Source organism: Nocardia sp. NPDC050435, assembly GCF_040655395.1.
Lineage (GTDB): Bacteria > Actinomycetota > Actinomycetes > Mycobacteriales > Mycobacteriaceae > Nocardia.
On the sequence record NZ_JBFAJW010000019.1, the window covers coordinates 1 to 56185 of the forward strand.

At 69.5% G+C, this 56185-nt stretch carries 56 protein-coding genes and 1 pseudogene; 27 read left to right on the forward strand and 30 right to left on the reverse strand.

Annotated elements, in window-relative coordinates:
* Positions 1-90 precede the first annotated feature (90 nt).
* A complete protein-coding gene (locus AB0I43_RS38925; protein ID WP_356980387.1) occupies positions 91-1062 on the reverse strand; it encodes a proline dehydrogenase family protein in 972 nt (323 codons plus the stop codon).
* Positions 1063-1081: 19 nt separating this feature from the next.
* Positions 1082-2722, reverse strand: coding sequence for an L-glutamate gamma-semialdehyde dehydrogenase (gene pruA / locus AB0I43_RS38930; RefSeq protein ID WP_357433887.1), 1641 nt, complete (start codon positions 2720-2722; stop codon positions 1082-1084).
* A gap of 131 nt (positions 2723-2853) precedes the next feature.
* Here pruA and AB0I43_RS38935 point away from each other — a divergent pair, with 131 nt between their 5' ends.
* Together AB0I43_RS38935 and AB0I43_RS38940 are read left to right on the forward strand one after the other, a co-directional pair.
* Positions 2854-3261, forward strand: a complete 408-nt coding sequence (locus tag AB0I43_RS38935; RefSeq protein WP_356980390.1) for a hypothetical protein — start codon at positions 2854-2856, stop codon at positions 3259-3261.
* 20 nt (positions 3262-3281) lie between these two features.
* Positions 3282-3440 (forward strand): hypothetical protein, encoded by a 159-nt coding sequence (locus tag AB0I43_RS38940; protein WP_356980391.1) that lies wholly within the window; start codon positions 3282-3284, stop codon positions 3438-3440.
* A 3-nt stretch (positions 3441-3443) separates the two neighbouring features.
* Here the strand turns inward: AB0I43_RS38940 and dapC are convergent, their stop codons facing one another.
* The 3 genes from dapC to AB0I43_RS38955 form a co-directional block, all read right to left on the reverse strand.
* Positions 3444-4553, reverse strand: a complete 1110-nt coding sequence (dapC, locus tag AB0I43_RS38945; protein ID WP_356980393.1) for a succinyldiaminopimelate transaminase — start codon at positions 4551-4553, stop codon at positions 3444-3446.
* Between the two features lie 6 nt (positions 4554-4559).
* Positions 4560-4880, reverse strand: coding sequence for a ferredoxin (gene fdxA / locus AB0I43_RS38950; RefSeq protein WP_194815326.1), 321 nt, complete (start codon positions 4878-4880; stop codon positions 4560-4562).
* Positions 4881-5130: 250 nt separating this feature from the next.
* Complete coding sequence (locus tag AB0I43_RS38955; RefSeq protein ID WP_356980394.1) at positions 5131-7719, reverse strand: bifunctional FO biosynthesis protein CofGH; 2589 nt, start codon at positions 7717-7719, stop codon at positions 5131-5133.
* A gap of 274 nt (positions 7720-7993) precedes the next feature.
* Between AB0I43_RS38955 and AB0I43_RS38960 the strand changes: the two genes are divergently transcribed.
* The 3 genes from AB0I43_RS38960 (at position 7994) to AB0I43_RS38970 (ending at position 12280) form a co-directional block, all read left to right on the forward strand.
* Positions 7994-8491: a PH domain-containing protein gene (locus AB0I43_RS38960; RefSeq protein WP_356980395.1), complete on the forward strand. Its 498-nt coding sequence runs from the start codon at positions 7994-7996 to the stop codon at positions 8489-8491.
* Between the two features lie 56 nt (positions 8492-8547).
* Positions 8548-10269, forward strand: coding sequence for a PH domain-containing protein (locus AB0I43_RS38965; protein ID WP_356980547.1), 1722 nt, complete (start codon positions 8548-8550; stop codon positions 10267-10269).
* A gap of 181 nt (positions 10270-10450) precedes the next feature.
* Positions 10451-12280 (forward strand): APC family permease, encoded by a 1830-nt coding sequence (locus AB0I43_RS38970; protein WP_356980396.1) that lies wholly within the window; start codon positions 10451-10453, stop codon positions 12278-12280.
* On the opposite strand, the gene AB0I43_RS38975 is transcribed toward AB0I43_RS38970, so the two are convergent.
* The 6 genes from AB0I43_RS38975 to typA all read right to left on the reverse strand — a co-directional run bounded on the left by AB0I43_RS38975 (position 12277) and on the right by typA (position 19482).
* On the reverse strand, positions 12277-12753 hold the full coding sequence (locus tag AB0I43_RS38975) for a hypothetical protein (RefSeq protein ID WP_356980398.1): 477 nt from the start codon (positions 12751-12753) through the stop codon (positions 12277-12279). The genes AB0I43_RS38970 and AB0I43_RS38975 overlap by 4 nt on opposite strands.
* Positions 12750-12908: a hypothetical protein gene (locus tag AB0I43_RS38980; protein WP_356980400.1), complete on the reverse strand. Its 159-nt coding sequence runs from the start codon at positions 12906-12908 to the stop codon at positions 12750-12752. Before AB0I43_RS38980 ends, AB0I43_RS38975 begins: the two co-directional genes overlap by 4 nt.
* A gap of 313 nt (positions 12909-13221) precedes the next feature.
* Positions 13222-14712, reverse strand: coding sequence for an amino acid permease (locus tag AB0I43_RS38985; RefSeq protein ID WP_356980402.1), 1491 nt, complete (start codon positions 14710-14712; stop codon positions 13222-13224).
* Between the two features lie 121 nt (positions 14713-14833).
* Positions 14834-15715 carry an N-acetyl-1-D-myo-inositol-2-amino-2-deoxy-alpha-D-glucopyranoside deacetylase gene (gene mshB, locus AB0I43_RS38990; RefSeq protein ID WP_356980404.1) on the reverse strand — a complete coding sequence of 294 codons (882 nt, stop codon included), beginning with the start codon at positions 15713-15715 and terminating at the stop codon, positions 14834-14836.
* On the reverse strand, positions 15697-17430 hold the full coding sequence (locus AB0I43_RS38995) for an ABC transporter family substrate-binding protein (RefSeq protein ID WP_356980548.1): 1734 nt from the start codon (positions 17428-17430) through the stop codon (positions 15697-15699). The genes mshB and AB0I43_RS38995 overlap by 19 nt, the downstream gene beginning before the upstream one ends.
* 150 nt (positions 17431-17580) lie before the next feature.
* Positions 17581-19482 (reverse strand): translational GTPase TypA, encoded by a 1902-nt coding sequence (gene typA, locus AB0I43_RS39000; protein WP_356980406.1) that lies wholly within the window; start codon positions 19480-19482, stop codon positions 17581-17583.
* Positions 19483-19632: 150 nt separating this feature from the next.
* On the opposite strand from typA, the gene AB0I43_RS39005 reads away from it, so the two are divergent.
* Together AB0I43_RS39005 and AB0I43_RS39010 are read left to right on the forward strand one after the other, a co-directional pair.
* The gene (locus tag AB0I43_RS39005; RefSeq protein ID WP_356980408.1) at positions 19633-19809 is read left to right on the forward strand and encodes a hypothetical protein; all 177 of its coding nucleotides are present in this window, start codon (positions 19633-19635) and stop codon (positions 19807-19809) included.
* A gap of 68 nt (positions 19810-19877) precedes the next feature.
* Positions 19878-20174 carry a 4a-hydroxytetrahydrobiopterin dehydratase gene (locus AB0I43_RS39010; protein WP_356980410.1) on the forward strand — a complete coding sequence of 99 codons (297 nt, stop codon included), beginning with the start codon at positions 19878-19880 and terminating at the stop codon, positions 20172-20174.
* On the opposite strand, the gene AB0I43_RS39015 is transcribed toward AB0I43_RS39010, so the two are convergent.
* A complete protein-coding gene (locus AB0I43_RS39015; RefSeq protein WP_356980412.1) occupies positions 20113-21351 on the reverse strand; it encodes a mannosyltransferase in 1239 nt (412 codons plus the stop codon). The genes AB0I43_RS39010 and AB0I43_RS39015 overlap by 62 nt on opposite strands.
* Positions 21352-21735: 384 nt before the next feature.
* Between AB0I43_RS39015 and AB0I43_RS39020 the strand changes: the two genes are divergently transcribed.
* The 3 genes from AB0I43_RS39020 to AB0I43_RS39030 all read left to right on the forward strand — a co-directional run bounded on the left by AB0I43_RS39020 (position 21736) and on the right by AB0I43_RS39030 (position 24573).
* Positions 21736-22524 (forward strand): hypothetical protein, encoded by a 789-nt coding sequence (locus tag AB0I43_RS39020; protein WP_356980414.1) that lies wholly within the window; start codon positions 21736-21738, stop codon positions 22522-22524.
* A gap of 112 nt (positions 22525-22636) precedes the next feature.
* A complete protein-coding gene (locus AB0I43_RS39025; protein ID WP_356980416.1) occupies positions 22637-22993 on the forward strand; it encodes a hypothetical protein in 357 nt (118 codons plus the stop codon).
* Positions 22994-23214: 221 nt separating this feature from the next.
* Positions 23215-24573 (forward strand): hypothetical protein, encoded by a 1359-nt coding sequence (locus tag AB0I43_RS39030; protein ID WP_357433888.1) that lies wholly within the window; start codon positions 23215-23217, stop codon positions 24571-24573.
* A 40-nt stretch (positions 24574-24613) separates the two neighbouring features.
* On the opposite strand, the gene AB0I43_RS39035 is transcribed toward AB0I43_RS39030, so the two are convergent.
* The 7 genes from AB0I43_RS39035 to AB0I43_RS39065 all read right to left on the reverse strand — a co-directional run bounded on the left by AB0I43_RS39035 (position 24614) and on the right by AB0I43_RS39065 (position 30991).
* A complete protein-coding gene (locus AB0I43_RS39035; protein WP_356980420.1) occupies positions 24614-24775 on the reverse strand; it encodes a hypothetical protein in 162 nt (53 codons plus the stop codon).
* A 5-nt stretch (positions 24776-24780) separates the two neighbouring features.
* The gene (locus AB0I43_RS39040; protein WP_356980422.1) at positions 24781-25746 is read right to left on the reverse strand and encodes a diiron oxygenase; all 966 of its coding nucleotides are present in this window, start codon (positions 25744-25746) and stop codon (positions 24781-24783) included.
* A 127-nt stretch (positions 25747-25873) separates the two neighbouring features.
* Positions 25874-26575 (reverse strand): TetR/AcrR family transcriptional regulator, encoded by a 702-nt coding sequence (locus AB0I43_RS39045; protein ID WP_356980423.1) that lies wholly within the window; start codon positions 26573-26575, stop codon positions 25874-25876.
* Between the two features lie 33 nt (positions 26576-26608).
* Positions 26609-27304, reverse strand: coding sequence for a DUF1906 domain-containing protein (locus AB0I43_RS39050; RefSeq protein WP_356980424.1), 696 nt, complete (start codon positions 27302-27304; stop codon positions 26609-26611).
* Positions 27305-27440: 136 nt separating this feature from the next.
* Positions 27441-28646 carry a hypothetical protein gene (locus AB0I43_RS39055; protein ID WP_356980426.1) on the reverse strand — a complete coding sequence of 402 codons (1206 nt, stop codon included), beginning with the start codon at positions 28644-28646 and terminating at the stop codon, positions 27441-27443.
* Between the two features lie 248 nt (positions 28647-28894).
* Entirely contained in the window at positions 28895-29491 is a 597-nt protein-coding gene (locus AB0I43_RS39060) for a CHAP domain-containing protein (RefSeq protein WP_356980428.1), read from the reverse strand.
* Positions 29492-29554: 63 nt separating this feature from the next.
* A complete protein-coding gene (locus tag AB0I43_RS39065; RefSeq protein ID WP_356980429.1) occupies positions 29555-30991 on the reverse strand; it encodes an MFS transporter in 1437 nt (478 codons plus the stop codon).
* Between the two features lie 72 nt (positions 30992-31063).
* Between AB0I43_RS39065 and AB0I43_RS39070 the strand changes: the two genes are divergently transcribed.
* The 5 genes from AB0I43_RS39070 to AB0I43_RS39090 all read left to right on the forward strand — a co-directional run bounded on the left by AB0I43_RS39070 (position 31064) and on the right by AB0I43_RS39090 (position 33694).
* Positions 31064-31525 carry a MarR family winged helix-turn-helix transcriptional regulator gene (locus AB0I43_RS39070; RefSeq protein ID WP_356980430.1) on the forward strand — a complete coding sequence of 154 codons (462 nt, stop codon included), beginning with the start codon at positions 31064-31066 and terminating at the stop codon, positions 31523-31525.
* A 72-nt stretch (positions 31526-31597) separates the two neighbouring features.
* Positions 31598-31924, forward strand: a complete 327-nt coding sequence (locus AB0I43_RS39075; RefSeq protein WP_356980432.1) for a hypothetical protein — start codon at positions 31598-31600, stop codon at positions 31922-31924.
* 106 nt (positions 31925-32030) lie between these two features.
* The gene (locus AB0I43_RS39080; RefSeq protein WP_356980434.1) at positions 32031-32270 is read left to right on the forward strand and encodes a hypothetical protein; all 240 of its coding nucleotides are present in this window, start codon (positions 32031-32033) and stop codon (positions 32268-32270) included.
* Positions 32271-32401: 131 nt separating this feature from the next.
* Positions 32402-32953 carry a hypothetical protein gene (locus AB0I43_RS39085; protein ID WP_356980436.1) on the forward strand — a complete coding sequence of 184 codons (552 nt, stop codon included), beginning with the start codon at positions 32402-32404 and terminating at the stop codon, positions 32951-32953.
* 3 nt (positions 32954-32956) lie between these two features.
* The gene (locus tag AB0I43_RS39090) at positions 32957-33694 is read left to right on the forward strand and encodes a hypothetical protein (RefSeq protein ID WP_356980438.1); all 738 of its coding nucleotides are present in this window, start codon (positions 32957-32959) and stop codon (positions 33692-33694) included.
* 63 nt (positions 33695-33757) lie between these two features.
* Here the strand turns inward: AB0I43_RS39090 and kstD are convergent.
* Both kstD and AB0I43_RS39100 read right to left on the reverse strand, forming a co-directional pair.
* Positions 33758-35439: pseudogene (gene kstD / locus AB0I43_RS39095) on the reverse strand (3-oxosteroid 1-dehydrogenase).
* 14 nt (positions 35440-35453) lie between these two features.
* Positions 35454-36053 carry a helix-turn-helix domain-containing protein gene (locus AB0I43_RS39100; RefSeq protein ID WP_356980440.1) on the reverse strand — a complete coding sequence of 200 codons (600 nt, stop codon included), beginning with the start codon at positions 36051-36053 and terminating at the stop codon, positions 35454-35456.
* Positions 36054-36171: 118 nt separating this feature from the next.
* Between AB0I43_RS39100 and AB0I43_RS39105 the strand changes: the two genes are divergently transcribed.
* On the forward strand, positions 36172-37923 hold the full coding sequence (locus AB0I43_RS39105; RefSeq protein WP_356980442.1) for a protein kinase: 1752 nt from the start codon (positions 36172-36174) through the stop codon (positions 37921-37923).
* Positions 37924-37984: 61 nt separating this feature from the next.
* Here AB0I43_RS39105 and AB0I43_RS39110 read toward each other — a convergent pair whose 3' ends face one another.
* The gene (locus tag AB0I43_RS39110; RefSeq protein WP_357433890.1) at positions 37985-38227 is read right to left on the reverse strand and encodes a CsbD family protein; all 243 of its coding nucleotides are present in this window, start codon (positions 38225-38227) and stop codon (positions 37985-37987) included.
* Positions 38228-38352: 125 nt separating this feature from the next.
* Positions 38353-39357: an alpha/beta hydrolase family protein gene (locus AB0I43_RS39115; RefSeq protein ID WP_356980446.1), complete on the reverse strand. Its 1005-nt coding sequence runs from the start codon at positions 39355-39357 to the stop codon at positions 38353-38355.
* A 160-nt stretch (positions 39358-39517) separates the two neighbouring features.
* Here AB0I43_RS39115 and AB0I43_RS39120 point away from each other — a divergent pair, with 160 nt between their 5' ends.
* Complete coding sequence (locus tag AB0I43_RS39120) at positions 39518-39964, forward strand: nitroreductase family deazaflavin-dependent oxidoreductase (RefSeq protein ID WP_356980447.1); 447 nt, start codon at positions 39518-39520, stop codon at positions 39962-39964.
* Here the strand turns inward: AB0I43_RS39120 and AB0I43_RS39125 are convergent.
* Positions 39961-41481 (reverse strand): NAD(P)/FAD-dependent oxidoreductase, encoded by a 1521-nt coding sequence (locus AB0I43_RS39125; protein WP_356980449.1) that lies wholly within the window; start codon positions 41479-41481, stop codon positions 39961-39963. The two genes, AB0I43_RS39120 and AB0I43_RS39125, sit on opposite strands and share 4 nt — an antisense overlap.
* 143 nt (positions 41482-41624) lie before the next feature.
* On the opposite strand from AB0I43_RS39125, the gene AB0I43_RS39130 reads away from it, so the two are divergent.
* The 3 genes from AB0I43_RS39130 to AB0I43_RS39140 all read left to right on the forward strand — a co-directional run bounded on the left by AB0I43_RS39130 (position 41625) and on the right by AB0I43_RS39140 (position 45349).
* The gene (locus AB0I43_RS39130; RefSeq protein WP_356980450.1) at positions 41625-42602 is read left to right on the forward strand and encodes an LLM class F420-dependent oxidoreductase; all 978 of its coding nucleotides are present in this window, start codon (positions 41625-41627) and stop codon (positions 42600-42602) included.
* Positions 42603-42700: 98 nt separating this feature from the next.
* Positions 42701-43882 carry a helix-turn-helix domain-containing protein gene (locus AB0I43_RS39135; RefSeq protein ID WP_356980452.1) on the forward strand — a complete coding sequence of 394 codons (1182 nt, stop codon included), beginning with the start codon at positions 42701-42703 and terminating at the stop codon, positions 43880-43882.
* A 135-nt stretch (positions 43883-44017) separates the two neighbouring features.
* Positions 44018-45349: a lipase family protein gene (locus AB0I43_RS39140; RefSeq protein ID WP_356980453.1), complete on the forward strand. Its 1332-nt coding sequence runs from the start codon at positions 44018-44020 to the stop codon at positions 45347-45349.
* A 5-nt stretch (positions 45350-45354) separates the two neighbouring features.
* Here the strand turns inward: AB0I43_RS39140 and AB0I43_RS39145 are convergent, their stop codons facing one another.
* The gene (locus AB0I43_RS39145; protein WP_356980454.1) at positions 45355-45774 is read right to left on the reverse strand and encodes a hypothetical protein; all 420 of its coding nucleotides are present in this window, start codon (positions 45772-45774) and stop codon (positions 45355-45357) included.
* Positions 45775-45899: 125 nt separating this feature from the next.
* On the reverse strand, positions 45900-46409 hold the full coding sequence (locus AB0I43_RS39150) for a flavin reductase family protein (protein ID WP_356980455.1): 510 nt from the start codon (positions 46407-46409) through the stop codon (positions 45900-45902).
* 278 nt (positions 46410-46687) lie between these two features.
* On the opposite strand from AB0I43_RS39150, the gene AB0I43_RS39155 reads away from it, so the two are divergent.
* Positions 46688-47128: a hypothetical protein gene (locus AB0I43_RS39155; protein WP_356980457.1), complete on the forward strand. Its 441-nt coding sequence runs from the start codon at positions 46688-46690 to the stop codon at positions 47126-47128.
* A gap of 35 nt (positions 47129-47163) precedes the next feature.
* On the opposite strand, the gene AB0I43_RS39160 is transcribed toward AB0I43_RS39155, so the two are convergent.
* Positions 47164-47553 (reverse strand): hypothetical protein, encoded by a 390-nt coding sequence (locus AB0I43_RS39160; protein ID WP_356980459.1) that lies wholly within the window; start codon positions 47551-47553, stop codon positions 47164-47166.
* Positions 47554-47817: 264 nt separating this feature from the next.
* Here AB0I43_RS39160 and AB0I43_RS39165 point away from each other — a divergent pair, with 264 nt between their 5' ends.
* The 4 genes from AB0I43_RS39165 to AB0I43_RS39180 all read left to right on the forward strand — a co-directional run bounded on the left by AB0I43_RS39165 (position 47818) and on the right by AB0I43_RS39180 (position 51977).
* Positions 47818-48627, forward strand: coding sequence for a SigB/SigF/SigG family RNA polymerase sigma factor (locus AB0I43_RS39165; protein ID WP_356980460.1), 810 nt, complete (start codon positions 47818-47820; stop codon positions 48625-48627).
* Between the two features lie 48 nt (positions 48628-48675).
* Positions 48676-49662 carry a type IV toxin-antitoxin system AbiEi family antitoxin gene (locus AB0I43_RS39170; protein ID WP_356980461.1) on the forward strand — a complete coding sequence of 329 codons (987 nt, stop codon included), beginning with the start codon at positions 48676-48678 and terminating at the stop codon, positions 49660-49662.
* 775 nt (positions 49663-50437) lie between these two features.
* Positions 50438-51205, forward strand: a complete 768-nt coding sequence (locus AB0I43_RS39175) for an oxidoreductase (protein WP_356980462.1) — start codon at positions 50438-50440, stop codon at positions 51203-51205.
* A 28-nt stretch (positions 51206-51233) separates the two neighbouring features.
* Complete coding sequence (locus tag AB0I43_RS39180; RefSeq protein WP_356980464.1) at positions 51234-51977, forward strand: SDR family oxidoreductase; 744 nt, start codon at positions 51234-51236, stop codon at positions 51975-51977.
* Here AB0I43_RS39180 and AB0I43_RS39185 read toward each other — a convergent pair.
* Together AB0I43_RS39185 and AB0I43_RS39190 are read right to left on the reverse strand one after the other, a co-directional pair.
* The gene (locus tag AB0I43_RS39185) at positions 51926-52852 is read right to left on the reverse strand and encodes a LysR family transcriptional regulator (RefSeq protein ID WP_356980465.1); all 927 of its coding nucleotides are present in this window, start codon (positions 52850-52852) and stop codon (positions 51926-51928) included. The two genes, AB0I43_RS39180 and AB0I43_RS39185, sit on opposite strands and share 52 nt — an antisense overlap.
* 67 nt (positions 52853-52919) lie before the next feature.
* Positions 52920-53402, reverse strand: coding sequence for a hypothetical protein (locus tag AB0I43_RS39190; RefSeq protein WP_356980467.1), 483 nt, complete (start codon positions 53400-53402; stop codon positions 52920-52922).
* A gap of 117 nt (positions 53403-53519) precedes the next feature.
* On the opposite strand from AB0I43_RS39190, the gene AB0I43_RS39195 reads away from it, so the two are divergent.
* Both AB0I43_RS39195 and AB0I43_RS39200 read left to right on the forward strand, forming a co-directional pair.
* Positions 53520-54485, forward strand: coding sequence for a helix-turn-helix domain-containing protein (locus AB0I43_RS39195; RefSeq protein WP_356980469.1), 966 nt, complete (start codon positions 53520-53522; stop codon positions 54483-54485).
* Positions 54486-54643: 158 nt separating this feature from the next.
* Complete coding sequence (locus AB0I43_RS39200) at positions 54644-55468, forward strand: DUF1206 domain-containing protein (RefSeq protein ID WP_356980471.1); 825 nt, start codon at positions 54644-54646, stop codon at positions 55466-55468.
* Between the two features lie 130 nt (positions 55469-55598).
* Here the strand turns inward: AB0I43_RS39200 and AB0I43_RS39205 are convergent, their stop codons facing one another.
* Positions 55599-56018 (reverse strand): DUF4189 domain-containing protein, encoded by a 420-nt coding sequence (locus AB0I43_RS39205; protein WP_356980472.1) that lies wholly within the window; start codon positions 56016-56018, stop codon positions 55599-55601.
* Positions 56019-56185: the final 167 nt, after the last annotated feature.

The window sequence follows — 56185 nt, forward strand, 5'->3', positions numbered from 1 at the left end:
GGATGCGTTCCTAGACAGCTCGCACTTCACTCGGAGGTCTTCGTCATGTCCAGCTCGCCACGCCGTCACCAACGTCCATGGTCAGTACACCTAGGACTTGCTGACCAGCGCCCGCAGGAAGAAGCCGAGATTGGCCGGGCGCTCGGCCAGCCGCCGGGTCAGGTAGCCGTACCACTGACTGCCGTAGGGCACGTAGACCCGCGTCGCGATCCCGGCGCCGGCCAGCCGGCGCTGCTCGGCCTCCCGGATGCCGTACAGCATCTGATGTTCGTAATTGCCGATGTCCCGGCCGGTTTCGGCGACCAGTTGCTCGGCGGCCAGGATCAGCACCGGGTCGTGGGTCGCCACCATCGGATAGCCCTCGCCGCGCATCAGCAGTTCCAGGCAGCGCAGGTACGAATCGGTGACCTCGCCGCCGCGCTGAAAGGCGACCTCACGCGGCTCGCGATACGCGCCCTTGCACAACCGGATCCGGGAGCCGTGCCCGGACAGCTCCGCGCAGTCGGCCTCGGTCCGGTGCAGGTAAGCCTGCAATACCGCGCCCAGCCAAGGGAATTCGGGCCGCAGCTCGCGCACGGTGGCCAGCGTGGCGTCGGTGGTGGTGTGATCCTCCGCGTCCACGGTGACCCACACGCCCGCCTCGTCCGCTTTCGCGCACAGGGTGCGCAGGTTCGCCGTCGCGATGGCGGGGCCGTCGGCGGGCAGCGCCTGCCCGAGCGCGGACAGTTTGACCGACACCTCGACCGCCGCGGCGCCGAGCCCCGGCAGCTCCGGGCGCGGTGCGCCCGCCAGATCCTGGATCAGCGCCAGATATTCGGTGACCGTGGCCTCCGCCTGCGCGCGATCGGTGGTGTTCTCCCCGAGGAAGTCGACGCTGATCAGCCGCCGGTCGGCCAGCAACTCGCCGACCACCGGCAGCAGGTCGGCGCGGCGCTCGCCCGCCACGAAGCGCCGCACGATATCGGCGGTGATCTTCGTCCCGGTGATCGCCTGCTTGAGCCGCGGCGAATCCGCGGCCGCGAGAATCACCGGCCGCAGCGGATTCACCGCCACGGCGCACACTCCCGGGCCGGGTCCGGCGTCATTGCTCCGCCCGCATGTGCGGATAGCGGTAATCGACCGGCGGATCGAAGGTTTCCTTGAGGGCGCGCGGAGCGACCCAGCGCAGCAGGTTCAGCGGGGAGCCGGCCTTGTCGTCGGTGCCGGAGGCCCGGGCGCCGCCGAAGGGCTGCTGGCCGACGACCGCCCCGGTCGGCTTGTCGTTGACGTAGAAGTTGCCCGCCGCGAAACGCAGTGCGGCGCTCGCCTGTTCGACCGCCTGCCGATCCCGGGCGAAGATCGCGCCGGTGAGCGCGTAGGGGGCGGTGCTGTCCACCTCGTCCAGAATCGCCTGATACGAACCGGGTTCGGCGTCGTCGTAGACGTACACCGACAGGATCGGCCCGAAGTACTCGGTCGCGAACGATTCGTCGCGCGGGTCGTCGGCGAGCAGGACCGTCGGCCGGATGAACCAGCCTTCGGCGTCGTCGTAGCGGCCGCCCACCGGAATGGACAGCCCGGCGCCCCGGGCGCGTTCGATGGCCGCCGCGTTCTTGTCGTAGGCGCGCCGATCGATCACCGCCCCACCGAAATTCGACAGATCCGCGACATCGCCGTAGGTCAGCTGCTCCACCTCGGCCAGGAAATCCTCACCCATCCGCCGCCACAGCGAGCGCGGCAGATAGGCGCGCGAAGCCGCCGAGCACTTCTGGCCCTGATATTCGAACGCGCCGCGAATCAACGCGGTACGCAACGAATCCGGATCGGCGGAGGGGTGCGCGACGATGAAATCCTTCCCGCCCGTCTCCCCCACCAGCCGCGGATAGCCGTGGTAGCGGCCGATATTCGCGCCGACCTGCTGCCACAGGTACTGGAACGTCTTGGTGGACCCGGTGAAATGGATGCCGGCCAACCGCGGATCGGCCAGCGCGACCTCCGACAACTCCACCCCGTCACCGGTGACCAGATTGATCACCCCGGGCGGCAGGCCGGCCGCCTCCAGCAAGCGCAGCGTATGGAACGCCGACAAGGTCTGCGTGGGCGAGGGCTTCCAGACGACGGTATTGCCCATCAGCGCGGGCGCGGTGGGCAGATTGCCCGCGATCGCGGTGAAGTTGAACGGGGTGATCGCGTAGACGAAGCCCTCCAGCGGGCGATAGTCCATCCGGTTCCACACCCCCGGGCTGGACTGCGGCTGCTGGGCCAGGATCTCCCGCGCGAAGGACACGTTGAAGCGCCAGAAATCCACCAGCTCGCAGGGCGCGTCGATTTCGGCCTGCTGCGCTGTCTTCGACTGCCCGAGCATCGTCGCGGCCGCGATGGTCTCGCGCCACGGCCCGGCCAGCAGGTCGGCGGCGCGCAACAGCACCGCCGCCCGTTCGTCGAAGGGCAACGCCCGCCAGGCGGGCGCGGCGGCGACCGCCGCGTCCACCGCCGCGCGGGCTTCGGAATGGGTGGTATCGGTGTAGATCCCCAGCACCTGGCTATGCCGGTGCGGCGCGACGATATCGTGCCGCTGCCCCGTGCCGGGCCGTGGCTTGCCACCGATCACCAGTGGCACGTCGACGGATTCGGCGGAGAGTTCGGCGAGCTTCGCGACCAGCAGCGCGCGTTCCCGGCTGCCCGGTGCGTAGGAATGCACGGGCTCGTTCGCGGGAGTGGGGACAACCGTGACAGCGTCCATAACTCAGGTTATCGCCGCGAGTCCCGCCGCGGCGGTGGTTGGCGTCCGGACAGCTGCGTGTCGGGCAATCCGAAGCGGGCCCGAACGTTACGGGCTGGCGGAGTCGATCAGGAGCGACCTAGGCTCATCCCATGACTTCCGTGCGCATTCTCGCCACCGTGCTGTCCGCCGGCTCGCTGCTGCTCGCCACTCCGGCGCTCGCCCAGGCCGACGATTGGGGTTCGGTGCAGGTCGTCGCCGGGCGGGAGCGGGTCAAGGTGACGGTCACCGGTACCCAGTACCCGGCCGACCGATGCCGGATCGATCCGAGCTTCGGCACGCCCGACACCCAGAGTCTGGACGTGCATCCCTCCGGCGTCACGGTCGTGGGCAATCTGAAGCCGGGGACCCATCGCGTCGCGGTGTGGTGCCCGCAGGGCGGGGTGATCGGCGAATCGGTAGTGGAGGTGCAGCCGGGCAACCTGCTGCTGGACCTGCAGGACCGGGCCTACGCCGCCGCCGGCAGCAGCGACAAGGTCAGCGACCCGACGCTGCGCTGAGGCGCGGCTAGGCTGGGGTCATGGGCGTCATCGGAGAATTGTTCCCCGGCCAGAAGCTCGCCGACGAGAGCGGCGAGGACAGCAACGGCCAGCGTCATCGTCCCGTCGAACTGGATCTGGAGGCCGGGGTGATCCGGATCTCACCCCCGGCCCAGGACGGGCACCCGAAAGAAGACTGACGCTCAGCCCTGCGTCAGGCGCCGCGCGGCCGCGGCGATGCGCTCGTCGCTCGCCGTCAGCGCGATGCGCACATGCTCGCCGCTGTGCGGCCCGTAGAAATCGCCCGGCGCCGCCAGAATGCCCCGCTCGGCCAGCCAATCCAGGGTGACCCGGCAGTTCTCGCCCCGGGTGGACCACAGGTACAGGCCCGCCTCGGAGTGATCGATGCGGAACCCCGCCGCCTGCAACGCGTTACGGAGAATCTCGCGGCGGGCACGGTACCGTTCCCGCTGCTCCGCCTCGTGCGCGTCGTCGCCGAGCGCCGCTGTCATGGCGGCCTGGATCGGCAGCGGCACCATCATGCCGGAGTGCTTGCGCACCTCCAGCAGCTCCGCGACCAGCGCCGGATCGCCGGTGACGAAACCGGCGCGGTAACTGGCCAGGTTCGACGTCTTGGACAGCGAATGGATGGCCAGCAGGTTCGTGTGGTCGCCGTCGCAGACCTCGGGATCGAGCACCGAGGGCGCGCGGCCCTCCCAGGTGAGCCCCAGGTAGCACTCGTCGGAGGCGACGATCGCGCCGCGCTCGCGGGCGAAGGCCACCACCTTGCGCAGATGATCCACGCCCAGCACTCGACCGGTCGGATTCGACGGGGAGTTGACGTAGGTCAGCGCGGGGGTCTGCGGACCGGACTTGGTCAGCCCGTCCGCGCGCAGCACCTGCGCGCCCGCCAGCAGCGCGCCCACCTCGTAGGTCGGGTAGGCGACCTCGGGGATGACCACCAGGTCACCCGCGCCGAGACCGAGTAGTCGCGGCAGGCCCGCGATCAGTTCCTTGGTGCCGATCACCGGCAGCACGGCCGCCTGATCGACGCCGGTGATGCCGAAGCGGCGCTTGAGCGCCTCCACGGCCGCGGCCCGCAGCTCCGGCGTGCCGTGCGTGGTCGGGTAGCCGGGCACCTCCGCCACCGAGTTCAAGCCCGCGCGGATCAGCGGCGCCACCGGATCGACCGGCGTGCCGACCGAGAGGTCGACCAGGCCGTCCGGATGCGCTGCCGCGCGCTCCTTGACCGCGGCGATGGTGTCCCAGGGAAAATCGGGTAGCAGACTGCTGACCCGGCTACGCGAGCTCACCGGTGCTCACTCCGCCATCGGAGGTAGTTCCTTGATGAACGGCGGGTCGTAATCGACCGCGCCGACCTTGGTGGCGCCGCCCGGGGAACCCAGCTCGTGGAAGAAGTCGACGTTGGCGTTCACGTAGCCGCTCCACTGATCCGGGGTGTCGTCTTCGTAGAAGATCGCCTCCACCGGGCACACCGGTTCACATGCACCACAGTCCACGCACTCGTCGGGTTGGATGTACAGCATGCGGCCACCCTCGTAGATGCAATCCACGGGGCATTCCTCGATGCATGCCTTGTCCTTCACGTCAACGCACGGTTCAGCGATGATGTACGGCACTGCCGTTCTCCTAGTCTGTCCTCACCTGCGGGAATGGTCCGCCTGCGAAACCCTATCGGGACACCCCACGTTACTACCGGTCAGCCTGCCCTAACTCGGCCCGCTCGGGCCCCGATCACGGTGCCGGCGCCCGCCCCCGTCCACTCCGACGTCCAGCACCTAGATCCTAGTGCCGTGCAGCGCGATCCGCCCCCTCCGAGCGGGATCCGGGTGCGCTCCGCCGCGCGGGAGAGACGGAGCTCACTCTCGGCTACCCGACCGACAGCGGCAGCGGGGAGGCACGGCGGTCGACCTGACCGTAGACGGTGGTGCGCTCCCGCACCGGGCGGTCGATGCCCGAGGCGATCTCGGTCAGCTCGGCCACGGTCTTGGCCGACCCGTGCTGGGAGCCGGCCATCCGCGAGATGGTCTCCTCCATCAGCGTGCCGCCGAGATCGTTGGCGCCGCCGTTGAGCATCATCCGGGTGCCGGCCGTGCCGAGCTTGACCCAGCTGGTCTGGATGTTGTCGATGCGGCCGTGCAGCATGATGCGGGCCAGCGCGTGCGCGGCGCGGTTGTCGCGGATCGTCGGCCCCGGCCGGGACGCGCCCGCCAGGTACAGCGGCGAACTCTGATGCACGAACGGCAGCAGCACGAACTCGGTGAAACCGCCCGTGTCGTCCTGGATGCCGCGCAGCACCCGCAGATGGCCGACCCAGTGCTTCGGATTGTCGACGTGCCCGTACATCATGGTCGAACTCGAACGCAGGCCGATCCGATGCGCGGTGGTGATCACCTCGATCCAGGCCGAGGCGGGCAGCTTGCCCTTGGTCAGCACCCAGCGCACCTCGTCGTCCAGGATCTCCGCGGCGGTACCCGGAATCGTGTCCAGACCGGCCTCTTTCAGCGCCACCAGCCAATCCCGGATGCTCTGGCCGCCGCGCGAGGCGCCGTTCACGATCTCCATCGGGCTGAACGCGTGCACGTGCATGGACGGCACCCGCCGCTTCACCGCGCGCACCAGATCCGCGTAACCGGTGACCGGCAGCTCCGGATCGATGCCGCCCTGCATGCAGACTTCGGTGGCGCCGTCGACGTGCGCCTCCCAGGCCCGGTCGGCGACCTCCTCGGTGCTCAGCGTGAACGCGTCGGCGTCGCCCTTGCGCTGGGCGAAGGCGCAGAACCGGCAGCCGGTGTAACAGATGTTGGTGAAGTTGATGTTCCGGTTCACCACGTAGGTGACGTCGTTGCCGTTGACGTCGCGGCGCAACTGATCGGCCAGGGCCGCAACGGCTTCCAGGTTCGCGCCGTCGGCGGTGGCCAGCGCGAGGTACTCCTCGTCGGTGAGCCCGGCCGGATCGCGCTCGGCGGCGCGCAGCGCGGCCAGCACGTCGGAGTCCAGGCGCTCGGGCGCGGTGACCGCCAGATCGCGGGCCTGCTCGCGGATCGTCTCCCAGTCGCCGAAGGCGCCGACGATCTCCTCGCCGAGCCCGGAATCGCTGCGGGACTCGGTGTTACGGCCCTCGGTGTCGATCGAGGTGTTCAGATCGACGCGGCCCGCCGACTCCCAGGACTCGTCCGGCTCCTGCCAGGGCAGGCCCACGGGCCGGGCGTCCGGGTTCGCGAGACCGGTGGCCGGGTCGGTGAGCGCGGCGACGTGCGCACCGATGCGCGGATCGACCCACGGGTTGCCCGCGCGCACGTACTTCGGGTGCGCCGAGGTGCGCTCGACGAGCTGGTAGCCGGCCGCCTCGGTGATCTCGCGCAGGGTGTCCAGGTTCGGCCAGGGCCGTTCGGGATTCACGTGATCCGGGGTCACCGGCGAGACGCCGCCCCAGTCGTCGATGCCCGCGTCGATCAGCGCCTGGCATTCGGCGTGCGAGACCAGGTTCGGCGGCGCCTGCACCGGCACGTCCGGACCCAGCAGCAGCCGGGTGACGGCGATGGTGGCCCGGAACTCGTCCATGCCGGCGTCGGGGACATCGCGCATCGCGGTGTCGTCCTTGGCCCGGAAGTTCTGGATGATGACTTCCTGGATGTGCCCGAAGGCCTTGTGCTGCTTACGGATCGCCATGATCGACTCGGCCCGCTCGGTCAGCGTCTCGCCGATGCCGACCAGGATCCCGGTGGTGTAGGGCACCGAGAGGCGGCCCGCGTCGGTAATGGCGCGCAACCGGACGGCCGGATCCTTGTCGGGGCTGCCGTAATGGCAGTTGCCCTTCTCGGTGAACAGCCGGGCCGAGGTCGTCTCCAGCATCATGCCCATGGACTGGGCGACCGGCTTGAGCCGGGAGATCTCGGCCCAGCTCATCACGCCCGGATTCAGGTGCGGTAGCAGGCCGGTCTCCTCCAGCACCATGATCGACACGGCGCGCAGGTAATCCAGGGTGGAGTCGTAGCCGCGCTCGTCCAGCCACTGCGCGGCCTCGGGCCAGCGGTCCTCCGGGCGGTCGCCGAGGGTGAACAGGGCTTCCTTGCAGCCCAGTTCGGCGCCGCGGCGGGCGATCTCGAGCACCTCGTCGGGCTCCAGGAACATGCCCTTGCCCTCGGCGCGCAGCTTGCCCGGCACCGTGACGAACGTGCAGTAGTGGCATTTGTCCCGGCACAGCCGGGTGAGCGGGATGAAGACATTGCGCGAATAGCTGATCGTCTTCGGCCGGCCCGCCGACTCCAGGCCGGCGTCGCGCACCCGCGCGGCGCTCAGGCACAGATCGGCCAGATCCTCGCCGCGGGCGTGCAGCAGCACGGCCGCCTCGTCCACGTTCAGCGTCACACCGTCGCGCGCCCGGCGCAGCGCCCGCCGCATGGCCGACGGCGTGGGCGGGACGGGCGGAACACCCGGGGTCGCCAGCTCCGTCACCGCCGCACCTCACAGACGCGCGGCTCCGCCGTGGCGGACCGTGCTGTGCTCATGGTTCGTTCGCTGCGCTCACTCACGCCCTCGATCATGCGCTACACATCCCGGACTGTCTCCCTCGACTGCTCGTGACGCACCGAACTCCCCGTTCGACGCCGGTTCTGAGCGGGACAACCGCGCCGGCGCGCGGCCTTATTCCCGTTTCCGGCCCGGGCTCGGTGCGCCGTGATTCGCCGGGGTCACGCGGGGACGGCCCGAGTTCGGGCAAGATGACAAGATGTCCCAGCCGCGCACGGTCCTGGCCGATCCCGCCTGGCGGCCCAGCCCCAAGGCCCGGCTGCTGTGGGCGCTGCAGGTGGGCGCCGGCTGGCTGATTCCGGTGCTGGCGCTGGTGGTCTGGGCGGCGGTCGACGCCGCGCGCCGGGGTTCCGCCCTGCTGTCGCTGGCCATCGCGCTGGTGCTGGCGGCGCTCACCGTCGTCGTGGTGCCGCTGTGGCGCTACGCGGTGCACCGGTGGGAGGTCACCGCCGACGCCGTTTACAGCCGGATCGGCTGGCTCACCCAGGAGAGCCGGGTCGCGCCGATCTCGCGGGTGCAGACGGTCGACACCCAGCGCGGGCCGCTGGAGCGGATGCTCGGGCTGGCCACGGTCACCGTCACCACCGCCTCCTCCGCGGGCGCGGTGCACATCTCCGCGCTGGACCTGCCGGTCGCCGAGGACACGGTGCGCCGGCTCACCGAGATCGCGGCGCAGCATCGCGGGGACGCCACGTGACCGCACTCGCCGATCCGCCGGTGTCCGACCAGGCCTGGCAGCGGCTGGACAAGCGCATGCTGCTGGTACATCCGGTCACCGAGCTGGTGAAATTCATTCCGGTGCTGATCGGCACCGTGCTGCTCGGCACCAGCAGCGGCAACCACCTGTGGAGCCTGGTGCCGCTCGTGCTGATCGTCGCGTTCGCGCTCACCCGCTGGTTCACCACCAGCTACCGGGTCGGGCCGACGCACGTGGAGTTGCGCACCGGGCTGATCCAGCGCAAGAAGCTGTCGGTGCCGCGCTCACGGATCCGCTCGGTCGACATCGAAGCCGACCTGCTGCGGCGGGTGCTCGGGCTGGCCGTGGTGGTGATCGGCACCGGCAAATCGGCGGACTCCGAGGACCGGTTCAAACTCGACGCGCTCGACGCCCGCGTGGTGCCGGGCCTACGCACGGAATTGCTCGCACACACCGGGCAAACCTCTGCGCCGCAACCGGTTTCGGATGTCGAGCCGGAACCGGTGCGCGCGCGGGAGATCGGGCACTGGCAGCCCGGCTGGGCCCGCTTCGCGCCGCTGTCGCTGACCGGCTTCGCCGTCGTCGCGCCGGTGGTCGGGCTCGCGTTCCAGTACGGCCTGGGGTCGGTGCTGTTCGAATCCCGTGCGGCGCAGGACATCGGCGAGGGCGGAGCCGCCGTCATCGTCTTCGCCGTGCTGGGTCTGCTGGCCGCCATCGTGCTGGTCGTCAGCCTGGCCGCGTGCACCCGCTACCTGCTCACCTATCACGGCCTGCGGGTCCTCGACGACGGCCGCACCCTGCACGTGCGCCACGGGCTGCTGACCACCCGCCAGATCACCATGGACCTGGCCCGTTTCCGCGGCGCGACCGTGAAAGAACCGCTGCTGCTGCGCCTGGCCGGGGCCGCCGAACTCGAAGCGATCATGGTCGGCGAGAAGCCCCGGCTCAAGCTGCTGCCCCAGGCCCCGCGCGCCGCCGTGGAGCGCACGCTGGCCGAGTTGCTGGGGCCGAGACAGGCGGGGGGCGGCGCGCGGCCCCCGGAGTCGTCCAGCGCTGACCTCGGTGTTGTGCGGCAACAGGATTCATCCGGCACAGCGGTCGCGCCGCGGCCCGCGGCGGCGACCGGCACGGAGACTGCCGAGCGGCCACGCCTGACCGAGGCGGACCCGGCGAGTCTCCCGGCCGAGCACAGACCGGTGGCCCGCTTCGCGGAGCAGGACTCCGCGGCACCGGCAGCCGCAGGTACCGGCGGAACGACGGGCCACGCGGCCGATCCGCAGATCCCCGTGCAGGCCAGTGCGCCACTCACCAGCCACGGCCCGGTCGCCCGCAGACGTCGCTACACCCGGGCGCTCACGCCGGCCGCGCTGATCGTCCTGCTGCTGGCCGTCCTGTATCTCACCGGAGTCGACCTGTCCCCGTGGTGGCTGCTGCTGCCCGCGATCCTGGCGGCGCTCGCCCTTCCGCTCGCCGAGGACCGGTATCGCGGGCTCGGGCACACCGTGATTCCCGCAACCGCGAGTTCCCCGGCCTGGCTGATCACCCGCTCCGGCTCGCTGGACCGGGCCCGCGACTGTCTCGAGGCCCCCGGCATCATCGGATGGACTGTGCGGCAGTCCTTCTGGCAGCGCCGGGCCGGAGTGGCCACGGTCATTGCCGCCACCGCCGCGGGCAACAAGCGCTACCGGGTCATCGATATCTCGCTCGATCGAGCGTGGGCGCTCATCGAATCCGTCACGCCGGGCCGGCTCGGCGCCCGGCCGGATGCCACTGCCTGAGATCCACCGGCATCCTGATTCGAACCTCGTAGTCGAATCGCGGTCGGCACTCCGAGCGGCACCACCATATGACGACGCGGTTCACGACAGTCGGGGTATCGGCCTGCCATTGTGCCGACAGCCCCGCAGGCCATGGGTGTCGCTGCCTGATTGCTGAAGCCTCCCCGCGTTCAATAGACCAGTGGTCGACACTGGGCGAACCGACGAGTTGCCGATCGCTGATCCGCGGGTGCGGCGGCTGCAACGGGGCGACAAGTTCCGGCTGACGGCGGTCGGCGGGCTGGCGGCCTTGTCACTGGACGCGCTGTCGAGCGTGGCCTACGGTCCCGAGGCGATCGTGCTGGTGCTGGTCGCCGCGGGATCGGCCGCGGTCTCCTGGACGCTGCCGGTGGCCGGGGCGATCGCCACCCTGTTGCTGGTGCTGGTGCTGTCCTACCGGCAGGTGATCGCCGTGCACCCCGACGGCGGCGGTTCCTACGCGGTCGCCAAGAAACATCTGGGCCGTTATGCCGCGCTGCTGGCGGCGGCCAGCCTGGTGGTCGACTACGTGCTGACGGTCGCGGTCAGTCTCGCGGCGGGCGCGGCCAGCCTGGCCAGCGCCTTTCCCGCACTGCACGATCATCTGCTCGCGATCACCCTGATCGGGCTGCTGGTGCTGACCGTGCTCAACCTGATCGGTGTCGCGGAATCGGCGAAAGCGCTGATGCTGCCGGCGTTCCTGTTCATCGCGCTGATGCTCGCCGTCATCGTGACCGGACTGCTGCGCTCCGAACCGGTCGCCGTCATCGGCACCGAGGAGACGCCGTTCCCCGTGCTGGAGGCGGTCGGAATCCTGCTGCTGCTCAAGGCTTTCGCGGCAGGCTGCTCGGCCTTGACCGGCGTCGAGGCGATCGCCAACGCGGTGCCCGCCTTCCGCCGCCCCGCGGTGCGCCGCGCCCAGCACACCGAGATCGCGCTCGGCGTCCTGCTCGGCGTCATGCTGCTCGGCTTGTCCTGGCTGATCCGGCAGCACGATGTGGTGCCGCGCGGACAGGTGACCATTCTGGCGCAGCTGGCGGCGGCCGCCTTCGGCACCGGCTGGCTGTTCTACGTGGTGAATCTGGCGGTCACGCTGGCGCTGGTCCTCGCCGCCAATACCAGTTTCGGCGGGCTGCCCGTGCTGCTGTCGCTGCTGGCCAAGGATCGCCGTCTGCCGTCGCTGTTCGCGATGCGCTCCGAGCGGCCGGTGTTCCGCTACGGAGTCGTGGCGCTCGCCCTGACCGCCGGGCTCATCCTGCTGATCGTCGAAGCCGACACGCACCGCCTGCTGCCGCTCTACGCGATCGGCGTCTTCATCGGATTCACGCTCAGTCAAACGGGTCTGGTGCGGCACTGGTATCGCGAGCGCGGCCGCGGCTGGCGGTCCCGCATGTGCCTCAACGGTTTCGGCGCGCTGCTGACCTGCACCGCGGGCATCGTCCTGCTCGCCGAGAAGTTCCACGAGGGCGCGTGGCTGCTGCTGATCATCGTGCCCGCGCTGATCATCCTGTTCGCCCGCACCGAGAACTACTACCGCTCGGTGGCCGCCACCCTGCACCTCGGCCGGATACCCCCACCCCTGACCTGCACCCCGGACGCCGACCACCTGATCATCGTGCCGGTCGTCGCCCTCAGCGACGTCACCGTCCGCGCCCTCGAGGCCGCGCTGCGCATGCGCGGCGAGATCATCGCCGTGGCCGCCGAGATCGACCCCGCGAAAACCAAGAAACTGAGCGCCCTCTGGAATCGATGGAACCCCGGCATCGACCTGGTCGTCCTGCCCTGCCCGCACCGCAATCTGGTCGCCACCCTCATCGGCTACGTCCGCAAGCAGACCGCCACCCAGCGCCCGGTCACCGTCCTGGTCGCCCAGGTCGAGCCCCGACGCTGGCGCCACCGCATCCTGCACAACCCCCGCGGCCCCGTCCTCGCCACCGCTCTGCGCGCCCGCACCGACGCGGTGGTCGCCACCATGTCCGTGCGCCTGGACTAAGCGCGCACCGGATTCCAGCGGAAGTAGGCGAAGACGAGTGGGGGGATCAGGCCGCCCAGCAGCAGCAGAAGCGTCGGCCAGTCGCTGAGCAGCAGGATGTCACCACCGGGGCCCGGGATCGAGCACAGGAAGAAGCCGAAGGCCCACGCGACGACCGGCAGCAGCATCAGCCGGAAGCTGCTGGTCAGCGTGGCCATCGCCGCGACCAGCAAGACATTCATGATCGCGGCCAGCAGGACCGTGAGCGGCAGCGGCGTCGCCCCGCCGGTGCCGGCGACCGCGAGATCGGCGGCGACCACGGCTGGCTCCGGCGCGGGCAGCCCCGAGCGCCCCGCGTAGAGCGGGAGATACAGCACCTCGACGGCCAGCGTGAACAACCCGCTCAACACCAGCAACGTCATCAGCACACCCCGCGGCACCCGCTCGTCGGGATCCGCGTCCGGCGCGACGCGCTGCTCCACGGTCGCGGTCACTGGACCGGCGGAAAGCCGAGCAGAGTCAGCAGATGACTCTGCATCTCCACGAAGGTGTGCAGCGCCGACATGTACAGCTCGTGCTGCGCCGGCCAACTCGGCCGCATGCTCTCCACGAAGGCCGCGATAGCGTCCTGCAGATCCCAGTTGTACAAGCAAACTCCCAGGTAGATGGGGAATTCACCCCTGTAGGCAAGTACCAGTATGCACTGCTGTCGAGCCGCCGTGATTCGCTCTCTTCGCCGATGCTACGCGCCCTGCCACACCCTCTGGCTACGTCGTCGAGTCCCGCAGCGGGTGGTTCGAGGCGACGCATCATCGTGGTGCCGGTAGGTTCCATGACCGTCTTCGGCTGCAACGTGTACGTCCCGTTGTCGATGGCGAAGATCGGCGCCTTGGCCGCGATAGCACCCCGAAGATCGCCGATTCAGCGTGAATGCGGGTCGGGCACAAGCGAATCGCGCGGGGCTAGCGTTTGCGCTTGCGCTTGGTTTTGTCCATGGGAAGGTTCGCGACGACCGGGAATTGCCCGGTGTTGCCTTCGCGCTGTTCGGCGATGGCGAGGACGCGTTTGCGGGCGGCGAACCAGCCGAGGACGAGGGCGGGGATGATCAGGACGAGGGCGGAGACGGTCCAGGTGCCGACGGGGCGGTCCAGGGCCATCAGGACCAGGACGAAGAACAGGAAGACCAGAGTGGCGTAGCCGGTGTAGGGCGCGCCGATCATGCGGAACGAGGGGCGCTCGACCTTGCCCTGCTTGGACCAGCGGAAGAACTGGAGCTGGCACAGCACGATGGTGGCCCAGGAGGAGATGATGCCGAGCGAGGCCAGGTTCAGCACGATCTCGAACGCGTCGTCGGGCACCACGCCGTTGAGCGCGATGCCGAACAGGGCGACCACGCTGGTGAGCAGGATGCCGCCGTAGGGCACGCCGTTATTGCCCATCACTCCGGTGAACTTCGGGGCGCTGCCGTTCATCGACATCGAGCGCAGGATGCGCCCGGTCGAGTACAGCCCGGCGTTCAGGCTGGAGAAGGCGGCGGTGAGCACGACCAGGTTCATCACGCTGCCGATGCCGGGCACGCCGAGCGCGGAGAAGAAGGTGACGAAGGGGCTCTCGCTGGCCTTGTAGGCGGTGTAGGGCAGCAGCAGGCCGAGCAGCAGCACCGAGCCGACGTAGAAGATCGCGATCCGGAAGATCACCGAGTTGATGGCGCGCGGCATGATCTTCTCGGGGTTCTCCGTCTCCCCCGCCGCGGTGCCGACGAGTTCGACGGCGGCGTAGGCGAAGACGACGCCGGAGGTGACCACGACCAGCGGCAGCAGCCCGGTCGGGAAGAGCCCGCCGTTCTCGGTGATCACCGAGGGCCCGGTGCTCTGGCCCTGCACGGTGAACCGGCCGAGCAGGAAGATCACGCCGATGATGATGAACGCCGACAGGGCGAACACCTTGACCAGCGCGGCCCAGAACTCCATCTCGCCGAACCATTTCACCGACACCAGGTTGATGCCGAGCACGATGACGAGCGCGATCAGCGCCAGCACCCACTGCGGGATGTGGGAGAACCCGGCCCAGTAGTGGAAGTACTGCGCGATCGCGGTGGTGTCGGCGATGCCGGTCATGGACCAGTTCAGGAAGTACATCCAGCCGGCCACGAATGCGGCCTTCTCGCCGAAGAACTCACGCGCGTAGGAGACGAAGGATCCCGACGAGGGCCGGTGCAGCACGAGTTCGCCGAGCGCGCGCAGGATGAGGAAGGCGAAGATGCCGCAGACGCCGTAGACGAGGAACAGGCCCGGTCCGGCGCTGGCGAGCCGGCCGCCCGCGCCCAGGAACAGGCCGGTGCCGATGGCTCCGCCGATCGCGATCATCTGCAGCTGTCGCGGCTTGAGGCTCTTGTGATAGCCGTGATCCTCGACGCTGAGGTGGTTCGTGTCGTTGTCGCTGACTGCCGTCATGAAACGTGCATTCCTCCGCGTCGAACGTGTGTGAACGAGCGAACCTTACCGAATGCAAAGAGTATCTCAGCAGACGCCCAGCTAACGGTATCTATCGGGAGTTGCGCGCGATTCGGGCAATTCAGGCAAACAGGTCGCGTTCGCGTCCGTCCGCCCCCGACGGCCCCCGCGCGCCGCGCACGAGCACGTAGTGCTCCTCGGGCAGCACCGGCTGGGCGATGTTGTTCGAGAGCGCGAATTCGCGTCCGGAGGGCGCGAGGGTGACCTGGGTGGCGTGCGCGCGCAGGGCCGCGCGCTTGGCCGCCAGCACGTCGGAGACGTCTATGGTCGTGGTGACCGAAGCGCTGGGGACACAGGCGAGTTCGCCCACGCCGGGCAGTCGCCACCCGGCCGGCAGCGCCCCGGGCAGCCCCTCGACCGTGCGCCGCGCGAGCGCTGTGGTGTGCAGCTCCAGAATGTCGGCGTCGGTCACGGTCCAGTAGAACTTCGGTGTGTCCCAGCCTTTTTCGGCCGCCGCGTGCACCGCGGCGCTGGTAATCCGATGCGCCCTAATGTGATCGGGGTGACCGTACCCGCCCTTCGGGTCGTAGCCGACGACCACCTCGGGCCGTAGTTCCAGCACGATCTCGGTCAGCGCCGCCTCGGCCGCCGCCCCGGAATTCACGAAGGCCCTGGGGTTTTCGGCGGACGGTGTGCCCGCCATCCCGGAATCCCGCCAGCGCCCGGCCCCGCCGAGAAACCGCGGCGCGCCGGCGTCCAGAGCCGCCAGGGCCCTGGTCAATTCGGCGATCCGGTACCCGCCGAGCTGATCGGCGTGCTCGACGGTGAGCTGCGCGTACTCGTCCCCGATCACCTCCCCCTCCTCGCCGAGGGTGCAGGTCACCACCGTGACCGGGACACCGCGCCGGCGATAGTGCGCGATCGTGCCGCCGGTGGTGATGGATTCGTCGTCGGGGTGCGCGTGCACCAGCAGCAGGCCACCGCTCACGGCAGGCGTCGCCACATCGCCGCGTCACCGAAGATGCCGACCTGGATGGCGCCGCTCAGCGACGCGCCATCCACCCGCGGCCCCGCCGCGGCCACCACGTTGTCCTGCACGATCGGCAGCACGGTGGCCATATTCCACAGGGCCGGTTCGGCTTCGGCGAGCACCTGCGGCACGTCGACGCCGCGCAGCGCGGCATCGATCGACCCCTGCAGGACCGGATCGCACACACCGGACAGATTGCTCGGCGCCCGGCGCATCGCCTCGAGCACGGGCGCGGTGGCGTCGGAGCCGGTGTCCGGCGCGGGCAGGCACCCGTAGCGGGAGGCGAGCACGGTGGCCGGATCCGAACCGGCCACGGCCCAGCCGACGATCGCGTCCACGCCGCCCTCGACCAGTTCCTTACCGTAGAGCGCGTCCGCGGCCAGGCTGCGCACGGTGGCATCGATACCGGCGCTGCGCAATTGGTCGGCGGCGGTGTTGGCCACCGCGAGCGCGGTGGCGTCGCCGGTCACCGCGCCGATCCGGATGGCCAGGGCCTTCCCGTTCTTGGTCAGCTGGCGGGGCTGCGGCGCGGGCGAGGTCGGCGAGTTCGTGGGTGGCGTCTCCGCCGCCCGCGTGTACCCGGCCTCGGCGAGCAACCCGAAGGCCTCCTCCGCCGACGGGCGAGGCGGCGCGGTCGGCGCGTAACCCGGGTCGGACGGGCTCAGGATCTGCGCGCGCACCGGGTCCACCCAGCCGCCGGTCTGCGCGCCGACGGTGGCCAGCAGCGACGGATCGAGCAGGGCGAGGACACCGCGGCGGATCCGGACATCGCTGAGATCGCCGGTGCCGCGGCCGTTGAGCACCAGCTGCAACTGCCGCGACTGCGCCATGATCGCGGTCCGCACCGAGGGGATCGCCGCCAGTTGCGCCTGGGTCGCGACGCCGCCGTGCACCAGCGTCATCTGCGCGTCGCCGGTGCGCAGCGAATCGGCCAGCTGCGCCGGAGTGCCCCCGCGCCGCAACAGGATCTGGTCCGGCGCGGCCGGGGTGCCCCAGTAGCGGTCGTTGCGTTCCAGCAGGATTTCGTCGCGCCCGCGGTCCACCGACTTGATCCGGAAGTTGCCGCCCGAGACCTGGATTCGTTCCACCAGGCCGTTGGTGAAACCGCCCGGGGAGTCCTTGAGCAGATGCGAGGGCAGCAGGTTGGTGAACAGTTCGCGCCAGGCCGGATAGGCCTGGGTCATCGTCACCTTGACGGTCTTGCCGCCGTCGGCGGATTCGACGTCGGAGATGAGCCGGTAGCCCGCCGGGTCGACGACACCGGGCTGGGTGATCATCTGCTGCCACAGGAACCGGAAGTCCTCGGCGGCGATGGGCGCGCCGTCGGACCAGTTCGCCTGGTTGCGCAGCGCGTAGGTGATGGTGAACGGCTCCTGCGCGGTCACCTCGGCGGAGGTCACCAGCGCGGTGTCGGCGACCCACTCGGTGGCGCCGGTCGCGGCGGGGTTCGGCACCGGGCGGAACGGGCTGGGCAGCACCATCGAACTCACCGCGGCGGTGGCGGGCGACTGATCGGAACGCAGGTGCGGATTGAACCCGATGCCGATGTCGTCGATGGCCACCACGACGGTGTTCTTGCCCGGCTTGGCCGGGGTCGTCTTCGGGCTGTCGGTGCTCTCGATCGGCGGCGGCGGATTCGCCGTGCAACCGGCGAGCACCGACACCGATGCCGCCACCATGACCGCCATCGCGCGCACCCTGGCGCGCCTGACCCCCGTGCTCACACGCCGCACTCTACCTCGCTCGCCGTCGCAGCCATCGATGCGAACGTGCCCGTCCGCGCGGTCGCGCGGACGGGCACCCTCGTGGAATCCGGAGAAAACTCGCGCCCCGCGTGACTACTGCGCGGCGGCGCGGTCGCGGGCCTTGCGACGCGACAGTTCCCGGCCGCGCTCGGTGGCGCCCAGGGTGACCTTGCGCACACGCACGATCTCCGGGGTCACCTCGACGCACTCGTCGTCGGAGCAGAACTCCATCGCGCCTTCGAGATCGAGCTGCAGCGGCTTGGCCAGGGTCTCCATCACGTCGGCGGTGGAGCTGCGCATGTTGGTCAGCTTCTTCTCGCGGGTGACGTTGATGTCGAGATCCTCGGCGCGCGGGTTGATGCCGACGACGTGGCCCTCGTAGGTCTCGGCGCCCGGCTCGACGAAGAACTGGCCGCGGTCGGCGAGCTGGATCATCGCGAACGGGGTGACCGAGCCGGCGCGGTCGGACACCAGCGCACCGGTGTGGCGGGCGCGGATCTCACCGGCCCACGGCGCGTAGCCGTGGAACACGGCGTTGGCGATGCCGGTGCCGCGGGTCTCGGTGAGGAACAGCGTGCGGAAACCGATCAGGCCGCGCGAGGGAACGATGAACTCCATCCGCACCCAACCGGCGGCGTGGTTGTTCATCTGCACCATCTTGCCCTTGCGGGCGGCCATCAGCTGGGTGATGCCGCCGAGGTGCTCCTCGGGGCAGTCGATGGTCAGCTCTTCGAACGGCTCGTGCACCTTGCCGTCGACCTGCTTGGTGACCACCTGCGGCTTGCCGACGGTGAGCTCGAAGCCCTCGCGGCGCATCTGCTCGACCAGGATGGCCAGCGCCAGCTCACCGCGGCCCTGCACCTCCCAGGCGTCGGGGCGGCCGATGTCGAGCACGCGCAGCGAGACGTTGCCGACCAGTTCCTGATCCAGGCGCGACTTCACCATGCGGGCGGTCAGCTTGTGGCCCTGCACCCGGCCGACCAGCGGCGAGGTGTTGGTGCCGATCGTCACCGAGATGGCGGGCTCGTCGACGGTGATGCGCGGCAGCGCGACCGGGTTCTCCACGTCGGCGAGGGTGTCGCCGATCATGATGTCCTCGATGCCCGCGATGGCGACGATGTCACCGGCCACGGCCACCTCGCCCGGCTGACGCTCGACGCCGACGGTCTGCAGCAGTTCGGTGATCTTGACGTTCTTGACGCCGTCGGCGTGCATCCAGGCCACGTTCTGGCCCTTGCGCAGCTCGCCGTTGTGGATGCGCACCAGGCCCAGGCGACCCAGGAAGGGCGAGGCGTCGAGGTTGGTGACGTGCGCCTGCAGCGGCTTGGTGACGTCGCCCTTGGGGGCGGGGATGTTGTTGAGCAGCACGTCGAACAGCGCGTCGAGGTTCTCGGCGTCGGGCGCGGAACCGTTCTCCGGGCGCTCCTTGGAAGCCTTGCCCTCGCGGCCCGAGGCGTAGAGGACCGGCAGGTCCAGCGCCAGCTCGGCGGCTTCGGCGGCCTCGTCGTCGAGGTCGGAGGCCAGGTCGAGCAGCAGGTCGTGGCTCTCCTCGACGACCTCTTCGATCCGGGCGTCGGGGCGGTCGGTCTTGTTCACGACCAGGATCACCGGCAGCTTCGCCGAGAGCGCCTTGCGCAGCACGAAGCGGGTCTGCGGCAGCGGGCCCTCGGAGGCGTCGACGAGCAGCACGACGCCGTCGACCATGGACAGGCCGCGCTCGACCTCGCCGCCGAAGTCGGCGTGGCCGGGGGTATCGATGACGTTGATGACGGTCACGGAGCCGTCGGGGTGGTGCCGGTGCACCGCGGTGTTCTTGGCGAGAATGGTGATGCCCTTCTCGCGCTCCAGATCACCGGAGTCCATGACACGGTCGACGAGTTCGGCCCGTTCGGCGAACGCCCCGGACTGCCGCAGCATGGCGTCGACCAGCGTCGTCTTGCCGTGGTCGACGTGGGCCACGATGGCGACGTTGCGAAAATCGCGCGCAGACGACACGCTGAATCCTCCTGCTGTTGGTTTAGGTCGGCCGGCCCTGCAATCAGGTGGCTCAGAAAAACGCACCTGGGCTCGCGGCCAGGTGATACCTTACCGGCATTCCCCTGTCCCCTCCGCGTCCGCACCCAGACTTAGGGTACGCTAACCAATGTGGGCAAGGTGAAAGCCAAGAAGGTTTCCAAGTTGAAACCCAAGAAGAAATGCTGCCGTAAGAAGACGCGCTGCGTGAAATGCCCTGTCGTCATCATGCGGATGAAGAAGGCCGAAGCCGCAGGTTGCTGCGGTAAAGACCTGAAGAAGGCCCTGAAGCTGGCGCGCGCGGCCTGACCGCGCCGTCTCCGGAATCCCCCCGCGAAATCATGTGCATTCCCGCCCGCGCGGGGTAGAACCGGGGCATGAGCACCCCACTGCTTTCCGACGCCGAACTCTCCGACGCGCTGGCCGGCTTGACGGGCTGGACCCGATCCGGGGACACGATCACCCGCACCGTCGAGGCCGCCACCTTCCCGGCCGGCATCGAACTGGTCCGCCAGGTCGCCGAGATCGCTGAGTCGATGAACCATCACCCCGATATCGACATCCGCTGGCGCAAGATCACCTTCGCCCTGTCCACGCACGACGCGGGCGGACTCACCGCCCTGGATGTGACGCTGGCTCGGGAGATCGATCGGCTGGCCGCGACGTCCGACTGACCCAGATCACCCAGACGAACAGCGCCAGCACGCCGAACAGGTCCACCGCGCCGAGCCAGGCCAGCCAGCCCGGCCGCGACACGTCCCAGATCGAGGGCTGCGCGAACGAGAGCACCCACGGCACGCCGATCAGTGTGACCAGCAGCCAGAACCCGGCCAGCACCCGCGCGCCCCGCGCCTGCCGCAGCGGGCCGTAGAGCAGCCACAGCACCACCGGCAGCAGCCAGACGAAATGGTGCGACCAGGAGATCGGCGAGATCATCAGCCCGAACAGCTGCACCAGGATCAGCGTGCCCAGCCGGTCGTCCGGGCCCAGCGTGCGCCAGGCCCAGAAGCCGAGGACCGCGATCACCAGCACGCCGGCCAGATACCAGGGGCCGGTCTGCACGTCGTAGCCGACGATCCGGCTCAGTGCGCCGCGCATCGACTGGTTCCACACCGAGCCCACCGGGCCGATCCGGTCGGCGTCGCCGAGCAGCGTGCCGAAGTAGCGCTCGGCCTCGTGCCGATTGATCAGGAAGCTGATCCCGACCGTCAGCCCGAACACCACCGCCGACCACAGCGCCGCGCCCCAGCGCCGCCGCGCCACCAGATACAACCCGGTGATCGCCGGGGTCAGCTTGATGCCGGCGATGATGCCGACCAGGCCACCGGAGACCCACCAGCGCGAACTACGTGCCGCCAGCATCGCGCCCAGCACCAGGAAGACGTTCACCTGGCCGTAGTCGATGGTGGTGCGCACCGGCTCCATCCACACACCCACCGCGGTCCACCCGACCGCCACGGCCTGCCAACCGTTTTCGCGCATCCGGTCCGCACCGAGCAAGAGCTCCAGGCTGATTCGCACGATGGCGTAGAGCGCGCCCACCGTGGCCAGCAGCCAGCCGATCGCGATCACCGTGAACGGCAGGAAGTGCAGCGGATAGAACACCAGCGCCGCGAACGGCGGATAGGTGAACGGCAGCGGGAAATCCGGAGTCTTCTCCGAGTAGGTGTAGTCGTAGAGCCTGTCGGTGAGCAGCGAGGCCGACCCGTCCACGTAGACGTGCAAGTCGACGAGGTTCATCCCGTTCTCCGACAGCAGCATCCACAGCAGCCGCGCCAGTATGGACAGGCCGAGCGCCAGCACCGCCCAGCGCAGGCGGCGAGTGGCGGCCCGAACGCTCTCTGAGGTCACTTCACAGGCTTTCGAGTCGGTGCGGGAGGATGGTGCGTCCCGCGGAGTGTTCGGGCGTTCGGCGGCAGGGTCTGAAAACTCCGACTACATTAACCGCAGCGTGTCGGCCCACAAGGCGGACGCCCCGGTAGGACCACTCATCAGGGCCCTATGGCGCTGCTTGGCAAAGATCTTGCCGGGGCGTAATTGCTGATAACATCTGCATCACACTTCACTCCTGTAACACCAGATCGCGCTAGGTTCTGACCACACTGTTCGTCCACAGCGCATCGTTGGGACACCGCAGCTGTACAACTCGGTGACCTTGTCCCTAGAGTGACCCCGAAACGATGGGTTTTCACCCCATCGCCCTAGATGTACCCCGAAGGTAAGGACGGCTAGACAGTGCTTCGCAACCGAGGATCGCGGATCGCATTGACCGCTCTCGCCCTGGCCGCGAGTGCTTCACTCGCTGCGCCCACCGCCATTGCGGCCCCGGCGCCCGCGTCCACCGCGGTTTCGAACGACATCCCGATCGTGCCCGAGGGTGTGCCGGTCGATGGCCTGATCGCCCTGGCCCCCGCCATCGTCGGCGCGATCTCCAGCCCCGCCAAGGACATTGCCGAGGGCGGCCCGCAGGCCGCCATCCTCGCGCAGGCCCGGGCGCTGCTGGCCACGCTGAACCTGCCGCCGCAGATCAAGGCCACTCTGGAACGCGTCATCACATTCCTCGACGGCAGCGGCGGCGGTGGCCCGACCCTGCCCGAGGACGGCCCGGTGATCGCGCAGTTCCTGTACCCGAGCATCGGCAAGGGCTGCATCAGCGCCTCCGCCGACTCGGTGGGCACCACGCTCGCGGTGCCCGGCCCGGCCCAGCTGCCCCCGCCCGGCCCGAAGGCCGGTCAGACCGGTTTCGTGTTCACCGCGCTCGGCACCAAGTCGCCGACGGCCGAACAGAACCCGCCGATGACCGTGCAGTGGCTCAACCTGAACACCGGCAAGTCCGGCGTGCAGAACCTGACCGACGACGCCAAGATCAACCCGGACGGCCCGGCCACCCTGTCGGCCATCGCCGACACCGGTTCCGGTCGCGTCGTCGCCGTGGTGGGCGGTTCGCTGACCACCAAGGCCGCCGACGCCGAGCCCCGCACCTGCACCTTCCTGCCGATGCTCGGCTTCTTCAACGTCGCCTGAGCGATAGCCCGAGATGTGCCGGAACCCGGCGGTCCACGGACCGCCGGGTTTCGCCTTTTCCGGACCGCGGCGTTAGCGCGTGCGGCCCGCCGCACTGTGGTAGACCCGACTCATGGCGACTGACGAACCAGCGCGTCCCGGTCATTGCATCCGGAGCCGGCGATCGCACCGGTCGATCCTGTCGATCCGGTCCGAAGGCTCCATCCTGTCCATCGGTTCGGCCTATTCGATCCTCTCGATCGGCAGCGTCGGCTCGGTGCTGTCCATCGGTTCGGCGGGATCGTTCGGCTCGGCCCTGTCCACCGCCTCCTTCGCCAGCCTCGGCTCGGCGTTCTCGGGGCTGTCCCGGTGGTCGATGTTCTCCTGGCGCGCCGACCACCACGCCCCCGACTCCCGCCCGACCCTGCGCGTGGTCCCGGACGACGAACCGGACCTGCGGGTCACCCCACTGAGCCACAGCCAGACCTGACGGTTGTGCGCGGGCGAACGGGGTGGCATCCTCGTGTCCATGATCAGTACTGATGGAAAGGGCGTCCTGCGCCCGGGCCGTTGAGCCCCGAGGCCACGTTCGTGGCCCATGCCTTGTCTCTCGCCGCCCTGCACGGTCCCGGCCCCTGGCCCCGTGACGGCTATCCGCTTCCGGACGAATCTCCCGGCGAAACCCTGTTGCCCAGTGTGGTTTTCGATGGGGTGAGTACGCACCACGTCCGCCCCGCGCCGCGGTCCGCGGCCGCACTCGCCGACCAGGTGCTCATCCACCTGGACGACCCCGCCCGGTTGCTCACCGTTTTCGCCGACCTCACGGCAGTGCGCGTCGCCGATGATCTGGTGCTGGAACTGCGCTCCCGGCCGGTGCCCCGGGACAAGCTCCGCGCCGCGGCCAGATTCGTCGCCGAACAGGCCACCCGGCGGGAAGTCGCCAAACTCGGCATCGTCCTGCTCGGCATCAGCGGCGACGAGCGCGACACCGAGTTGCTCCAATTGCTGGGCGGTCTGGAGGAATTCACGCTCTTCGCCGTCGTGGCGCTGCTCGAGATCCATCCCGAACCCCAGCGCGCGGTGTTCGAACTGGCGCGTCGCGTCGACGGTTGGGGCCGGATCCACGCCGTCGAACGACTGCGGGCCTGTACCGATCCGGAGATCAAGGCCTGGTTGCTGCGCGAGGGTTTCCGCAACGGGGTGCTCGACGAGTACCTCGCCTACCTCGCCGCCACCACCGGCGGCCTGTACGAGGCTCTGCACGCGGACGACGTCGACGAGACGCTGCTGAACGGCGCGACCGGCATCCTGCTGGCCCTGGCCAACCTGCGTGGTCCGACGGCGGACATGCGCTCCTACGACGACGCCGTACCCGTCATGCACCGCTACGCCGAACTTCTCGACCAGGCCGCGCCCACGCTCGGGCGGCTCTGCGCCGCGCAGGCCTTGCGAGACCTGTGCGACGAGGCGGGTTTCGAGTGGCCCGACGGCGAACCCGCTCGGCTGGCGGCGTGCTACGACGCGCTGCTCAGCCGCCCGCGCTGGCGCGAGTTCCTGCTGGACGAGCTCACGCGGGATACGCCGGAACATCGGGGCCACTTCCACACCGCGCTCTCCTGTGCGAGCCGGCTCGGCCTGGACGTCTTCGCCATCGCCCTGGACCGCCTGCGCACCGGCCGGGCCGACGCTTTCATCTGGCAGTGGGCCATGGACGAGGCCGACGCGACGACCGTCGGACAGGTCGTAGCGCTCGCGGAAACTGTTCTGCCGCTGGCCGATCTGGCCTCGGGTCCCACCGAATCCCTCGGCCTCGGCCGCCGGTTCGCCCTCGATATGGCTTTGGAATTCGTCGTCCGGCCGCTGGGCGACTACCCCGGTGTCGGCCTCGCCCTGCTCCCGGTCGCCTTGGCCAACCGCGTCATCCGCTGCCGCCGGGCGGCCCTCGGGGTGCTGGGGGCGTGGCCGCCGGAGCACCGCCCACCCGAGGCCCGAGCCTGGATCGCCACGGCGGCCGAGCGGGAGCCCGACGCCGGATTGCGGCGCGAGCTGCTGGCGTTCGCCGCCGAGTGAAGCACCCGGCCCGCACGCCGGCGTGCGGGCCGCACGGTGCTCAGCGGTCGGCGGGAACCGTCCGGCGCTTCTCGCGGTCCCGGTACGCCGCGCGTTCCTCGTAGCGGCGGTAATCCAGATCGGTGCCGCCGCCCAGAGCGGACGCGGCGCGCAGCGCGAGCACGATGCCCAGTGGCAGCAGCACCCAACTCAGTTCGAGCATCGGGGTCACCGGCCCGAGCGCGCGGGCTCGCTGCGGTAGCGCGAGGCCGAGCCGTCGATCCGGCAGATCTTCCACAGCACGCGGGCGACCGGGTTGAGCAGGCCGAGGTCGGTGGCGAGCATGCGGACGTCGGCGAAGAAGCTCTGGAGCACGCGGCGCGATTCGGGACTGCGCCAGAAGACCTCGTCGATCACCGACTGCGGCACCGCGCAGTCGCGGCGGAACTCGCCGGTGGGCACCGCGATCAGATCGCAGATGATGCGCATGGTCGGCGCGAAGACCAGCGACAGCACGAACTTCTTGAAACGGCCCATCCGCGGCACCGCCTGCTCCAGGTAGCCGTGCGCGAAGCTGATGTGGCGCGCCTCCTCGGCCACGTGGATCGCCATCACCCGCTCGATCATGGGATGGGCGGCCGCACCCGAGCGCAGCAGCGTCTTCTGGCCGTGGTCGATCGGCTCCTCGCCGGCCAGCACCATGACGAAGAACCATTCCGGGAAGAGGTTCGCCAGGAACGGCACCAGCGGGGCCACCACGCGCACCCAGGGGCGCATGCCGGGCACGTCCAGGCCGATCCGGTTGACCACCTCCTGGAACATCATGGTGTGGTTGCACTCCTCGATGGATTCGTGGGTGCAGTACCGGAATTCGGGTGATCCGTTGGGCAGGCTGAACACGTACTGCATGAGCCCGCGGATCAGGATGTTCTCGAATTGCAGGCCGACCTTGGCGATATTGGCCTGCCGCCACATGCCGATCTCGATCTGCCGTTCCCGCGGCAGCGCCTGATACCAGGGGTGCGCGCCGAACGGGTCGGCGGCGGGCATGATCCAGCGGTCGTCGTCGCGGCGGACCGCGTAATCCGGGTCGTCCCAGGTGATGTCGAGATATGGATCGAAGCGCCGGTGCACCGAGCCGTAGGACAGGGTCGCCAGCTTCTCGGTGTACTCGTCGTGCAGTGCCTCGGGCATGGTTCCCGCCTCCTCCAGCAATGACCGCGACACGGTGTCGCGGTCAATGCGGTAAACGGTACCGCCGGACGCTGGACGCAGGCAAGGGCTGACCGCGACAATCTGTCGCGCTCAGGAAAATGGTGGTTCAGGAGCGATCCGCGGCCTGGGCCAGCAGCTCACCGATCGGCAGGTCCGCGTCGACGGCGATGCCGCGATTGCGGGCATGCCCCTCCAGCAGCATCACCAGCGAATCGGTCAGCGCCCGGCTCACCTGGTCCGCGTCCCAGCCGTCCGGCCGCGTGCGCAGCCAGCGCGTCACCGTGCCGTCGACCGTCGACACGACGGCGAAGGCCGCCAGATCGATCGCGGGATCGGCCTGCCCGAACAGCGCCGCCGCGGGCGTGAACAGCGCGGAGATACGCTGTGCGACAGCCTCTTTCGTCCCGGCCACCACGACCACACCGGACGGGTCGTGACTACCGGGCCCCTGCTCGACCCAGCGGTGCAGCCGCGGGTGCGCGGCCACCAGCGTCACATAGGTGTGCACCGCGCGATAGACCGTCTCCCGCACCGAGTCCTCGAGCTCGAGCGTCGGCATGAGCGTGCCGATGTAGGACTCGACCAGGTACTCGCGCGTGCGGGCATCGAGCTCGGCGCGATCGGCGAAATGGCGGTAGATCACCGACCGTTTGAGCCCCGCCCGGTCGGCGATCTCCTGCAACGAGATCTCCGCGCCCGGCTCGGCCTCCTCGATCAGCTCGACCAGGGCGTCCATGATCGCGCGGCGCCGCTCGGCGTTGTGTTCACCCCAACGCCCACCGGAACCCTCGTCGCGCCGCGCCACCATGCCCCACAGCATTCCATCTCGCGGCTGACGGGTTCACCACTGTCCGTAGTACTCGGTCAGAATGTGGTTCAGATCGACGCCGATTCCGTCGACGGCGCGCTTGTCGATTTCGAACTGGTGCAGATTCGCGGCGGGGTGCACATATCCCTGCGGCGTGCCCCAATTGTGCTGCCAGAAATAGGAACCCAGGCCGGACTCCAGCGCCCAGTCGATGGTGGGCGCGTTGGCGTACACCCCGGTGTACTCGTGCCCGGCGACCGATTCCCAGCCCTCCAGATACGGGCGCACCATCGTGTCGAATTCCTCGCGACTGGGATTGTCGTCGATCGAGGTGTAGATGGGCCGGTCTTCGGGCCCGTCGGCTTCCAGATGCAATTGCCGCCCGCGCTCGGCGTGCCGCTGCCCGGCCTCGAATCCGCCGCGCCAGTCGGCGGTCGGCCCCTTACCGAATTGGTAGCAGGAGACGATCGTCAGCCCCGCCGCGCGCAGCGCCGTGGCCTCCGCGGCCAGCAGTGGTTTCCCGGCCATCCATTCCGCGCCGGGCCGGCGATCGGAGACATAGCGGATGGCGCCGAGATGCCCGGCGGCCAGAATCGCGTCGGCGGAGGGGACGCCGCCCGCGTAATCGAGCAGGGTGCCGAGCGGTTCGGCGGAAACTCGGGGTGCGGCCAGGCCGACGGCGGCCGCCGCGGCAGCACAGGTGAAAAGGGAACGCCGGGACAGCTCCATTACGCAGACTCCTTCGCACAAACCGCTGGGATGCGCGGAGTGGAAATTGCGCACCTTTATGGGCAGCGTGCCCGGCGCACCTTCCCCAAGGTGGCTACATTCCTGCAGCCGCGCGCCGGGAGCCTCGAACGTGTACTTATTTCACCATATTCACAGAAGAACCGCCAGACCCATCGGACTCACTCATCACACGAGTCCCACCGGTCACGGCCGGGGTCCTGGTGCCGCCGATCCGCCCGGCGACGTCGATTGTCCGGCTCGAAGCGTCGGCGAGTTCCTTGCGGACCACGCTCGCGACCTGGGCTACCACCTGTTTCTTGATCCCGGCCAGCGCGCCGAGCGTGGCGGCGCGCATGCCCTCGGCCTTGTACTCCAGCTGGATGTCCTCGACGGCGAGCGGGTCGACATCGATGACGATCGCCAGCGGGTCGGCGGCGCGCGCGGTCAGCACCAGCGGGATCCGGACATCGGCGCGGTAGCGGTTCGACTTGAGCACGTCGACGGTGATGTCCAGGCTCACCGGCAGCAACAGATCGAAGGACACCTGCTCGGCGGCGCGCTCGGTCAGCTCCGGTTCCAGGATCGAGCCCTGCACCAGCACCGTGGCCTTCTTGCCGGGCCCGGTCCGCAGCGGCCCGACCTCGATCGGCCGGCCCGCCATCCGCCGCACCACCTCGTGCACCCGATCCCGGGTGACGATGCGTTCGAAGAAGCGGTGCCCGAACTCGCCGTAGTCGATCCACTCGAACTCGGTCCGGCCGCGATGCCGGGACGGCGTGCCGCCGACGATGGCCTCGACGTCGAAGATCCGCCCGCGCCGGGCCGCCGGCTCGGACAGGATCGCGTTCACGCGCTTGGCCACCTCGTTCTGCACCACCCCGGCCAGCGGCCCGAGCAGCCACTCCCAGGACGCGGCGATGGCCTGGGCGCGCAGCACGAAACTGACGTCGCGCGCGGTGATCGGCGGGATGTCGATGACGATCAGCAGCGGGTCGGCGGTGCGCGCGTGCAGGGCCAGGTCGATCTCGACGACGGCGGCCAGCCGCAGCTTCTGCCCGCCCAGCAGGACCTTCACCGCCAGCGACAGCGGCACCGTCACCTGGTAGACGACGTGCGGATCCTGGCGCAGCACAGTGGGTTCGCCGACGCGGCCCTCGGCGACGAAGCCGGCCAGCCCGGCGGGCCCCAGCGAGTAGGGGCCCATCGTCATGCCCCGGCCGGCCATTCCGGCCACCGCGGCCACGATGCGTTCCCGCGTCACCGCCTGGGCGACGAACTGTTCTCCGAATTCGGCGTAGTCGATCCAGAGGGGATCGCTACTCGTAGCGTCGATCGGCTGCAATGTTCCGGAACCCTTACCTGAAGACGGACACCGGACACGCTACGCGAGCGAGGTGTCGCACTGTTTGCGCCGCCCGTAACAGGCGGGATCCCTGTCCTGCTGATGAGGGGGTAGCAGGACAGGGCCCCTGATCGGCAGCGCTGCCGGGCGCTGCCTACTCCATGGTAAGGCGCGGGCGCGGACTCGCCGATTGTTCGCGCGCCGAGAAATCGAGCACAATGCCAGAAAATGTCACAGCGCCGGGCGGATCAGTTGTGCAATCTGCCTAAGCCGACTATGCCGGGTACCTCCGCGAGCGTGAATCGGCTGATCCGGACATCGTCGAATTCGTTGCCGCCCAGGGTGGTGACGACGCCGTCGGCGTAGTCCAGCACGAAGTGGGTGTGCTGGGTGAACGGGCTGCGATCGCTGTAGAACAGCACATCACCCGTGCGCGGCCGGTAGCCCGCCAGGCCGGTGAACCGCCCGGTGCCCTGGTAGTACTCCTGCAAGGTGTAGACGCCAGGGATGCGCCACGATCCGGAGTGGGGGTTGACCAACGGCAGACCGGCCGCCCGCATGGTCCAGCTGACGAAATCGGCGCACCACGGCTCGACCTGGCCCTCGGCGTATTTCGTCCCCGCGCCGGGCGCGCGGAACTCCTGCCGCAGCACCGCGACCAGCCGGGCCTGATCGGCGCTCAGGCCCGCGCTGTCGATCGCCGGGAACTCGGTGAGATTCTCCCCCACGACCGCGGACTCGCCGGAATGCTGCTGCCACAGGCGCACTCCCAGCACGGCGGCGACGGCAAGCGCCGTCACCAGCACGGCCGGTCCCGCCCACCGGCTGATCTTCCGCGTGTTCATCCCCCGGCCCCCTTCGGTCAGCTCCTGACCTGTAGACGAACGGGGCGGCCGGACAGTTCCCGCTCAGGCGGCGGTCTTCTTGCCCATCGGAATGCACGCGGTCAGCGCGATCGCCACGACGGCCGCGGCCATCGCGATGAAGAACGTGGTGTGGAAGGCCTCGCGCGAGGGCAGCAGGTGCGAGCCGAGCTGAACGGTCATGTGCGCCAGCACGACGCTCATCACCGCCGAGGAGGTGGAGGTGCCGATCGAGCGCATCAGCGAGTTGAGGCCGTTGGCCGCGGCGGTTTCGGTGATCGGCACCGCGCCCATGATCAGCGCGGGCATCGCCGCGTAGGCCAGGCCCACACCGCCCGCGCAGATCACCGAGGCCAGCATGATCTGCCAGACGCTGTCCATCATGACCACCGCGAGCAGGTAGCCGACCGCGATCACGGCCGAGCCGAGCATCAGGGTGACCTTCGGTCCGCGCGCCGCCGAGAGCCGCGCGGAGACCGGCGACAGCAGCATCATCACCAGACCGGTGGGCGCCATCACCAGACCCGCGTTCACCATGGACAGCCCGAAGCCGTAGCCGGTCGCCTCCGGCGCCATCAGCAGCTGCGGGAAGGTCAGCGACATGCCGTAGAGCGCGAAGCCGACCGCGATCGAGGCGACGTTGGTGAACAGCACCCGCGGCCGCGCCGAGACCCGGAGGTCGACCAGCGGCGACGCCTGGCGCAGCTCGTAGTAGCCCCAGCCGAGGAAGACCACCACCGCGACGGCGAACAGCGACAGGATCGAGCCGCTGGCCCAGCCCCAGTCCGCGCCCTTGGTGATCGCGACCAGCAGGGCCAGCAGCGCCACCGAAAGGCCGACCGCGCCACCGAAATCGAAGCGGGCCGGGGTGCGGACCGGCGATTCCGGGACGAAGACGAAGACCAGGATCGCGCACAGCACGCCCATGCCGGCGGCGGTCCAGAACAGCATGTGCCAGTCGGCGTTCTGCGCGATGGCGGCCGCGACCGGCAGGCCGATCGCGCCGCCGACGCCCAGCGTCGCGCTCATGATCGCCATCGCCGAGCCCACCCGCTCGGCCGGCAGTTCGTCGCGCATGATGCTGATGCCCAGCGGGATCGCGCCGACCGCGGCGCCCTGGAGCGAGCGGCCGATGATCTCGGGCAGCAGCGAGGAGAAGCTCGCGCACACCACCGAGCCCGCGATCAGCGCCAGCAGGTTCACGAACAACACACGGCGCTTGCCGAACATGTCGCCGAGGCGGCCGCTGATCGGGGTGAACACCGCACCCGCCAGCAAGGTCGCGGTGATGACCCAGGACGCGTTGGCGGCCGAGGTGCTCAGCAGGGTGGGCAGCGCGGGAATGATCGGGATGACCAGGGTCTGCATCAGCGAGACGACGACGCCGACCATGCCGAGGGTGGCGATCAGCACGGCGGGTGTGGGCCGGCGGGTGCCGGAACTCGAATCGGTGGTGTCCGCGCTGGATTCGGCGATGGTCATTATGTGCACGGTACACATCGTGTGTACGGTGCACAATTTGCTCCGGAGTGACCCGGCCGACATAGTGATGCCATGTCCGAAGAGCGTCCCGAGGCGCTGCCGCGCCTGGTCTACGAGATAACCCTGCTCTCCCGGCACTTCCCCACCGCCGTGCTACGCCGGCCGGGTTTCCGGCTGGACCGCTCGGCCTATCTCCTGCTGATCCGGCTCGAGCTCGACGGACCGCTGAGTCTGCGGGAACTGTCCGAGGCGTTCCGGCTCGACATCTCCACCATCAACCGTCAAGTGGGCTCGATGCTGAAACTGGGCTTGGTGGAACGGGTTCCGGACCCCGAGGGCGGCATCGCCCGCAAGATCCGCGCCAGCACCGAGGGCCTGGCCGAGCTCGCGCACGACCGCGCGCAGAGCCGGGAGGGCATCGGCTCCGTCGTCGCCGACTGGGACGAGGCCGATGTCGCCCAGCTGAGCAAACTCGTCGCACGGTTCAACGCCTCGATCGAGGAGAAGGAGAACAACCCCTGGCCGCGTCCCTAGGGGGAGGACATCGATGCGGACAATCGGCACGAACACGTTGTGTCCGCACGCGATTTCATTAGGCTCGCGACGGTGGGACAGCACCGCAGTACCGAACCGTCTACCTGGCTTTCCTGGGACAATTATCTGATCGGCGTGCTAGGTCTGGTGATCGCCGCGGGGCTCGGTACCTCGGCCGCCATCCTCGCCGACTCCGGCCACGCCACCGCGGCGGTCGTGCTCGCGATCGCGGCCGCGCTGTGCGTGGTCCCGGCCGCTCTGCAAGCTCTCGGCGAACTACTCGCCGGGCTGCTCCTACTCGGCATGTTGCTGGGCGGTGTCCTGCTCTTACCCGTGCTGCTGGTCAGCCGCCGCGCACGGCGCTGGGCCAAGCGGCGCTGGCAACGTACCTGGCACTGAGTCCTCCAGTGCCCCAGCTGGATTGACATCCGCACCCCCAGCCTCATCCGCACCTAATCCCGGGTTCGGCGTGTGCCGGGCGCGTTTGTCGGGTTCACTGAACGCCATGGGCCCATTACGAATTCCGGTCGCCACCGCCGCCCTGCACGGGGTCGACTGGCTGATCGACGCGAGCCGGCAGCAGCGCGTCATCCTGACCAGCTCCGGCCGACCGGTCGCCGTCGTCGACGCGTGTGACCGTGCGCCACAGGCATTTCCGGCCGTCGACCTGGCCGGCGCCTGCGCGCGGCTCGGGGTCGACGAGGCCGGGGTGCGCGAACGCATCCAGCGGCTCGCCAGCCGGTAGCTGACCGACCATCGCACGGCCTCGCCCGGAACGAGGCCGAATTTTGCCGCACCGCAGCGTGATCACCGACGTTTGAGTCGCCGTTCCCGAGGCACTACCGGAACAACAGACGCTCGTCGAAGGAGAATGCGGTGTCGTCCGGAATGTTGGTATTGGTGATTATCGCGGTGATAGTCGTCCTCGCGGTGCTGGGCCTGCTGGTCTGGCCGATGCTGCGCAGGCGGCGTCTGCGGGAGAAATTCGGGCCCGAATACGACCGGACCCTTCAGGAAACCGAGGACCGCAAGGCCGCCGAACGCGAACTGGCGGAACGCGAACGCCGGCACGCCGAATTGGATCTGCGCGAACTCCCCCAGGAGCGCAAAGAGCAGTACCTGACGGAATGGGCCGGGGTCCAGGAGCAGTTCGTCGACCATCCGGCCGAAGCCGTGGTCGCCGCCGATCAACTGGTGACCACCATCATGGCCGAGCGCGGCTACCCCACCGAGGGATACGACCAGCAGATCGCGGATCTGTCGGTCGAGCACGCCAATACGCTGGGCCATTACCGGACCGCACACGAGATCGCCACCCGTAAGGACGACGGCGCCTCCACCGAGGAGATGCGCACCGCGATCGTGCATTACCGCGAACTCTTTCAAGACCTGATGAACGGCAATTCCCACCACGTGAAGGACAAGTAAGTCATGGCTACCGAACATGTTTCCGCGGAAAAGATGAAGGATTCCGACGACGGGACGGTGCACGACGACGCGCGGCGCGACCCGAATATCGAAGAATCCGTGGACGATTCGACCTACGGCAGAACCCACGACTCCGTGGAGGATCCGGCCTACGCGCGACCGCACGACGCGGAGGAGGATCAACCCCTGCCCGCCGAGGACCCGAACGGCTGGTCCCACGCGGAGCGCACCGAGACCGAGCGCACCGAGCCCGCCGACGAGTGGGCCGCCGCCGAGCGGTCCCCGGCCCACGATTCGGTCGCGGCCACCGAGGCGCGGCTGGACGAGCACGAACAGCAGGTGCGCGAGTCGGAGGCGACCGAGCACCCGCGCTACGCACCGGACGCGGAAACCCTGGAATCCCCGGCCGTCCCGGCGGAGCCCGTCGCCGAGCCCGCCAAGGCGCCGGTCGCCACGACCGACAGCGACCTGAGCGGCCCGCTGTTCGCCGACGACGAGCTCGAGCGCCTACGCACCCAATGGCGCGAACTCCAGGGCAATTTCGTCGACAACCCGCAGGACGCGGTCACCAAGGCCGACGAACTGGTCGCCGAGGCCATCGATCACCTGGCCGCCACCTATGCCGAGCGCAAGCAGTCGCTCCAGCACGCGTGGGGCGACAACGCGGACACCGAGGATCTGCGCAACGCGCTCCGCGGCTACCGTTCGTTCTTCAACCAGCTGCTGTCCACCGGGGCGTAGACAGACCCGTACCGCCGCACCCCCTGCGCTCGCAGGGGGTGCGGCTGTGTAATGCGCCGGACCTTACGGCGCCACCGGGGCCCGGCCCGCGGCGTCCAGCGCCGCCAGATAGCCGAACACCAGCGCGGGCCCGATGGTCGCGCCGGGACCGGCATACGTGTGACCCATCACCGGCGAGCTGACATTGCCTGCCGCATAGAGCCCTTCGATGACGCTGCCGTCGGCACGCTGCACCCGCCCGGCCTCGTCGGTGACCAGGCCGCCCTTGGTGCCGAGATCACCGGGCACCATCCGCGCGGCGTAGAAGGGGCCGACCTCGAGCGCGCCGAGGTTCGGGTTCGGGCGCTGGCGCGGATCGCCGTAGTAGCGATCGTAGGCACTCTCGCCGCGCCCGAAGTCCTCGTCTTTTCCGGCCCGCGCGAAGGTGTTGAACCGCGCGACCGTGGCTTCGAGCCGCGCAGGCGGCACCCCGATTCGGCTCGCGAGTTCGGTCAGGGAGTCCGCGCGCGTCACCGCACCCGTCTTCAGCCAGCGCCCGGGTATCGCCTGGCGCGGTGTCAGGCCCGCGAACGAGTACCGGTTGCGGTACCGCTGATCGAAAACCAGCCAGGCGGGCAGGTTTTCGCCCGGCCCGTCGCCCTGCCCGAACTCGCCCCCGTACATCCGGTGCGTGGCCTCGACATACGGCAGGGATTCGTTCATGAAGCGCTCGCCGCGGTCGTTGACGATGAGGCTGCCGGGCAGGTTGCGCTCGGCGAGGCAGAACCAGGGCACCCGGGGCAGCGGGATCGACGGTCCCCACCAGGCGTCGGCCATGAAATCTACGGCCGCGCTGACAGCTTGGCCCGCGCGGATGCCGTCACCGGTGTTCGCCCGCGCGCCGACGGTCCAGTCGGTGCCGATCGGCGCGCGCTGATACCGCCGGCGCATCTCCGCGTTGTGCTCGAACCCGCCGGCCGCGAGCAGTACGCCGCGGCGGGCGTGCACGCGCCGCTCCTCGCCGTCGCGCCGGACCACGACGCCGGTGATCCGCCCCGCGTCCTCGCACAGCGACACCAGCGGACTGTCCAGCCACAGGGCACCTCGGCCGCCAGCAGTCCGGCCCGCAGCATCGCCATCAGGGCCTGCCCGCGGGTCAGCAGATGCCGGCGCAGCAGCTGAGCCGTCGCCCACCGAGCGCCGATCGCGATCGCCCGGGGCAGGAACCGCGGATTGCGCAGCCCGAGGTGCAGTTGCCGGAAATCGGCCTGGGTGAGCACGAAATTCTTGGGTCCGGCCGCGTAATCCGGTTTCAGCGTGGCCAGTTCCGGCCCCAGCCGGCGCGCGTCGAACGGTCTCGGTTCCACCGAGCGCCCGTGCGACCGACCGCCGGGAGCCTCGGGGTAGTAGTCGGAATAGCCGGGGACCCAGCGCATCTCCAAGGGTGTGTGCCGCGTCAGGAAGTCGAAGACCTCCGGGCCGCGATCGAGGTAGGCATCGATGCGCGGCGACGGCGCGCCCACGATGTCGGTGAGATAGGTTCGCGCGGCCTCGATGTCGTCGGCGGGCGCCTGCGCGCGCAGCACGGCGTTGCCGGGGATCCACACCCCGCCGCCGGAGCGCGCGGACGAGCCGCCCCAGTGCGCGGCCTTCTCCAGGATCAGGGTGCTGAGCCCGTGGTGCGCGGCGGTGAGCGCGGCCGCCATTCCGGCGGCTCCCGACCCGACCACCACGAGGTCGACGACGGCGGTGTCCTGCATGTTCATTCCTTCGGTCGGGCTCAGCGCCAGCGCTGATCGAGCACCGCGGCTTGCGCCGCTTCGATGCATACCGGCAGCGACGCCGCCGTGTTGTCCGTGCCGCGCAGCCACTGCAAATAACCGAACTCGGCGGCCGCCAGCATGAGGTGCACCAGCAACCCCGGCTTCGCGTCGGTCCGGGGATCGGCCGGCATCCGCTGCGCCACCAGCTCGATCAGCCGGGCGCGGTGCTCCGGCGGCACCAGCGCCACCCGGTCGAGCAGGTGCGGAGCACTGCGGAACGCGGCCCGCCACTGGGCCAGCTCGGCGTGCGCCAGCGTTGTGGAACGGGTCAGGATCGCCTGCGCGAGCGCGACATCCGCCGCCTCGGTGGCCGGGCGCTGTTCGAGCAGCGCGGCGATGCCCGCGCCGCCCTCGCGCACCGGGTCCAGCAGCAGATCTTCCTTGTTGCGCACGTGCCGGAAGTAGGTGCTGGGCGAGATCTGCGCCGCGGCCGCGATCTGCTCGGTGGTGACCGCGTCGAATCCGTCGCGCGCGAACAGCTCGAACGCGGCGCGCTGGATCTCGGCGCGCAGCTGCCGCCGCTGCCGTTCCCGCAGGGATATCGATTCCGTGGCCATGGATGAGAGTATCTCCATGTATGACAGTCTCTGTCAATACGATTCTTACTGTCAGTACCGTCGCTCACCTGGACGGCAGGAGGTCGCGCGGCGGCACCGGACCCCATAGGCTGACGCCGTGATTTCCGGGCGGACAGTGGTCGACGGGCGTTTCGAGTTGATCGAGCCGCTCGGCAGCGGCGGCATGGGGACGGTGTGGCGCGCACTGGACAACGTGCTGCATCGGGAGGTGGCGCTCAAGGAGGTGCGGCCCGACGTCTCCCCCGGCGCCAGCTCGCCCGCGGTGCAGCGGGAGCGGGTCCTGCGCGAGGCCCGCGCGCTTGCCCGCATCGGGCATCCGAATGTGGTGGCGGTGCACCACATCGTGAACTCCGAGGCCGAGACACACCCGTGGATCGTGATGGAGCTGGTGCGCGGCCAGAGCCTGGCCGATCGCCTCGCCGCGGGCCCGCTGCCGGTCGGCGTCGCGGCCCGGCTCGGGCGCGGCATCCTGGCCGGGCTGCGCGCGGCGCACGCGGTCGGCGTCCTGCACCGCGACGTCAAACCCGCGAATGTGGTGCTGCGCGAGGACGGTTCGCCGGTGCTCACCGATTTCGGCATCGCCGCGATCGAGGGACTGGGCGGGCTGACCTCCACCGGGCACCTGGTGGGTTCGCTGGAGTACGTCGCGCCCGAGCGCCTCGGCGGTAAAGAGGGCTATCCCGCTTCGGACCTGTGGTCGCTGGGTCTGGTGCTCTACGTGGCGGTGGAGGGCTTCCACCCGATGCGGCGCGAGACCACCGTCGCCGTGCTGGCGGCGGTACTGGCGGGCGAGGTCCCGCCGCCGCGGCGCGCCGGGGCGCTCACGCCCGTGCTGGAGGCGCTGCTGGTCGCCGATCCGGAGCGGCGGCCGTCCACCGAGGACGTGGATCGCCTTCTTGCACAGGCGATTTCCGCGACCTCGACGCCGTCCATGCCGCTGATCACTCCGCCGTATCCCGGAACCGAGTCGACGACTAGAACCTCAGTCACGCCCGCCGGCGCCTACCGGCCGCAGCCGTTCACGCCCCCGCCGGGCGCGCTGCACCAGGCCGCGCCGCAGTTCACCGGGCCGCGACCGGAGTACGGGCCCCCGCCATCGCAGAACTTCCGGCCGCCCGGCTCGGGTGAGCTACCCGTGGACAATCCGCAGCGCCCGTCCTATTCGCCTGGCCCGCGGCCACTTCCCCGGCCGCCGGGCAGATCGCGCCGACTACTGATCCTGGGCGGCATCGCGGCCATCGTGATCGGCAGCACCGGCGCGACGGTGGCATTCTGGCCCCGCACCGAAACCGCCACGACATCCCCGCCGACTGTCCCCGGCACCGCCGCGGACCCCGGCGCACCGGACAGCCGGCCGCCGACCGCCACGGTCCCCAGTGCCGCCCCGGCGTCCGACCGGCCGAGCCTGCTCACCCCGGCCGGGATCCGGCAGGCCATCGCCGCCCTCGAAAAAGCCACGGGCGGACAGGAATTCACCGAGGCGACGGTCTACCCCGACTACATCAACACCGGCGCGCCGAAATCCGGCCGCCCCACCGTGTACGACACGTACACCTACAACCGCGAGAAAGCGGCGATCACCAGCACCCAGCCCGGCGGCACGATTACCGACCCGACCATCCGGCTCGGCGCGATCGACTGGGACATCCTGCCCGCCCTGCTGCAACTGGCCCAGGAGAAGATCGGCCTGGCCGAGCCCACTCGGCGCTACCTCATCATCGACAACTGGACCTTCAACGACGACAAGCCGACGCTGCGCGTTTATCTCTCCGACGAGTACGGCGCGGGCGGCTACATGGCGGCCAATCTCGACGGCTCCTTCGTCGACGTCGTCACCGCCGAACGCTGACCCCCGAAACGACGAAGCGGGTGGCAGTCCCGTCCGGGACTGCCACCCGCGAAGCTGACCGTCAGCGGTTCTGATAACCGGCCTGGCGGGCATCATCGATATCGGCCTCCGCGCGTGCCTTCTCGGCGGCGGCTTCCTTCTTGGCTGCCTCACGCTGGGACTCGGCCTTGTCCTGCTGGGCACGGCCTTCGTCCTTGAGGCCCTCGTTGCCGGTCACGATGCCGGCGGCCTCCTTGGCCTTGCCCTTCACGTCCTCGACGACGCCTTCGATTCCTTCACGGGGTCCGCTCGTATGCTCGGGCACTTCTACCTCCAATAGCAGGCGACTGCTGACACTTGCGGCATACCCGTCTCAGACGAGTGAAACGTGTGGCAGATGCCACATGCCTACCGGAGGAATGGACGGCGCCGGGCTGGGTACGCCGACGCTCAGGCCGGGACGCCCATGCCCTCGGCCAGCATCGGCCACGACTTGTGCAGCGCCTCTTCCCAATACGGCCAGTAGTGCGTGCCGACCGGGTTGAACTGGTAGGTCGCCGGGATGTTCAGCGAATCGAGGCGGTTCTTCAGGTTCACCGAGCACGCGTTGGTGGCGCCCTCGATGATCATGCCGAGGCTCAGGTTGACCGCACCCATCGGGCCGGGCGCCTGGTTCAGGTAGTACAGGACGTCGGCGGCCACCGGGATGCCGCTGCCGCTGGAGATGTAGAGCTTGGTGCCACGCAGCTTCTCGGCGTTGATGACCGGGTCGTTGGCGGTCCAGAGCGGGCTGTCGTCCGGGCCGTACATGTTCTCGGTGTCACCGCCGGCCCAGGTCTCGACCGAGAACTTCACGGCCTGGCGGCCGATCGGGTCGGCGATCTGCGCGCAACCGCTGTAGGCGGCGACCGACTTCCACAGACCCGGCTTGGCCTCGGCCAGCTGCAGCACCGAGGTGCCGGAGGTGGACAGGCCGGCCAGCGAGTTCAGGCCGGTCGAGTTCAGGGTGTCGTCCAGCAGCGGCGGCAATTCCTCGGTGAAGAAGGTCTGCCACTTGTTCAGGCCCAGTTCCGGATCGGCCTTGATCCAGTCGGTGTAGTAGCTGCCCCGGCCGCCGATCGGCAGGATGACATTGACCGGCTTGTCGGCCAGGAACTGCAATGCGTCCGTGCGGGCCTGCCAGCTCGCGCTGCCCTCACCACCGTCGAGTCCGCTGAGCAGCCACATGTTCGGCGCCGGCTTCGAATCGTCGAGCGGGCGCTGCACCTCGACCGGGATCTCGGTCTGCATCGCGGCCGAGTAGACCTTCAGATGCCAGTTGCGTCCCTCCTTGACCACGGAGGTGACGGCCGAGGGCTTGTCCGGGGCCGCCGAAGCGGTGCCACCGAGCAGCGTCGTCGAGAGTGCGGCGGCGAGGGCGACCGCGGCGGTGTTGCGTAGGGCAGATAGCTTCACCGCATCTACGTCTGTCGCCGAGGCCGAATTGTTACGCGGAAGTGCTGTGCGTCACCGCCGCGACCGATCAGGAATCGAGAAGCTCGGGGCGGCGGTGCGCGCCTACCGTCATTACCAACGGCGATAACGCCGAACGCACCGAATACGACGGAGGCAGACAATGACCGACAAGCAGCGCAAGGCCGGCACCCCGGGCGCGTTCTCCCTGTGGATGCAGAAGAAGATGAATGCCCGCATGAATCGCAAGGTCCGCAAAGGCAAGGGCGGATTCGCGGGTATGGAGGTGCTGATCCTGAACACCGTCGGCTCGCGCAGCGGCGAGCCCCGGGAAACGCCGGTGGCCTGGTTCGACGACGGCGCCGGCGGGCGCCTGGTGATCGCCTCCGGCGGCGGCTCCCAGCACCCCGCCTGGTTCACCAACCTCATGGCGCATCCGGAAAAGGCGTCGATCGAACTGCCCGGCCGCGACCCGGTTTCGATCACCCCGCACAAACTCGCCGGCGCCGAACGCGCACAGGCCTTCGAAATCATCGCCGCGGCCCAGCCGCGCATCGCGAAGTATCAGAGCAAGTCCGACCGCGAATACCCGGTGGTGCGCCTCGTTTAAGCGGTTTCCGCCACCCGCGCCTTCCGGAGATGGAAATCGGCGGTGTCGGGAGCGGCGAGCATTGTTTCCATGGTGGCGCGGTCGAAGGGCAGCAGATCAATGGTTCCGCCCTCGGTGAAATACCAGGAGTCGCAGCCGGTATTCCAGACCGTCGGGCCGAGCGCCGCGGCGACCTCGGCTTCGAACCGCTCGGTGGCCTCGGCGCTGACCTCGACCGTGTCGAAATCGCCCGCGCTCCAGCGCTGGATCCACGCCGTGATGTAGCGGGCGGTCACCTCCGCGGCGTGGTGCAGCGGAATCGAGCCGGTCGGCGAGTTCGGGCCGAGCACGGTGAACAGGTTGGGGAAACCGGGGAGCGCGGTCATCCGGTAGGCGCGCGGGCCACGCGCCCAGGCCTCGTCGATCGAGAGGCCGTCGCGGCCCACCAGATTCATCGGCCGCATGTAGTCGTGGGCGCGGAAGCCGGTGGCGAAGACGATCAGGTCGACCTCGTGCTCGCGCCCGTCCGCGGTCCGGATGCCGGTCGGGGTGACCCGCTCGATGCCCGCGCCGACCAGTTCGGCGTTGCGGGCCCGCAGCGCGCGATAGTAGCTGCCGGAGAGCACCTGTCGTTTGCACAGCGGTTCGTAGTCGGGGGTGAGCCGGGCCCGCAGCTGCGGATCGGGCACCTGCGCCCGCAGGCTCCAGCGGGCGTACTCCTGCACGGCGCGGCGCCGCCAGCTGGGCCGGGTGACGATGTCGGTGAACAGCTTCGCGCCGAGCATGCCCGCCCGGTAGAGCGCCTTGTTGACCTCGGGCAGCCGGTCCAGCACCGCGCCCACGGCGGCGGGCTGCGGCAGCCACATCGGGGCCCAGAGCACCCACTGCGGGCTGCGCACGAAATGGGTGAGCCGGGCGGCCTCGGGTTGCAGCGCCGACACCACCTGCACGCCGGTGGAGCCGGTGCCGATGACGGCGATGCGCCGGCCGGCGGTCGGCATGCTGTCGTCCCAGCGGGCGGTGTGCAGCACGTCGCCGGTGAACTCGTCGAGTCCCGGGAGCTCGGGCTGCGCCGGGTGGTGCAGCACGCCGGTGGCGGCGATGACGAAATCGGCCTCGTGCACGGTGCCGTCGCCGGTTTCGACGCGCCACCCGGCGCCGGTGAACCGGGCCGCCACCACTTCCGAGTTCAGGCGCAGGTGCGGGCGCAACGCGAACTGGTCGACGACGCCGGCCAGGTAGCGCTGGATTTCCGGACCGGGCGCGAAGACCGAGGACCACTTCGGGTTCGGGGCGAAGCCGAACTGGTACAGCTGCGAGGGCACGTCGCAGGTCAGGCCCGGGTAGTGGTTCCAATGCCACACCCCGCCCACGTCCGCGCCCTTCTCCAGCAGCACGAAGTTGTGGAACCCGTTGCGCTGCAAGGTGATAGCACTGGCGATCCCGGACACCCCCGCGCCGATGACCACGATCCGCGGCTCCCGCGGCGCGGTCGGCGCCGCACCCTGCCCCGCGGCCGCCGAACCGGACCCCATCATGGCCAACCTCCTTGTTGGATACCGCCAGTTTTCGAATACCGACGGTATTTGGAGTCCGATGATCTGTCAATCGAGCGGCGTTTGCCGCCCGGCTCGCCGGGTAGCCCGCGAGGGTCCCGAGCCGACAGTCCCAGGAGGTAGCGATGCAGATCGGGTACAAATTGGCCGCGGAGGGTTTCGGCCCCAAGGAACTGATCCGGCAGGCGGTGCTGGCCGAACAGGCCGGCTTCGATTTCGTCGAGATCAGCGACCATTTCCATCCCTGGCTGGACAACCAGGGCCACTCCCCCTTCGCCTGGACGGTGCTGGGCGCCATCGCCGCCGAGACCGACCGCATCGGACTGGCCACCGGCGTCACCTGCCCGACGCTGCGCTACCACCCCGCGATCGTGGCTCAGGCCGCCGCCACCCTCGCGCTGGTGTCGGACGGGCGCTTCACGCTGGGCGTCGGGTCCGGCGAACGCCTCAACGAGCACATCGTCGGCCTGGAATTCCCCGACGCGGTGCGGGTGCGCCAGGACATGCTGCGCGAAGCGCTGGAGATCATCCGGCTGCTCTGGAGCGGCGGCTACCAGTCCTACGAAGGCCAGTACCTGCAACTCTCGGACGCCCGGGTCTTCGACCTGCCCGACGAGTTGCCCGTCATCGCGGTGGCGGCCGGCGGCCCCTCGGCCGCGAAGCTGGCCGCCGAACTCGGCGACGGCTTGTTCACCACCGAAGCCGACGCCGAACTGGTGCAGCACTATCGGCGCGCGGGCGGGACGGGCCCGCGCTACGGCGAGGTGCCGGTGGCGTGGGCCCCGGACGAGCACACCGCCGCGAAGGCCGCCTGGGAGACCTCGCGCTGGGCGCTGACCGGCTGGCCCGTGATGGCCGAGCTGCCCAACCCCAAGAACTTCGCCGCGGCGAGCGCCACCGTGCGCGAGGAGGACATCCTCGAGCAGTTCACCTGCGGCACCGATCCCGAACGGTTCGTGGCGGCCGTCAAGCGGTACACCGACGCCGGCTTCGACCACCCGGTGCTGCAGAACGCCGGGCCCGACCCGGACGGATTCCTCGAGTTCTACCGGACCGAACTCGCCGAGCGGCTGCACAGCCTGGAGCCGGTGCCCGTCTCCTGAGATCCGAGGTTTGCCGACAGGCTGCTCGCACGTGACGGCGCCACATCGCGGACCGGTTATCGTGGACGCCTTCACTGGGCGATGACCCGAGGATGTCCATGACCGAGTTCGATCCCGCCGCAACGCCGCTGCGGGCCGAGTTGGAACAGCTACGCGACCGGGCACTCGCGCTGGTCGGCGCCTTCAGCGCGGACGCGCCGCCCTACGACGCGCTGCCGGCCTCGCTGATGGACGCGGACTTCGTGCCCAGCGCCACCCTCAACGTCACGCTGTTCTTCCGGTATCTGATCGAGGGCGCCGCGCCCACCGCCGAGGAGATGGCCCCGCTGGTGCTGCGCGCGGTCACGCTGGTGCACGACGGAATGCCGCTGGTCGACGTGCTGCACAACTACCGGATCGGCATCGAATTCCTGTTCACCCAGCTGATTCCGGTGGTCGGCGAGTCGGGCACTGTGGCCGATATCGCGCTGCGGGTGACCGACTATCTCGGGCTGATCATGTCCCGGATCACCGTCGCGCTGGTCGAGGAGGCCCGGCAGCCGCGCTGGGATCTGCTCGAACGCCAGCGCGAGGTCGTCGACGCGCTGCTGACCGGCCGCGACCCGGCGCCCTGGGCCCAGGATCCGGAAACCCCCGTCGGCACCGCGTTCCTGGTGGCGGTGGTGCGGCTCGGCGAGCCCGCGCCCGGCGCGCTGACCGGCCTGCGCGGCCGGCTGAACACGGTGCCCGGCACCCTCATGCATCGCGACAGCGGCGGCTGGACCGCGCTGGTGCCGATGCGGCCCGAGGACGGCGCGAACCCGGCGGCGGCGCTGTCGACCCGGCTGGGATTCACCGCGGCGCAACCACATCCGGACCTCTGGATCGGCGTCGCCGCCGCTCCCGCGCGGGCCGGGGTGCCCGCCGCCTACGCCGAGGCGCAGATCGTGGCCGAGGTGGCCCGCTCGCTGCGCCGGCCCGAGATCGTGTGCGCGCGGGCGGCCATGGTGTTCGAGTACGCCATCGCCACCTCGGGACCGGCCCGCCCCGGGCTGGCCGCCCTGCTCGATCCCCTGGACCACCAGGCCGCGCTGGCGCTGACCTTGGACGCGTTCATCGAGCAGCAGTTCAACCACAACGCGGTGGCCCGGGCCCTGTTCATCCATCGCAATACGGTGAACTACCGGCTCACCCGGATCGCCGACCTGACCGGTCACGATCCGCAGCGTCCCGAGGGCATCGCCACGCTGATGGCGGCGCGGGTGGCGCGCCGGCTCGAATCGAACCCCGCCCGGGCCTGACCGTGCACTTGCACAAATCGCCCTGACCAGCGTCGTCCGTCTGCCGATAGTGCGTCGGCCCTGGTTGCTGTGTGCTGGACCATAGGCGCCGGACAGCTGTGTCCGGCCACACAGGAACGACGAGGTTACTGCGAAATGGCCAGGAAGAATCTCCGACGACTCGTGCTCGCCGCCGCGGCCTGCGCGATGGCGAGCGGCGTGGGTGTGGCATCCGCGCAACCGGGACTCCCGGCCTTTCCGCCGGATCAGAACCAGCTGCCGCAACTGCCCGCGGAACCGCAGCTCTACGACGCGCTGCCGATCCCGACGCCCGCCGAGGATCCCTGGTACGCCGACCCACCCAATCTGGAATCGTTCGCACCCGGCGCGGTCGTGCGCAGCCGCGAGGTGCAGACCCGCCTGCTCGGCATCCCGTTCCCGGTGTACACCAAGCAGTTGCTGTACCGGTCCAACGATGTGCACGACAATCCGATCGTGACCGCCACGACGGTGATCGTGCCCGGCATTCCGTGGCAGGGCAGCGCGCGGCCGGTGGTGTCGTTCCAGGAGGCCATCGACTCCACCAGCTCGACCTGCAACCCCTCCTACACGCTGCAGACCGGCACCATGAAAGAGGCCGCGCTGGCGGTGTATTGGCTGACGCAGGGCTTCGCCATCAACGTCCCCGACTTCGACGGCAAGTTCAACACGTTCAACACCTACGCCGAGGGCAAGATGGTGCTGGACAGCCTGCGCGCCATGAAGAACGAGGCGAGCCTGGGGCTCGCCGATTCCGGGATCGCCCTCTACGGCTACTCCGGCGGCGGTTCCGGGTCCCTCCGCGCCGCCGAACTGCGGCAGAGCTACGCGCCCGACGTGCGGCTGCTCGGCACCGCCATCGGCGGTACGCCCGGCAACCTGGTCGAGCAGGCCCGCTTCGCCACCGAGCAGCAGCCCGGTCTCACAGGCATCAGCAACTTCACCATGTGGCTCGGCTTCGCATCGCTGTCCCGGGAGTACCCCGAGGCGTTCGACGCCCGCGAGTTGCTGACACCGGAGGGGCAGCAGATCCTCGCCGACTTCCAGAGCCGGTGCTACGCGACGATCGCCGCGACCGGCATGTACCGGCCGATCAGCGACTACTTCCAGCCCGGCAAGTCGCTGGAGGGCACGCCCTCGGTCCTGAAGGTGCTCGAGGACAACAGCCTCGGGCAGCACATTCCCGACACCCCGGTGCTGTGGTGGCACGGCGTCTGGGATGAGCTGATCCCGCCCGCCCGGGTGGTGCTACCGACCGTGCAGAGCTATTGGGACCGCGGCGCCGACCTGCGCTTCTACACGGTTCCGGTGCCCGAGCACGTCACCAACGCCGTCACCGGCTGGCCGCCGGCGGTGGCCTGGACCAGCGCCCTGCTGCGCGGCCTGCCGCCGGGCCCGAAGTTCATGGCGGCCTTCGCGCCGCTGCCCCCGGGCTTCCCGGGCGGCTGAGACGCTCAGGCCAGGGCCTGCGCCCAGCACTGCTGGACCCCGGCGGCCACCTCCGCTTCGCCGGCCTCGGTGATCTTTCCGGCGACGACCGGCGCGAAACATCGACGGGCCTTGTCGATCCCGGCCGCCAAGGCCGTCTGGTGGCCGTCGGGCAGGTCGGCGCGCTCCCGCGCGCTGTGCATACAGCGCACCAGCACTTCGAGATTCGCGTCCGTGCCGACTTCGCGGAGCAGCCGGACACAGCTGTTGCTGACGCACGGCAGCAGGGCGTCGGTGCGTTCGCGCACCTGGTCCTCGGCGATGCTGGAGAGCTTGCTCAGGCAGTCGTCCAGCTGCGGGGTGGCGCTCGCGGGTGCGGCCGGCACTGTGAGCACCAGCAGCACACCCAGGACGCCCACCAGTGCGGCGCCGAACCTTCCAGCCATGTTCGCTCCCTTCTCTGCGGCTGCGCAGAGCGGTGGCGGCGGACACCTCCGCTCGGCTCGATAGGCCTTCGAACCTGCCAGATCGGCGGGCCCGATGGTCGAAGCACGGCGGTGTGTCGGGCGGTTCAGTCCGCGGGGTGCCCGGGTTCGAGCTCTGCGACGCCGCGATAGCGCAGGCTGCCACCCGGGCCCGCCGGCGCGGCGGCCGCGGTCGGGGCCAGCAGATGGCCCACGTGGTCGCCGAACTCGACGCGCTGGACGATCGCGCCGGTGAACCACCCGGCGGCGCCGGTCAGGATCGGCAAACCGTGTGGGCCTGCGGTCCATTCGCAATGGTCGAACTTGTCGAGTTCGCTGCCGGTTTCCGCGCCGAACAGCTGCGCCAGGGCGACGCCCGCGCTGTCGAGCAGGTGCACCGCCAGGTGCTCGGCGTTCTGGGCGATGGTGAAGGTGTGATTGGCGGTCGACAATCCGACGAGGAACCGCCGCGGCTCGATGCTCACCTGACCGGCGAAACCGACCAGACAGCCCGCCCGGCGCCCGGCCGCCGCGACCGTCACGATCCACACCGGCGCGTTCGCACGCGCCAGCACCGCGTCGAACGCGCTGCGCGTCTCCTCGCCGATATCGGTCACGACGCAACGGTAACCGCTGGACCGCGCACCGGCGGTTCGCGCCCGAGAATTCGGACAACGTGCCCATACACCAGCGGCGCCGGGAGTGGTAGACACGGAGATGCCACTCGTTCGCGGACATCGACGCCGCCGCGGATCCGGCTCCGGTGCTCAGTAGGTGGTCACGCGGGAAACGAAGGTGACGGCCTCGAGGGAGAATACGGACATGAGCGACATGAGGTGCTGGCATCGGCCCGGCGGACCGGCGGGTGCGGCGGCACTCGCCGCCCGGTAGTTCGATGTCTGACCGGGAAGAACCAGGGCGGGAAGCCGGCGCGCGCGACCGATTACGCGACAAGCTGGCGGAAATGAAAGCCGCCGAGGCCGAGGGCGGATCGAAGATCATTCGATTGCCGCGCCGCCCGCGACGGGTGGGCGACGAAGCCCCCGAGCATCCGGCGGAGCCGTGGCGGTCCGAGGCCAACGATCCGGCGCCCACCCGGCCGGTGCTGCGCTCGGAACTGCAGCGCGAGACCGGATGGTGGCCGGTCGATCCCGGCGCGGCGCCGTACTCCGCCGCCGACCGGTCCGGCGACGGCGAGCACGAGGGCAGCGTCGTGGATCTCGAGGCCCTGCGGCGCAAGCGCGCCGGGGCGCCGGCCGGGGGTGGGCGTCGTATGGCCAAGCCGCGCCGGATCAAGAAGGATCCGGGCGACGCGGAGACCGACCAGGTCGACTGAGCGGGATCCCGCACCGGGATCCCGCCTGCTTCGGGTCAGGCGTCGAGGGCCGCGGTGATCTTGGCCGCCATCGCCGCCACCGCCGGGTTCGACTTGCCCTGCCCGGCGGCCTCGACAGCCACCAGCACGGTGCCGCGGAAGTTCTCGGCCTCACCCGGATACTGCGCCAGCGCACCCATCGCCGCGCTCAGCGCCGGAAGCACCTGATCGGCCAGCTCGGCCACGTTCTTGCCCGGCAGGCGAACATCCTTCGCCTTCCCCGACAAGACGTGCCCGACCAGACCCGTCGCCGAGGTCAGCGCGATCGACCCCTGCCCGATGCCCTTGTGCGGTGCGCCCGCGGCGGCCAGCAGCCCGACCGCGCCGTAAGCGGCGGTCCGCACGATGCTCTTGTCCTGATCGGTGACGGTGACGGTGATCGACATGATGTTCTCCTCGGTGGGGTCCGGAACCGCTGGGGTTCCGATCGTTTTCTTCGATGCACCTACTTTCACCGGACCCACTGATGCCGAGCTGACACCGGGCTGACACCCGCGCTGATACCGGGACCTGCTCCGCGGCTGCGCGGGGACCTACCCGCCTTGACAGTGCCGCCGCCGCACTGGAACGGTGGAGTCGGCGCTTACCGCCGGATGAGTACGTTCAGCCTGTAGCGGCACTCACGGCCAACCGTAGGCGCGGAGGTTCTCGTGACCGTCCAGTCTTCACTTTCGCCTGCTCGCAACCGCCCGGCCCGACGCGGCACCGACCCCTACGACGACATCGAGCCCGCACTCGCCGAGCTCGCCGCCCTGGCCCCGGATTCGCGGGAGCACGCCCGCCTGCGCGAAGAGCTCCAGCACCGGTGCCTGCCCTTGGCGGACCACATCGCCCGCCGCTACACCGGCCGGGGTGAAACCTACGACGACCTGTACCAGGTCGCCTGCCTCGGCATGGTCAACGCCATCGATCGCTTCGACAGCACCCGCGAGACGCCGTTCCTGGCCTTCGCGGTCCCGACCATCATGGGCGAGGTGCGCCGCTACTTCCGCGACTTCGGCTGGTCCGTGCGAGTTCCCCGGCGCACCAAGGAAGTCGAGCTCGCTCTCGGCCCCACAGTCGAAGCCCTGACCCAGCGACTGTCCCGCATGCCCACGGCCGTCGAGATCGCCCTCGAACTCGACATCGACCTGACCGAGGTCACCCAGGCCATGCTGGCCGCCAACGCCTACTCCAGCGACTCCCTCGACACCCCCGCCTACGACCAGGCCCCCGAATCCATCGCCGACACCATCGGCACCGACGACCCCGGCTACCAGCTCACCGAGCAGGCCCTCACCATCGCCCCGCTCCTGAACGACCTGCCGGCCCGCGAACGCACAGTCCTGCACCTGCGCTTCTTCCGCGGCTACACCCAGAACCAGATAGCCACCCAGCTAGGCCTCTCCCAGATGCACGTCTCCCGCATCCTCACCCGCACCCTCACCGCCCTGCGCGACCGAGCCCTCCCCGACGACTGATCCCGGCGGGCGTTCAATATTCAGTCGTGTTCAACTAAACTGAACGGCATGGCTGACCGAACGCCCGCCCAGAAACCGGCGCATTCCCTGGCTCCGATGCTCGCGGAATACTCGATCGGTCTGTCCGTCCAACAGTGGACTTCCGAGCAGACGGCGATCGTCACCTTGAGCCGCGGGCCGCTCAGCGCGACATATCGCATGGCATGGTTGCCGCACGCGACCCTCTCGGAGTTGTCTCGGCTCGACAACTCCGACAGCACGCGCCGGCTACTGGTGGCCAGCCCGCACATATCGAGCCGGACGGCCGACGCCCTCCGCGGCGCGGACATCGACTACATCGACCACGCGGGTAATGCTCACATCGCCTTCGACACGGTGTTCATCGATGTTCGTGGTCGGCGCGGTCCGGTCGTGGCGCGAGACCCGCGGCCGACTCACGCCAACCTGTTCAGCGCCAGACGGATGCAGGTGCTCTTCGCGCTCTTGGCCTGGCCCGACGACCTCGCGGACATGCCCGTCCGCAGGATCGCGGAGGCCGCCGGAACCTCCGTGGGGATCGCGCAATCGACACTCGAGATCATGAAGGAGTCCGGCTACCTGATCACCGGGTCGATACGGCGGCGCGAAGAGCTTCTCGATCTCTGGGCAGCCGCGTTCCGGAATGCTCTCCTACCCAAGATCCGGCTTCGCTCGTTCGAAGGCGATATCGGCCAGTGGTCGCCCTCGTCGAGTGAGTTGGTCAGCGGCGAATCGGCCGTGGATCTCATCCGGCAACCACAAACGCTGACGATCTATACCAAATACTTCGATCTTCGTGACGCAGTGCGCCACGGATGGCAGCAGACCGCTAGCCCGAATATCGAAGTCCGACAGCAGTTCTGGAACGAACCGCCCTGGGCCACAGCGTCCGATGCCGGTGGCGCATTCGCGAGCTCGTCCGCCCCGGCGCCGCTGGTCTACGCGGATCTGCTCGCCGCCGACGAGCCTCGGCAACTCGAGGTCGCACAGCTTCTCCGGAGGGAGCAGCTTGTTTGATTTGCGCCGCATCGAGACACACTCGCTGGATCTGCGCTCCACCAACGACCTGGATATCGGTCTGGCGGTTCAAGGGCATACCGAGTACCGCCAGATCGTTCCGAGATTGCCCAGATCGCGAAGCACCGACGTCCGTTTGTGATCGCCGGTATCGCGGTGGACCTCGTGCCTTTCGGCGAAATCGAAGATCCGGCGGGAACCACGTCATTGCCCGGTCGCACCCGGACCCTCGACGTCTTCGGCTTCCAGGAGGTCTTCGATCACGCCGTCGACTTATCCCTGCCCAGCGGCTATCGGGTACGTATGCCGACACCGGCGGGTTACGTTGCCCTGAAGCTGAAGGCATGGTGCGACCGATCCCTCAATGGTGAATACAAGGACGCGGGAGACCTGGCGATCGCCGCCGGAGATCTCCGATGTCCTGGGCCGTGCCCGCGTGGCCGAACTCGCAGCCGCGTGGAGCAGCACGGACCTCGATCTACTGGCCCGATACTTCACCCGGCACAGCGTCAGGATCCAACCCGACCGCACGGCCGCGAAGGGATTGGTACGTGCCCTGACGGCATTTCTCACAGCGTGAGGACTCACTCGCAGCAGGCGGCATAGGAATTTCCTATGCCGCCTGCTGTTTTTTGGTCTTTGCATGCGGTCTTTTCCCGGACATACGGTGAAAACAGCCCGACGGGGACCGGCAGCGATTTCTCCGAATATCAACGCTCCGAGTCACATTCATCGCCGGTCGGGCAGAAATCATGTCATCGAAAGGACCGCTGGAATGGACGCGAAGGAAAGCAGTTCGGGCACAGGGGACCTCGCGGGTAAACGAGCGCTGGTGACAGGCGGCACCCGGGGCATCGGGGCGGCGATCGTCCGCCGGCTCCGAAACGCGGGCGCCGAGGTTCTTGCCACCGCCCGATCGGAGCGCGCGACACCGGACGAAACCGCTTTCGTGGCGGCCGATGTGCGGACGCGGGAAGGCGCGCAAGCGATCGCCGCGGCCGCACGGGAGAAGCTCGGCGGCGTGGACATCCTGGTGCACAACGCGGGCGGCGCAGCCCCTTACCCGGGCGCGCTGGCGATCCCGGATGCCGCCTGGCAGGACGCCCTGAACCTGAACTTCCTGGCCTCGGTGCGGCTGGACGCGCTGCTGGCACCGGACATGCGGGACCGGCGCTCGGGGACGATCGTGCACATCTCCTCCGCCGCGACACCCACCGCGGCCCCGCCGTTTCTGCACTACACGACGGCGAAAGCGGCGCTGGAGAACTACAGCCGGGGTTTGGCCGCGGAACTGGCCCCCTTCGGAATCCGGGTCAACACCGTGTCACCCGGCCGCACCGCCACCCCCGGCGGCACCGCCACCCGCGAGCAGTGGGCCCGCCTGGACACGGGCCCGGGTCAGGACAACACCGCCCCACCCCTGGGCCGCGACGGGCAGCCCGACGACATCGCCGACGCGGTGCTGTTCCTGGTCTCCGACCGCGCGGGCTGGCTTACCGGCAGCAGCCTCGTCGTCGACGGCGGCGAATTTCCGCGCGGATGAACACTTTTCGAGAATGGAGCAATCCCCCATGGGTGCATATCGTGGCAAGAATGTCGTGATCACGGGCGGCGGCAGCGGCATGGGCCTCGCACTGGCGAAATTGCTGACCGAGGGCGGCGCCCGCGTCGTGATCACCGGTCGCTCGCAGGCGACGCTCGACGCCGCCCGGGAAGAGCTGGGCGACAACGTCATCACCGTGCGCGGCGATGTGGCCGCGCTGACCGACCTGGACGCGCTGGCGGCACGGGTGCGAATCGAGCTCGGCACCATCGATGCCCTGTTCGTGAATGCCGGCATCGCCCCCCTCACGCCCTTCGAGTCGACGACGGAGCAGATGTTCGACGAGTTGTTCGCGATCAACGTCAAGGGCGCCTTCTTCACGGTGCAGAAGCTGGCTCCGCTGCTCGGCGCCGGCGCGGGCGTCGTGCTCACCACCTCGAACGTGAACGTGCTGGGCATGAGCGAGACCAGCGTCTACGCGGCGGGTAAGGCGGCACTGCGGTCGATGGCCCGCAGCCTCTCCCGCGAATTGCTGCCGCGCGGAGTTCGTGTCAACGCGATCAGTCCCGGCCCCATCGACACGGGAATTCTGGAGAATTCGATGACCGCGGCGGCCGCCGAACAGTTCAAAGCGGAACGCGTCGCGGACAATCCGATGCAGCGCTTCGGCACACCCGACGAAATAGCCAGGGCCGCCGCGTTTCTCGCTTTCGAGGCCACCTACGCGGCGGGCACCGAGTTGGTGGTGGACGGCGGCGTCACCCAGCTCTGAGCGGGCCGGTGCCAGCGCTGTGCGCCCAGCAGATCGAGCAGGGCGGTCTCGGCCGGCCCCGCGTCCTGCCGGAGCACGGCGACGACGGGCTGCGACACGGGCGGGACCACCGGACGGGCGAGGTGCTCGTCACCGGACGGCACCGCCGAGGCCGGGACGAGCGCCACTCCCAGTCCGTGCGCGGCCCAGCGCACGGCCGTCGCGGTCTGCGACACCCGGGCGGCCGTGGCGTGGGTCAGGGCGTGGTCGCGCAGCACGCCCGTCAGCACACCGTCGAGCGCGCTGTCGCGGTCGAACCGCACCCACGATTCCCCCGCCAGCGCCGCGAGTTCGACGGTGTCCCCGGCGAGCAGCGGGTGCCCGGCGCCCAGCACCACGACGAACTCCTCGTAGCCGAGGTGGTGGGCGTCGGCCGGGCCGCGCTCGCACGCCGCCATCAGGGCGAGGTCCAAGACGCCCTTGCGGCACAACCGTTCCAGTTCGGCGGAATTCGCCTCCTCGAACACGGTGACTTCCAGCCGCGGGAAGCGGCGGCGCAGCGTGCCCAGCACGCCCGGCAACTGCCGCGCGCCGAAGCCCAGCTGCGCCGCCACCACCAACTCGCCCTCCAACTCCGCGCCACCGGCCCGCGCCGTCGCCCGCGCCCGCCGCGACGCGTTCACCGCGATCTCCGCCTCCCGCAGGAACGCCCGGCCCACCACGGTCGGGACGAGTCCGGTCGGCGTGCGGGCGAACAGCGCCACGCCGAGTTCCCGTTCCAGGCCGCGAATCTGCTGTGACATCGACGGTTGCGCGACGTGCAGTAGCTCCGCCGCCGCCGTCACCGAGCCCGCTTCCGCGACGGCCAGCGCGTATTCGAACTGCCGAAGACTCATCGGCGTCCGCCTCCATCCCTGTGGTAGTCGGTGGTACAACACCGCGGGCGGAGTGTTTACTCCGGCGTCAGCGAGCAGCCGTAGGCACCAGATCGAAGTGATCGGTCTGGTACTGGAAGAGCAGGCATTCGGTGCCCGCCACGCAGCCGCTCAGGTGCGGGACATCGGCGGACAGGGTGTAGAAGGAACCGGCGGGGTACTCGGTCCGCTTACCGTCGAACACGGCGTAGAAGGTGCCGCTGAGAACCACGGTCGGCAGGTCGCTGGTGTGGATGTGCATCGGATTGTCTTTCCCGGCAGGGAATTTCACGAACGCCTCGTACGGCCCGTGCCCGGCCAGATCACCGCGGACATCGGCGAACCGGACGCCGCCGCTGTCGGGCAGGTCACGCCAGACCAGGTCGGCGGCCGGGAACGAGACGGCGGGCCCCTGCCCGGCCGGGCTCGGTGTCGTCGGGGCCGGTTCGGCGGAGGTGGTCGTGCAGGCGGCGGCCGAGACCGCCACGGCCAGCACCGGCAGGATGGTGCGCGCGATACGACGCGAATTCATGGGGTTCCTCTCCCGGGTTGTTCGGTGTCGGCGTCAACGATCGCGCGACCGGCCCGGCTCGGACAGTGGCTCGTGTGCCTACAATCAACGGAATCGGGCCAGCGACAGGAGGCAGCAGTGGACGTGATCGCTGTCGTGGCCTTCGACCGGATCAACCCGTTCCACCTGTCGGTGCCCTGCCTGGTGTTCGGCGAGGAGCAGCCCTCACCGGAGCTGCCGCCGTGCGAGATCCGGGTGTGCACGCCCGGCGCGGCCCCGATCACCACCACCGCCGGTTTCACCGTCGCCACCGGTCACGGCCTGGACGAGGTGGCGAGCGCCTCGATGGTGATCGTGCCCAGCTGGCCGGATCCGGAGCTCCCCGCGCCGCCCGCCATCACCGAGGCGATCCGCAACGCCCACGACAACGGCGCCCGCGTCGTCGGCCTGTGCCTGGGCGCGTTCGTCGTCGCCGACACCGGCCTGCTCGCGGACCGGCCCGCCGCCACCCACTGGAAATGGGCCGACGTCTTCGCCCGCCGATTCCCCGACGTCCGCCTCGATCGCGAATCCCTCTACGTCGACGACGGCGACATCGTCACCTCGGCCGGCACCACCGCCGCCCTCGACACCTGCCTGCACCTGCTGCGCCGACAGCACGGCGCCGAACTCGCCAACCGAGTCGCCCGCCGCCTCGTCACCCCGCCGCACCGTGAGGGCGGCCAAGCCCAATTCATCGAACACCCCTTGCCCGCAACAGGTTCCACACACCCTCTGACCAGCACCCTGCACTGGGCGATCGAACACCTCGACGAAACCCTCACCGTCGACCGACTCGCCGCCCACGCCAACATGAGCCGCCGCACCTTCACCCGCCGCTTCCGCGAAACCGCCGGCACCGGCGTCGCCGCCTGGATAGCCACCCAGCGCATCGCCATGGCCCAGCGCCTGCTCGAAACCGGCGACCACTCCATCGATCGCATCGCCGACCTCTGCGGATTCGGCAGCGCGGTCACCATGCGAGAACAATTCTGGCGTGCCCTCGGCACCACCCCCTCCGCCTACCGCAAAACCTTCCGCGGCCCAGCACCCGCCTCTCCGTAGCCCCGGTCCCACCGACAACCGAACTCGAGAGCGATTGCCCACCGCCTCACACCTCCGCTCCCGTACCGCCGCACAGCGATAAGAATCGGACGCAACATATTTCGCGCACCCAGAGCGGTACGCGGCCTGCACGGCTACCGTTTTCCCATGGTGTGGCTATGAACAAGTCGAACAACGTCCAGCACGAGGTGACCAGGAGTGCGCCGTTTCAGGTGGCGGTGCGGGTGGGCCTGGTGGCCTACGGCGTGGTCCATCTTCTCGTGGCCTGGGTCTGTGTGCAGATCGCGCTCGGCGACCTGAACGGTGACGGGGTCGGTAAAGCGGATAAGACCGGCGCGCTGCAGAACCTCGCGGAGAACACCGGCGGCGAACTCGCGCTCTGGCTCATCGCCGTCGGGCTCGGATTCGCGGTGCTCTGGCAACTGCTCGAGACCTGCACCGGCCCGCGGCGCAGCCGCAAAGACAAGACGATGCGCGCCATGAACTTCGGCGAGGCCGTCCTGTTCGGCTACCTCGCCTACAGCGCGGCCAAGCTCGCGAGAGGAAAGCCGGCCTCCTCGACCGACCAGGCGCAACTCGGCCTCGTCGGCAGCATGCTCGACAAGGAGTGGGGCAAGCCGGTGGTCATCGCTCTCGGCCTCGGCATCATCGTCGCAGGCCTGTTCGTCGCCCACCACGGCTGGTCGAAGCGGTTCCGCGAGGAACAGAACTTCGGGAAGGTGAGCCGGTCGATGCAACAGATCGTGATCCGGCTCGGGCAGATCGGATACGCGGCGCTCGGTGCGGTCTACGCCGGAGCGGGGGTTCTCGTCATCGTGGCCGCCGTACAGAGCCAGCCGGAGAAGGCGACCGGCCTGGACGTAGCGCTCAAAACCCTGGCAGCCCAGCCGTACGGCACCGTCCTGCTACTCGTCGTCGCGGTCGGCCTGGCCGCGTTCGGCGCCTTCACGATTTTCGACGCCCGATTCCGCAAGATCCACTAGGTCATAGGGAAGCTCACCGAACAAGCGCGGCGGTCCGGGACGGTCTGATCCGACCGTGCCCGGACGCCCGGCAATCCCACACCTGAGCGCACGCGTTTCCGCCCTTGCCGAGAACCGTGCTGGAACTGGATCAAGGCTGGGTGCAGGCGTGTTGGCGATCGAAGGCGCCGGCGCTTCCGGTGCCGGTGGGCAGGTTGCGGATGGCGTCCGCGTCGGCCTCCGCCGGGGTCGCTCCCTTGCCGAAGCCCAAGATCGGGACTCCTGCGACGATCGAAAGCGGGCTCGTCACGACCGCACCGCAACCGTTCGCGAACGTCACCATCATCCGGCAGTCGATGATGCCTTGCCCTTTGCACGATCGGTCGGCGGCTCGGATGGCATCGGCTTCTGTCGGGTGGTTGACCGAAAACGCGAAGACGTTGCCCCACACACTGAGGGAAATGGCGCCCCACTTCACCGGGTCGGCGGCGGCGGGCGGTGCCGCGAGAACGGCCGCGGCACTCACAGCGCTCACCGAAAGCGCGACAGCCGCAATGGATTTGTTGAACATGTGGCGTGCTTCCTCTGCGCGCCGACCCGGGTGCGGCGATCGCATGGAAGATACCGCAGCGCATGGAATCGGGATCGCCCCGAGTCTTGGGGGCACGGCAAATGACCGTCCGCCGAAACCGTGGACCGGCTCTCCCCCGCGCTACCGGACTGGTTCGGCGTGTCGTG

Bases quoted from the DNA above. Each gene is read 5' to 3' on its own strand.
- pruA (WP_357433887.1), bottom strand. From the start codon at position 2,722: ATGGACGCTGTCACGGTTGTCCCCACTCCCGCGAACGAGCCCGTGCAT.
- AB0I43_RS38935 (WP_356980390.1), top strand. From the start codon at position 2,854: ATGACTTCCGTGCGCATTCTCGCCACCGTGCTGTCCGCCGGCTCGCTG.
- AB0I43_RS38940 (WP_356980391.1), top strand. From the start codon at position 3,282: ATGGGCGTCATCGGAGAATTGTTCCCCGGCCAGAAGCTCGCCGACGAG.
- AB0I43_RS38960 (WP_356980395.1), top strand. From the start codon at position 7,994: ATGTCCCAGCCGCGCACGGTCCTGGCCGATCCCGCCTGGCGGCCCAGC.
- AB0I43_RS38965 (WP_356980547.1), top strand. From the start codon at position 8,548: ATGCTGCTGGTACATCCGGTCACCGAGCTGGTGAAATTCATTCCGGTG.
- AB0I43_RS38985 (WP_356980402.1), bottom strand. From the start codon at position 14,712: ATGACGGCAGTCAGCGACAACGACACGAACCACCTCAGCGTCGAGGAT.
- AB0I43_RS38995 (WP_356980548.1), bottom strand. From the start codon at position 17,430: ATGGCGGTCATGGTGGCGGCATCGGTGTCGGTGCTCGCCGGTTGCACG.
- AB0I43_RS39010 (WP_356980410.1), top strand. From the start codon at position 19,878: ATGAGCACCCCACTGCTTTCCGACGCCGAACTCTCCGACGCGCTGGCC.
- AB0I43_RS39025 (WP_356980416.1), top strand. From the start codon at position 22,637: ATGGCGACTGACGAACCAGCGCGTCCCGGTCATTGCATCCGGAGCCGG.
- AB0I43_RS39035 (WP_356980420.1), bottom strand. From the start codon at position 24,775: ATGCTCGAACTGAGTTGGGTGCTGCTGCCACTGGGCATCGTGCTCGCG.
- AB0I43_RS39040 (WP_356980422.1), bottom strand. From the start codon at position 25,746: ATGCCCGAGGCACTGCACGACGAGTACACCGAGAAGCTGGCGACCCTG.
- AB0I43_RS39045 (WP_356980423.1), bottom strand. From the start codon at position 26,575: ATGGTGGCGCGGCGCGACGAGGGTTCCGGTGGGCGTTGGGGTGAACAC.
- AB0I43_RS39050 (WP_356980424.1), bottom strand. From the start codon at position 27,304: ATGGAGCTGTCCCGGCGTTCCCTTTTCACCTGTGCTGCCGCGGCGGCC.
- AB0I43_RS39060 (WP_356980428.1), bottom strand. From the start codon at position 29,491: ATGAACACGCGGAAGATCAGCCGGTGGGCGGGACCGGCCGTGCTGGTG.
- AB0I43_RS39065 (WP_356980429.1), bottom strand. From the start codon at position 30,991: ATGACCATCGCCGAATCCAGCGCGGACACCACCGATTCGAGTTCCGGC.
- AB0I43_RS39070 (WP_356980430.1), top strand. From the start codon at position 31,064: ATGTCCGAAGAGCGTCCCGAGGCGCTGCCGCGCCTGGTCTACGAGATA.
- AB0I43_RS39080 (WP_356980434.1), top strand. From the start codon at position 32,031: ATGGGCCCATTACGAATTCCGGTCGCCACCGCCGCCCTGCACGGGGTC.
- AB0I43_RS39090 (WP_356980438.1), top strand. From the start codon at position 32,957: ATGGCTACCGAACATGTTTCCGCGGAAAAGATGAAGGATTCCGACGAC.
- AB0I43_RS39100 (WP_356980440.1), bottom strand. From the start codon at position 36,053: ATGGCCACGGAATCGATATCCCTGCGGGAACGGCAGCGGCGGCAGCTG.
- AB0I43_RS39120 (WP_356980447.1), top strand. From the start codon at position 39,518: ATGACCGACAAGCAGCGCAAGGCCGGCACCCCGGGCGCGTTCTCCCTG.
- AB0I43_RS39125 (WP_356980449.1), bottom strand. From the start codon at position 41,481: ATGATGGGGTCCGGTTCGGCGGCCGCGGGGCAGGGTGCGGCGCCGACC.
- AB0I43_RS39130 (WP_356980450.1), top strand. From the start codon at position 41,625: ATGCAGATCGGGTACAAATTGGCCGCGGAGGGTTTCGGCCCCAAGGAA.
- AB0I43_RS39135 (WP_356980452.1), top strand. From the start codon at position 42,701: ATGACCGAGTTCGATCCCGCCGCAACGCCGCTGCGGGCCGAGTTGGAA.
- AB0I43_RS39140 (WP_356980453.1), top strand. From the start codon at position 44,018: ATGGCCAGGAAGAATCTCCGACGACTCGTGCTCGCCGCCGCGGCCTGC.
- AB0I43_RS39145 (WP_356980454.1), bottom strand. From the start codon at position 45,774: ATGGCTGGAAGGTTCGGCGCCGCACTGGTGGGCGTCCTGGGTGTGCTG.
- AB0I43_RS39155 (WP_356980457.1), top strand. From the start codon at position 46,688: ATGTCTGACCGGGAAGAACCAGGGCGGGAAGCCGGCGCGCGCGACCGA.
- AB0I43_RS39160 (WP_356980459.1), bottom strand. From the start codon at position 47,553: ATGTCGATCACCGTCACCGTCACCGATCAGGACAAGAGCATCGTGCGG.
- AB0I43_RS39170 (WP_356980461.1), top strand. From the start codon at position 48,676: ATGGCTGACCGAACGCCCGCCCAGAAACCGGCGCATTCCCTGGCTCCG.
- AB0I43_RS39175 (WP_356980462.1), top strand. From the start codon at position 50,438: ATGGACGCGAAGGAAAGCAGTTCGGGCACAGGGGACCTCGCGGGTAAA.
- AB0I43_RS39180 (WP_356980464.1), top strand. From the start codon at position 51,234: ATGGGTGCATATCGTGGCAAGAATGTCGTGATCACGGGCGGCGGCAGC.
- AB0I43_RS39185 (WP_356980465.1), bottom strand. From the start codon at position 52,852: ATGAGTCTTCGGCAGTTCGAATACGCGCTGGCCGTCGCGGAAGCGGGC.
- AB0I43_RS39190 (WP_356980467.1), bottom strand. From the start codon at position 53,402: ATGAATTCGCGTCGTATCGCGCGCACCATCCTGCCGGTGCTGGCCGTG.
- AB0I43_RS39200 (WP_356980471.1), top strand. From the start codon at position 54,644: ATGAACAAGTCGAACAACGTCCAGCACGAGGTGACCAGGAGTGCGCCG.
- AB0I43_RS39205 (WP_356980472.1), bottom strand. From the start codon at position 56,018: ATGTTCAACAAATCCATTGCGGCTGTCGCGCTTTCGGTGAGCGCTGTG.